At 64.7% G+C, this 55686-nt stretch carries 51 protein-coding genes and 3 tRNA genes (1 of these 54 only partly in view); 38 read left to right on the forward strand and 16 right to left on the reverse strand.

All coding sequences use genetic code 11. The features are described from left to right. Positions 1-14: 14 nt before the first annotated feature. On the reverse strand, positions 15-350 hold a 336-nt coding region (locus tag A1D30_RS26350; RefSeq protein WP_242421775.1), incomplete at its 5' end, for an ISAs1 family transposase. Positions 351-1524: 1174 nt separating this feature from the next. After that, positions 1525-5001, reverse strand: a complete 3477-nt coding sequence (mfd, locus tag A1D30_RS03565; protein ID WP_063459621.1) for a transcription-repair coupling factor — start codon at positions 4999-5001, stop codon at positions 1525-1527. Positions 5002-5220: 219 nt separating this feature from the next. On the opposite strand from mfd, the gene A1D30_RS03570 reads away from it, so the two are divergent. From A1D30_RS03570 to ispF, 3 genes are all read left to right on the forward strand, one after another. Further along, positions 5221-7155, forward strand: a complete 1935-nt coding sequence (locus tag A1D30_RS03570) for a DUF4253 domain-containing protein (protein ID WP_063459434.1) — start codon at positions 5221-5223, stop codon at positions 7153-7155. A gap of 54 nt (positions 7156-7209) precedes the next feature. Further along, the gene (locus A1D30_RS03575) at positions 7210-8115 is read left to right on the forward strand and encodes a 2-C-methyl-D-erythritol 4-phosphate cytidylyltransferase (RefSeq protein WP_063459435.1); all 906 of its coding nucleotides are present in this window, start codon (positions 7210-7212) and stop codon (positions 8113-8115) included. A gap of 174 nt (positions 8116-8289) precedes the next feature. Then, entirely contained in the window at positions 8290-8769 is a 480-nt protein-coding gene (gene ispF, locus A1D30_RS03580; protein ID WP_063459436.1) for a 2-C-methyl-D-erythritol 2,4-cyclodiphosphate synthase, read from the forward strand. A gap of 4 nt (positions 8770-8773) precedes the next feature. Here ispF and A1D30_RS03585 read toward each other — a convergent pair whose 3' ends face one another. After that, entirely contained in the window at positions 8774-9430 is a 657-nt protein-coding gene (locus A1D30_RS03585) for a pyridoxamine 5'-phosphate oxidase family protein (RefSeq protein WP_063459437.1), read from the reverse strand. A gap of 106 nt (positions 9431-9536) precedes the next feature. Here A1D30_RS03585 and A1D30_RS03590 point away from each other — a divergent pair, with 106 nt between their 5' ends. Further along, positions 9537-11006, forward strand: coding sequence for a PLP-dependent aminotransferase family protein (locus tag A1D30_RS03590; RefSeq protein WP_063459438.1), 1470 nt, complete (start codon positions 9537-9539; stop codon positions 11004-11006). On the opposite strand, the gene A1D30_RS03595 is transcribed toward A1D30_RS03590, so the two are convergent. Further along, positions 11003-12040 (reverse strand): LacI family DNA-binding transcriptional regulator, encoded by a 1038-nt coding sequence (locus A1D30_RS03595; protein ID WP_063459439.1) that lies wholly within the window; start codon positions 12038-12040, stop codon positions 11003-11005. The two genes, A1D30_RS03590 and A1D30_RS03595, sit on opposite strands and share 4 nt — an antisense overlap. 224 nt (positions 12041-12264) lie before the next feature. Between A1D30_RS03595 and kdgD the strand changes: the two genes are divergently transcribed. The 3 genes from kdgD (at position 12265) to gudD (ending at position 15646) form a co-directional block, all read left to right on the forward strand. Next, positions 12265-13176, forward strand: coding sequence for a 5-dehydro-4-deoxyglucarate dehydratase (gene kdgD / locus A1D30_RS03600; protein WP_063459440.1), 912 nt, complete (start codon positions 12265-12267; stop codon positions 13174-13176). Positions 13177-13265: 89 nt separating this feature from the next. Beyond that, positions 13266-14246: a tripartite tricarboxylate transporter substrate binding protein gene (locus A1D30_RS03605; RefSeq protein ID WP_109790886.1), complete on the forward strand. Its 981-nt coding sequence runs from the start codon at positions 13266-13268 to the stop codon at positions 14244-14246. 50 nt (positions 14247-14296) lie between these two features. Then, the gene (gudD, locus tag A1D30_RS03610; RefSeq protein WP_063459441.1) at positions 14297-15646 is read left to right on the forward strand and encodes a glucarate dehydratase; all 1350 of its coding nucleotides are present in this window, start codon (positions 14297-14299) and stop codon (positions 15644-15646) included. Positions 15647-15755: 109 nt separating this feature from the next. On the opposite strand, the gene A1D30_RS03615 is transcribed toward gudD, so the two are convergent. Beyond that, a complete protein-coding gene (locus A1D30_RS03615; protein WP_063459442.1) occupies positions 15756-16292 on the reverse strand; it encodes a PadR family transcriptional regulator in 537 nt (178 codons plus the stop codon). Positions 16293-16443: 151 nt separating this feature from the next. Here A1D30_RS03615 and A1D30_RS03620 point away from each other — a divergent pair, with 151 nt between their 5' ends. Both A1D30_RS03620 and A1D30_RS03625 read left to right on the forward strand, forming a co-directional pair. Next, positions 16444-18510, forward strand: a complete 2067-nt coding sequence (locus A1D30_RS03620) for an NADPH-dependent 2,4-dienoyl-CoA reductase (protein WP_063459443.1) — start codon at positions 16444-16446, stop codon at positions 18508-18510. 29 nt (positions 18511-18539) lie between these two features. After that, positions 18540-18980, forward strand: coding sequence for a nuclear transport factor 2 family protein (locus A1D30_RS03625; protein ID WP_063459444.1), 441 nt, complete (start codon positions 18540-18542; stop codon positions 18978-18980). A 90-nt stretch (positions 18981-19070) separates the two neighbouring features. Here the strand turns inward: A1D30_RS03625 and A1D30_RS03630 are convergent, their stop codons facing one another. The 3 genes from A1D30_RS03630 to A1D30_RS25430 all read right to left on the reverse strand — a co-directional run bounded on the left by A1D30_RS03630 (position 19071) and on the right by A1D30_RS25430 (position 22220). Next, entirely contained in the window at positions 19071-20594 is a 1524-nt protein-coding gene (locus A1D30_RS03630) for a sensor histidine kinase (protein ID WP_063459445.1), read from the reverse strand. 11 nt (positions 20595-20605) lie between these two features. After that, a complete protein-coding gene (ompR, locus tag A1D30_RS03635; protein WP_010460834.1) occupies positions 20606-21337 on the reverse strand; it encodes a two-component system response regulator OmpR in 732 nt (243 codons plus the stop codon). A gap of 88 nt (positions 21338-21425) precedes the next feature. Continuing rightward, entirely contained in the window at positions 21426-22220 is a 795-nt protein-coding gene (locus A1D30_RS25430; protein WP_131798412.1) for a hypothetical protein, read from the reverse strand. On the opposite strand from A1D30_RS25430, the gene A1D30_RS03645 reads away from it, so the two are divergent. The 10 genes from A1D30_RS03645 to A1D30_RS03695 all read left to right on the forward strand — a co-directional run bounded on the left by A1D30_RS03645 (position 22220) and on the right by A1D30_RS03695 (position 28556). Further along, positions 22220-22435 carry a hypothetical protein gene (locus A1D30_RS03645; protein ID WP_063459447.1) on the forward strand — a complete coding sequence of 72 codons (216 nt, stop codon included), beginning with the start codon at positions 22220-22222 and terminating at the stop codon, positions 22433-22435. The two genes, A1D30_RS25430 and A1D30_RS03645, sit on opposite strands and share 1 nt — an antisense overlap. Positions 22436-22931: 496 nt before the next feature. After that, positions 22932-24197, forward strand: a complete 1266-nt coding sequence (locus A1D30_RS03655) for a replication initiation factor domain-containing protein (RefSeq protein ID WP_063459449.1) — start codon at positions 22932-22934, stop codon at positions 24195-24197. Between the two features lie 28 nt (positions 24198-24225). After that, on the forward strand, positions 24226-24549 hold the full coding sequence (locus tag A1D30_RS03660; protein WP_063459450.1) for a hypothetical protein: 324 nt from the start codon (positions 24226-24228) through the stop codon (positions 24547-24549). Next, entirely contained in the window at positions 24549-24758 is a 210-nt protein-coding gene (locus tag A1D30_RS03665; protein ID WP_063459451.1) for a hypothetical protein, read from the forward strand. The genes A1D30_RS03660 and A1D30_RS03665 overlap by 1 nt, the downstream gene beginning before the upstream one ends. 59 nt (positions 24759-24817) lie before the next feature. Then, positions 24818-25024: a hypothetical protein gene (locus A1D30_RS03670; protein WP_063459452.1), complete on the forward strand. Its 207-nt coding sequence runs from the start codon at positions 24818-24820 to the stop codon at positions 25022-25024. Beyond that, positions 25017-25223 carry a hypothetical protein gene (locus tag A1D30_RS03675; protein WP_063459453.1) on the forward strand — a complete coding sequence of 69 codons (207 nt, stop codon included), beginning with the start codon at positions 25017-25019 and terminating at the stop codon, positions 25221-25223. Before A1D30_RS03670 ends, A1D30_RS03675 begins: the two co-directional genes overlap by 8 nt. A gap of 3 nt (positions 25224-25226) precedes the next feature. Next, positions 25227-25445, forward strand: a complete 219-nt coding sequence (locus A1D30_RS03680) for a major capsid protein (RefSeq protein WP_063459454.1) — start codon at positions 25227-25229, stop codon at positions 25443-25445. A gap of 1297 nt (positions 25446-26742) precedes the next feature. Continuing rightward, entirely contained in the window at positions 26743-27096 is a 354-nt protein-coding gene (locus A1D30_RS25785) for a virulence factor TspB C-terminal domain-related protein (RefSeq protein WP_063459455.1), read from the forward strand. Positions 27097-27098: 2 nt separating this feature from the next. Next, on the forward strand, positions 27099-27398 hold the full coding sequence (locus A1D30_RS03690; RefSeq protein WP_063459456.1) for a DUF2523 domain-containing protein: 300 nt from the start codon (positions 27099-27101) through the stop codon (positions 27396-27398). Positions 27399-27401: 3 nt separating this feature from the next. After that, on the forward strand, positions 27402-28556 hold the full coding sequence (locus tag A1D30_RS03695) for a zonular occludens toxin domain-containing protein (protein ID WP_063459457.1): 1155 nt from the start codon (positions 27402-27404) through the stop codon (positions 28554-28556). A gap of 16 nt (positions 28557-28572) precedes the next feature. Here the strand turns inward: A1D30_RS03695 and A1D30_RS25435 are convergent, their stop codons facing one another. Continuing rightward, positions 28573-29061: a hypothetical protein gene (locus tag A1D30_RS25435; protein ID WP_131798413.1), complete on the reverse strand. Its 489-nt coding sequence runs from the start codon at positions 29059-29061 to the stop codon at positions 28573-28575. Between the two features lie 94 nt (positions 29062-29155). On the opposite strand from A1D30_RS25435, the gene A1D30_RS24615 reads away from it, so the two are divergent. Together A1D30_RS24615 and A1D30_RS03700 are read left to right on the forward strand one after the other, a co-directional pair. Next, positions 29156-29758 (forward strand): recombinase family protein, encoded by a 603-nt coding sequence (locus tag A1D30_RS24615; protein ID WP_082836307.1) that lies wholly within the window; start codon positions 29156-29158, stop codon positions 29756-29758. 214 nt (positions 29759-29972) lie between these two features. Next, positions 29973-30686 (forward strand): SIMPL domain-containing protein, encoded by a 714-nt coding sequence (locus A1D30_RS03700; protein ID WP_063459458.1) that lies wholly within the window; start codon positions 29973-29975, stop codon positions 30684-30686. A 75-nt stretch (positions 30687-30761) separates the two neighbouring features. Here the strand turns inward: A1D30_RS03700 and A1D30_RS03705 are convergent, their stop codons facing one another. After that, on the reverse strand, positions 30762-31541 hold the full coding sequence (locus A1D30_RS03705; protein WP_063459623.1) for an SDR family oxidoreductase: 780 nt from the start codon (positions 31539-31541) through the stop codon (positions 30762-30764). A gap of 131 nt (positions 31542-31672) precedes the next feature. Between A1D30_RS03705 and A1D30_RS03710 the strand changes: the two genes are divergently transcribed. Continuing rightward, complete coding sequence (locus A1D30_RS03710) at positions 31673-32566, forward strand: AraC family transcriptional regulator (protein WP_063459459.1); 894 nt, start codon at positions 31673-31675, stop codon at positions 32564-32566. A 34-nt stretch (positions 32567-32600) separates the two neighbouring features. On the opposite strand, the gene A1D30_RS03715 is transcribed toward A1D30_RS03710, so the two are convergent. Both A1D30_RS03715 and A1D30_RS03720 read right to left on the reverse strand, forming a co-directional pair. Continuing rightward, positions 32601-33023: a hypothetical protein gene (locus A1D30_RS03715; protein WP_063459460.1), complete on the reverse strand. Its 423-nt coding sequence runs from the start codon at positions 33021-33023 to the stop codon at positions 32601-32603. Positions 33024-33250: 227 nt separating this feature from the next. Beyond that, positions 33251-34033 (reverse strand): 3-hydroxybutyrate dehydrogenase, encoded by a 783-nt coding sequence (locus tag A1D30_RS03720; protein ID WP_063459461.1) that lies wholly within the window; start codon positions 34031-34033, stop codon positions 33251-33253. 117 nt (positions 34034-34150) lie between these two features. Between A1D30_RS03720 and A1D30_RS03725 the strand changes: the two genes are divergently transcribed. The 5 genes from A1D30_RS03725 to rimO all read left to right on the forward strand — a co-directional run bounded on the left by A1D30_RS03725 (position 34151) and on the right by rimO (position 40480). Then, positions 34151-35119, forward strand: a complete 969-nt coding sequence (locus A1D30_RS03725) for an alpha/beta hydrolase (protein WP_063459462.1) — start codon at positions 34151-34153, stop codon at positions 35117-35119. Next, entirely contained in the window at positions 35116-37329 is a 2214-nt protein-coding gene (locus A1D30_RS03730; RefSeq protein ID WP_063459463.1) for a bifunctional (p)ppGpp synthetase/guanosine-3',5'-bis(diphosphate) 3'-pyrophosphohydrolase, read from the forward strand. The genes A1D30_RS03725 and A1D30_RS03730 overlap by 4 nt, the downstream gene beginning before the upstream one ends. Before the next feature lie 129 nt (positions 37330-37458). Beyond that, positions 37459-37535 (forward strand) — tRNA-Val (locus A1D30_RS03735). A gap of 813 nt (positions 37536-38348) precedes the next feature. Further along, entirely contained in the window at positions 38349-38909 is a 561-nt protein-coding gene (phaR, locus tag A1D30_RS03740) for a polyhydroxyalkanoate synthesis repressor PhaR (protein ID WP_063459464.1), read from the forward strand. A 179-nt stretch (positions 38910-39088) separates the two neighbouring features. After that, positions 39089-40480: a 30S ribosomal protein S12 methylthiotransferase RimO gene (rimO, locus tag A1D30_RS03745; RefSeq protein ID WP_063459465.1), complete on the forward strand. Its 1392-nt coding sequence runs from the start codon at positions 39089-39091 to the stop codon at positions 40478-40480. A gap of 141 nt (positions 40481-40621) precedes the next feature. Here the strand turns inward: rimO and efp are convergent, their stop codons facing one another. From efp to A1D30_RS03760, 3 genes are all read right to left on the reverse strand, one after another. Further along, positions 40622-41176, reverse strand: coding sequence for an elongation factor P (gene efp / locus A1D30_RS03750; RefSeq protein WP_063459466.1), 555 nt, complete (start codon positions 41174-41176; stop codon positions 40622-40624). Between the two features lie 163 nt (positions 41177-41339). Next, positions 41340-42485 carry an elongation factor P maturation arginine rhamnosyltransferase EarP gene (gene earP, locus A1D30_RS03755; protein WP_063459467.1) on the reverse strand — a complete coding sequence of 382 codons (1146 nt, stop codon included), beginning with the start codon at positions 42483-42485 and terminating at the stop codon, positions 41340-41342. Beyond that, entirely contained in the window at positions 42482-43384 is a 903-nt protein-coding gene (locus tag A1D30_RS03760) for a LysR family transcriptional regulator (protein ID WP_063459468.1), read from the reverse strand. Before A1D30_RS03760 ends, earP begins: the two co-directional genes overlap by 4 nt. A 130-nt stretch (positions 43385-43514) precedes the next feature. Here A1D30_RS03760 and A1D30_RS03765 point away from each other — a divergent pair, with 130 nt between their 5' ends. From A1D30_RS03765 to A1D30_RS03815, 11 genes are all read left to right on the forward strand, one after another. Further along, positions 43515-44720 (forward strand): CoA transferase, encoded by a 1206-nt coding sequence (locus tag A1D30_RS03765; RefSeq protein WP_063459624.1) that lies wholly within the window; start codon positions 43515-43517, stop codon positions 44718-44720. Then, complete coding sequence (locus A1D30_RS03770) at positions 44717-45697, forward strand: hydroxymethylglutaryl-CoA lyase (RefSeq protein WP_063459469.1); 981 nt, start codon at positions 44717-44719, stop codon at positions 45695-45697. The genes A1D30_RS03765 and A1D30_RS03770 overlap by 4 nt, the downstream gene beginning before the upstream one ends. A 44-nt stretch (positions 45698-45741) precedes the next feature. Next, the gene (locus A1D30_RS03775) at positions 45742-46722 is read left to right on the forward strand and encodes a tripartite tricarboxylate transporter substrate binding protein (RefSeq protein ID WP_063459470.1); all 981 of its coding nucleotides are present in this window, start codon (positions 45742-45744) and stop codon (positions 46720-46722) included. A gap of 78 nt (positions 46723-46800) precedes the next feature. Further along, on the forward strand, positions 46801-47781 hold the full coding sequence (locus A1D30_RS03780) for a tripartite tricarboxylate transporter substrate binding protein (protein WP_063459471.1): 981 nt from the start codon (positions 46801-46803) through the stop codon (positions 47779-47781). A gap of 118 nt (positions 47782-47899) precedes the next feature. Further along, positions 47900-49921 carry an excinuclease ABC subunit UvrC gene (uvrC, locus tag A1D30_RS03785; RefSeq protein ID WP_063459472.1) on the forward strand — a complete coding sequence of 674 codons (2022 nt, stop codon included), beginning with the start codon at positions 47900-47902 and terminating at the stop codon, positions 49919-49921. 45 nt (positions 49922-49966) lie between these two features. Continuing rightward, positions 49967-50533 (forward strand): CDP-diacylglycerol--glycerol-3-phosphate 3-phosphatidyltransferase, encoded by a 567-nt coding sequence (gene pgsA / locus A1D30_RS03790; RefSeq protein ID WP_026436902.1) that lies wholly within the window; start codon positions 49967-49969, stop codon positions 50531-50533. Positions 50534-50603: 70 nt separating this feature from the next. Next, positions 50604-51698 carry a tartrate dehydrogenase gene (locus A1D30_RS03795; protein WP_082836308.1) on the forward strand — a complete coding sequence of 365 codons (1095 nt, stop codon included), beginning with the start codon at positions 50604-50606 and terminating at the stop codon, positions 51696-51698. A gap of 301 nt (positions 51699-51999) precedes the next feature. Further along, positions 52000-52272, forward strand: a complete 273-nt coding sequence (locus A1D30_RS03800) for an HU family DNA-binding protein (RefSeq protein WP_008906675.1) — start codon at positions 52000-52002, stop codon at positions 52270-52272. A gap of 16 nt (positions 52273-52288) precedes the next feature. Beyond that, positions 52289-52364: transfer RNA gene (locus tag A1D30_RS03805), tRNA-Val, on the forward strand. A gap of 60 nt (positions 52365-52424) precedes the next feature. Then, positions 52425-54353: a SurA N-terminal domain-containing protein gene (locus A1D30_RS03810; protein ID WP_063459473.1), complete on the forward strand. Its 1929-nt coding sequence runs from the start codon at positions 52425-52427 to the stop codon at positions 54351-54353. Positions 54354-54401: 48 nt separating this feature from the next. Next, positions 54402-54477 (forward strand) — tRNA-His (locus tag A1D30_RS03815). Between the two features lie 904 nt (positions 54478-55381). Here A1D30_RS03815 and A1D30_RS03820 read toward each other — a convergent pair. Next, positions 55382-55686, reverse strand: the 3' end of a protein-coding gene (locus tag A1D30_RS03820; protein ID WP_063459474.1) for a hypothetical protein. Its footprint extends 496 nt past the window's final position; 305 of the gene's 801 nt are visible here — the last part of the coding sequence; the start codon falls outside the window, past its right edge — the gene reads right to left on this strand; the stop codon is at positions 55382-55384.

Raw genomic sequence — 55686 nt, forward strand, 5'->3', positions numbered from 1 at the left:
CAGGGCAATCGCATCTAAACCCTGATGCCCAGGACATGGGCCAGATAGCCCACATCCCAGCCCGCTCGCTTGCGCTTGGCCTGCACCCCCACCTTCACCGAGGTGTCGCTCTTGAGCACCTGCAGCGCCATGCGCCGCAGCAGCGTCTGGTTGTGCGGCCCCTGGTCTTTGTAGGACTGCGCGGCATCTTCGCGCATCGCCACATCCAGGCTCCAGTGCAACTGGTTCTCCACCGCCCAGTGCGAGCGGATGCTGTGCGCCAGCACCTGCGCGGGCGTGTGCGCTGCCAGGCTGCTCAAGTAGTAGCTGACTTCTTCGCTGGCGCTGCAGCCCGCCTGCTGGCGCTGGCGNACATCCAGGCTCCAGTGCAACTGGTTCTCCACCGCCCAGTGCGAGCGGATGCTGTGCGCCAGCACCTGCGCGGGCGTGTGCGCTGCCAGGCTGCTCAAGTAGTAGCTGACTTCTTCGCTGGCGCTGCAGCCCGCCTGCTGGCGCTGGCGGGTCACCTGCACCACACTCGCCAGGCCCGGCCAGTGCACTGCCGCGCGCTGCAAGGCCTCGGGCACGGGACTGACCCGGTAGCTGCGCAGCTCCTCACGCCCGTGGCCGCTTGAGTGTTCGGCGTAGGTGTTGTCACCCTGTTGCCCTGCTGTGCACGGCACTTCAAAGTGTGTTTGCACCACTTCATGCATGTGCCGCTGGTTGCCCTTGAGCGACAGGACATAGTCCGCGCCATGCTCATGTAACTGCTGGGCGATGGTCTTTTGACAGCCGATGGCATCGATGGTGACGATGCAGCCCTTCAGGTGTATCAGCCTGAGCAACTCCGGGATGGCTGTGATCTCGTTGCTTTTGCCATCGACCTTGCACTGGCCCAGCAAGAGCCCCATGTCAGCGGCCCAGGCGCTGACCATGTGCAGGGGCCTGCGGGCATCCCCCTTGCTGCTGCCACGCACGCTTTTGCCGTCAATCGCCACCGTGCCGTGTACCCGGCCCGCCACCTGGGCCAGCCACTGCTGACAGGCCAGCTCCAGTTGCTTGGCATCGAGCAGGCGAAACACCCGGGCAAAGGTGTCGTGCGAGGCGATGCCAGAGGGCAAGGGGATGAAGCGGACGAACCAGTCGTGGTGCAGTTCGCCGAACTCGGCCACTTCCACCCAGTTGTCTGCGCCTGCGATGGTGGCGCACAGTGCCACGGCGAGGATGGATTGGAGTTCATGGCGGCGCGTGCGCGCAAGGCGTGGGTCGGGGATGAGTTGCAGGTGCTGCAGCAGGGTCATGGGACGTGAGGATTGGAGTTCATGGCGGCGCGTGCGCGCAAGGCGTGGGTCGGGGATGAGTTGCAGGTGCTGCAGCAGGGTCATGGGACGTGAATCGGGTGATCGAACGCCACAGTTTCGCTCTGATTTGAGGAGGGGTTTAGATGCGATTGCCCTGCACATGGCCGTCTTTTGCTATTCTATTGATAGCTATTGCGGCATGATGGACGCGCGGTAGGGGCCAATTTTTCTCAAAATTGGACACTCATGCGGCCACCACCGGCTGCCCCAGCGACCGCAGCACGTCCCTCACCATCTGCGCCCGGTCCTTCGGGTCCTTCAACTCGCGCTCGATGCGCAGCTTCTCGTTGCCCGCCAGCTTGATGTGCTTGTTCTTCTGGATCAGCTCGATGATGCGCATCGGGTCGATGGGCGGCTGCGGCTTGAAGGTGATGTTGATCACGCCCGGCGCCGCATCCACCTTCACCACGCCGTAGGGCTGGCTCAACACGCGCAGGCGGTGCACGTCGATGAGGGTCTGGGCCTGCGGCGGCAGCTTGCCGAAGCGGTCCACGATCTCTTCGAGCAGGCCATCGATCTGGTCGGGCGTCTTGGCGGTGGCCAGCTTCTTGTAGAACGACAGGCGCAAATGCACGTCGCCGCAGTAGTCGTCGGGCAGCAGGGCGGGGGCGTGCAGGTTGATGTCGGTGGTGACCGACAGGGGCGAGAGCAGGTCCGGCTCCTTGCCGGCCTTGAGCGACTTGACGGCCTCGTTCAGCATCTCGTTGTAAAGCTGGAAGCCGACTTCGAGCATGTTGCCGCTCTGGTTCTCGCCCAGCACCTCGCCCGCGCCGCGGATCTCCAGGTCGTGCATGGCCAGGTAGAAGCCGCTGCCCAGTTCTTCCATCTGCTGGATGGCATCGAGCCGCTGCGCGGCCTGCTTGGTCAGGCCCTCGGTGTCGGGCACCATGAGGTAGGCATACGCCTGGTGGTGGCTGCGGCCCACGCGCCCGCGCAGCTGGTGCAGCTGCGCCAGGCCGAACTTGTCGGCGCGGCTCATGATGATGGTGTTGGCCGTGGGCACGTCGATGCCGGTCTCGATGATGGTCGAGCACAGGAGGATGTTGTAGCGCTGGGCCACGAAGTCGCGCATCACGCGCTCCAGTTCGCGCTCGGGCATCTGGCCGTGGGCCACGGCGATGCGGGCCTCGGGCAGTATCTCTTCGAGCTTCTGGCGGCGGTTCTCGATGGTCTCCACCTCGTTGTGCAGGAAGTAGACCTGGCCGCCGCGCTTGAGTTCGCGCAGCACAGCCTCGCGGATCACGCCCGTGCCTTCGTTGCGCACAAAGGTCTTGATCGCCAGGCGCCGCTGCGGCGCGGTGGCGATGACCGACAGGTCGCGCAGCCCTTCGAGCGCCATGCCCAGCGTGCGCGGGATGGGCGTGGCCGTGAGGGTGAGCACGTCCACCTCGGCGCGCAGGGCCTTCATCTGCTCCTTGTGACGCACGCCAAAGCGGTGCTCCTCGTCGATGATGAGCAGGCCCAGGTTGTGGAACTTGGTGGACTCAGACAGCAGCTTGTGCGTGCCCACCACGATGTCCACCGTGCCGTCGCCGATGCCCTTGATGGCCGAGGTGATCTCCTTGCCCGAGCGAAAGCGCGAGACCTCGGCCACCTTCACCGGCCACTTGCTGAAGCGGTCCACCAGCGTCTGATAGTGCTGCTCGGCCAGCAGCGTGGTGGGCGCGAGGAAGGCCACCTGCTTGCCCCCCGTGACGGCCACGAAGGCCGCGCGCAGCGCCACCTCGGTCTTGCCAAAGCCCACGTCGCCGCAAACCAAACGGTCCATGGGGCGGGGGCTGATCATGTCCTGGATGACGGCGTGGATGGCGGCGTTCTGGTCGGCGGTTTCGTCAAAACCGAAGTCGTTGGCAAAGGTCTCGTAGTCTTGCGGGCTGTAGCGGAAGGCGTGGCCCTGGCGCAGCGCACGGCGGGCGTAGATGTTGAGCAGCTCGGCCGCGCTGTCGCGCACCTGCTCGGCGGCCTTGCGCTTGGCCTTTTCCCACTGGCCGCTGCCCAGCTTGTGCAGCGGCGCCTCGTCGGCGCTCACGCCGGTGTAGCGGCTGATCAGCTGCAGCTGGCTCACGGGCACATAGAGCACAGCCTTGTCGGCATATTCGAGGTGCAAAAACTCCTGCATGGCGGGCGTGCCGTCGGGGTTCTTGTTGCCCACATCCATGTTGACCAGGCCCCGGTAGCGGCCGATGCCGTGGGCGCTGTGCACCACGGGGTCGCCCACGTTGAGCTCGGCCAGGTCCTTGATCAACGCCTCGACGTCGCTCACCTGCTCCTGCTTCTTGCGCCGGCGCGTTGTGGGGCCGGCGGCAAACAGCTCGGTCTCGGTGACAAAGTCGATGCCGTCCTCGATCCAGCTGAAGCCCACGGTCAGGCCGGCGGTGGCGATACCGACCTTTTCGTCGTCCGCGCCCTCGAACTCGGCCAGCGAGTCGAAAGCCGGCGGGTTCACCCCGCTGGCGCGCAAGAAGTCGAGCAGGCTCTCACGTCGGCCATCGCTCTCGGCCAGCAGCAGCACGCGGTGCTGCGTGTTGCGGATGTGGGCGTGCAGGCGCGCCAGCGGGTCCTCGGCCCCACGCACCACCGACAGGTCGCCGAGCTTGTGGAAGTGCGGGTTGTCGTCTACATCTTCCACACCCGGGCGGATCGACAGCTGGGCATGCTCTTTGGAGCGCGTGTAGAACTGGTCGGCCGACAGGAACAGCGCCTCGGGCGGCAGCGCCGGGCGCTCCGGGTCGCCCTGCACCAGGCGAAAGCGGTCCTTGGTGTCCTGCCAGAAGCGCTGGAAGGCCGGCTCCAGGTCACCATGCAGCACCACAGTGGCCTCGCCGCCCAGGTAGTCAAACACGGTGGCCGTTTCGTCAAAGAACAGCGGCAGGTAGTACTCGATGCCGGCCGTGGCCACGCCCGCGCCCATGTCCTTGTAGATGCGGCTTTTGGTCGGGTCGCCCTCCAGCATCTCGCGCCAGCGGCTCCTGAATTTGGCGCGCGCGTCGTCGTCCATCGGGAACTCGCGGCCGGGCAGCAGGCGCACCTCGGGCACGGGGTACAGGCTGCGCTGGCTGTCGGGGTCGAAGGTGCGGATGCTGTCGATCTCGTTGTCGAACAGGTCCACCCGGAAGGGCACCAGCGAGCCCATGGGGAACAGGTCGATCAGCCCGCCGCGTACCGCGTATTCGCCAGGGCTGACCACCTGCGACACGTGGCTGTAGCCCGCCAGCGTGAGCTGCGCCTTGAACTTCGCCTCGTCGAGCTTTTGCTTGATCTTGAAATGGAAGGTGTACCCCGCCAGGAAGGACGGCGGCGCCAGCCGGTACAGCGCCGTGGTGGCGGGCACCAGCACCACGTCGGCCCCGGTGTCCTTGTCCTTCTGGCTGATGCGCCACAGCGTGGCCAGCCGTTCGCTGATCAGGTCCTGGTGCGGCGAGAACGTGTCGTAGGGCAGCGTCTCCCAGTCGGGGAACAGCGCGCAGCGCAGCCCGGGCGCGAAGAACGACATTTCTTCGATGAGGCGCTGCGCGTCGGTGGCGTCGGCCGTGACGATGGCGGTGGTGCGCCCTGCGGCCTTATCACGCTCGGCCAGGCGGGCCAGCAGCAGCGAATCGGCGCTGCCCTCGGGGCGGGGCAGGGTGAAGCGTTTTCCGGGGGAGAGTTTGGGCAGTTCCATGCGGATGGAGTCGGTCGTCTGGGCCACCGCATCCCCAGGGGCGCGAGGCGCGCACGGGCTGGATGGGGGCAACGGGGCATTTTAGGTGTTGCAAGCCATCTGTACCGGGCCGTGTGGCAAGTGCCGCACCACGGGTCGCCCGTGGCCTGTCGCCTGTCGGCCGGTGTCCATGGCCGCCTGCTGGCGCCCTACACTCCCGCGCCAGGAGGAGGGCACCCCTTGAACACCACACTGACCACCGAGCACCTGCAGGACCAGCGCCTGGACCGCGCTCTGGACGAACTGCTGGCCAACGTGCGGCGTGCTGCCGTGGCCGGTCATGCGCGCGACGCCCTGGTCGCGCTGGGTTGGCTGCTGCAGCGCGAGGGCGCCTGGCGCCTGCCTGCGCACGGAGCGCTGGTGACCGAGGTGCAGCGGCTGTGGCCCCTGGTGGCCCTGCTGGCCGGGCAGGGCTGCCCGGCGGTGGGCGAGCAGCAGGCGATGGACGCCGTGCAACTGGCCGAATGGGCCGACGAGCAGGCCGGGCAATGGCTGCAGTCCCTGGCCCTGCCGGGCCGCCAGCAGCGGGCGCCTGCGGGCGAGGGCTGGTCGCCCGACTTCCTGGCCACCCTGGTCCAGCGCCAGGGGGCGGCAGGCGAGCCGCAGCCACACCGGGCCTTTGGCAGCTTTTGCGTGGATGCGGAGCTGGTGCTCAAGGCTCGCATTGCCCTGCAGTGGGATGTGTTGCCCGCCATGGGCGACGGGCTGCCCACGGCCGACGACCTGATCGCCCTGGGCCTGCCCGAGGGCGAGGGCGAGGTGGCCGCCATGCTGGCGCAGCTGCAGTCGGCCGGGCACATCGACGTGGCGCCTGCAGCCGAGGCGACGGACACGCTGGCCATTGCGCGCGCCATGGCGGGCTACCTGCGCGCCACGGGCTTTGCCGGTGGCTACCTGGTGCACAACATCTGGCAAGCCGCCTGGCTGCTGCTGGCGCACGAGGGGCGTGACGGCGATGCTACCGAAGTGGCTGCCGCCTGGCTGGCCCACGATGCGGGGGCCGCTGCCACAGGGCTGCTCGACCTGGCCGTGGTGCCCGCCACCGCGCGCCTGCTGCGCGCGGGCCACCTGGCGCAGGCCGTGGGCGTGGACGAAGCGGCCGTTGCTGGCTGGCTCGCCGCCCTGGGCACGCGCTCCGTGCCCGGGCCTGCCAATCCCGCGCCGCTTGCTGAGACTGCAGCCACCCCCACGGAATCGCACGAAGCCTGGTGTGCCCGTCTGCAGGGCACACCGCTGGCGGGGCTGGACTGGCTGGCGCTGCCGGTGCCTGGCCACGCTGGCACAGACAGCGGAGAGATCGCCTGGGCCACGCAGGTGACCGTGGGCGAGCGCCAGGCCCTGTGGCAGGCCGCGCGGGTGCTGCTGGAGCGCGGCAGCGGCCGCTGGCCCGTGGTGACCACGCTGTGGTCCGGGAGCACCGAGGCACCGGATGCCGATGCCCTGGCGAACGACCTGTTCATGCGCTTCCCCTACGAGCAGGGTGCCGCGCGCGACGATGTGTCGCCCCGTTCCTTTGTTGCGACCGCACGCGGTTTCGATCCCGAAGACCTGTTGGACGAACTGGTGGAAGGCTCCTACCCCCTGGACGAAGAAGACCAGCTGGAGGTCTGGCGCAGCGAACTCGCGGCGGCGGGTGTCTCTGCCGATGCCGCAGGCTTCGACGCTGCCTGGGCCGACTGCGCGGGCGACCGCCTGCGCTTCGAGCACTGGCTGGCAATGCTCGAAGCCTCTCACGGCGCTGCCAACCCCGAACGCGGCCGCCAGGAGCGCTTCGACCCCGACAACGCCTGGCTGGTGCTGCTGCCCACGCCGCACAGCGAAGAGGCGCTGGCTTATCTGCACTGGTACGGCATGGAGCGTGGCCCCGCCGACGGCTTCATCGCGCTGCTGCGCCGCTGGCGAGAGCAGCACGGCGCCGAGCTGTGGGCCCACTACGGCACCATGCTCGAATTCGCGGTGGGCCAGCCGCCTGAGGACTTCGACACCGCCCTGGCCCTGGCGCGCGAGCACGACCTGGCCGCGCCCTGCACTCTGGCCCTGCCCGGCATCGCCTTGCGCCACCATGCGCTGGGGTTGGTGGGGCATGGCACCTGGTTCCTGCACGAGCGGCCTTGAAGGCTGGCGGTGGAAGGGGAGCAAAGGGCTAAGGCCTCCTAAAATGCGCCTCTCATGACCATCGACCCGCTGCTGCAACCCTCGCTCGCTGCCCCCCATGCGCACACATCGGCGCCCGGGCGTTTGTGGGCGCTGGTGCCCTGTGCGGGCGTGGGCTCGCGGGCCGTGGCTGCACCGCCTGCGGCACCCGCAGGCAGCACGGTGTCGGCCTTTGGCGCGCTGGCCGCAGCCGCTGGCGAGCCCGCGCCGCCACCCCTGCCCAAGCAGTACCACCTGGTGGCGGGCCACCCTATGGTCATGCACACGCTGGCTGCGTTTGCGGGTGTGGCCCGGCTGGCGGGCACGCTGGTGGCGGTGGCGCCAGGGGACCAATTCCTCGACGCCCATGCCCACCCCTCCTTTTTTGTGGCCCACTGCGGCGGCCCCACGCGCGCAGCCACGGTGCAGGGCGGCATCAAAACCCTGCTGGAGCGCGGCGCGGACCGCGACGACTGGGTGCTGGTGCACGATGCCGCGCGCTGCCTTGTCACGGCCGAGCAGATCGACCGGCTCATTGATGCCTGTGTATCGGATTCCGTGGGCGGCCTGCTGGCCCACCAGCTGGCCGACACGCTCAAGACTTCCATCGACGGGCCGGGCGGCGTGCGCGTGGCCTCTACCGTGGACCGCAGCAACAAGTGGCTGGCGCAGACGCCGCAGATGTTCCGCATCGGCCCGCTGCAGGACGCGCTGGCCAAGGTGGGCACCAACGTGACCGACGAGGCCAGCGCCATGGAAGCCATGGGCCTGCATCCGCGCCTGGTGCCGGGTGGCGCGCAAAACTTCAAGGTGACTTACCCCGACGACTTTGCGCTGGCCGAGGCCGTGCTGGCCCAGCGCGGCTACGGCACCACGCTGGCCCGTTTTGGCGGCGAGCGCGGCCACGGCGCCAGCGAGACGGGGCGCAAGACGATTTTTTAAACCGCCCCGCACGGGCTTTGTGCGGGAAACAGATAGACAAATGGATCAGGAGCGGCTCACAAAGCTCAGCGCAGCGGTTCTGGCTAGGCGCTTCGCAGCAGACAGTACGCTAGTACGGCAAGGCGGAGCAACGATGCCAGAAGAGCTTTGTGAGCCGCTCGGAAAAGGGTAAAGATGAATTTCAGGATTGGTGAAGGCTGGGACACGCACGCCCTTGTACCTGGGCGCGCTCTGGTGATCGGCGGCGTTCACATTCCCCACACCATGGGCCTGCTCGGCCATTCGGACGCCGATGTGCTGCTGCACGCGATCACCGACGCCATCCTGGGCGCGGCCGGGCTGGGCGACATTGGCCGGCACTTCCCCGACACCGATGCGCAGTTTCGTGGCGCCGATTCGGCCGTGCTGCTGGCCGAGGCCGCGCGCCGCGTGCGCGCTGCGGGCTGGCGCCTGGGCAATGTGGACAGCACCGTGGTGGCGCAGGCGCCGCGCCTGGCCGCGCACATCCCGGGCATGCGCGAGTGCATCGCCAAGGCTTTGCAGGTGGCGCCCGACCAGGTGAATGTGAAGGCCAAGACGGCCGAGCGCCTGGGGCCCGTGGGGCAGGGCCTGGCCATGGAGGCGCGTGCAGTGGCGCTGATCTACAAGGCCTGAGCCTTCAGGCGGTTTGCGCAGCCCAGGCTGCCACATAGCCCGGCGTGGCGGCTGTGTTCAGCGTGTCGGCCACGGGCGCAGCGCGCACCTGCACCAGCGGCAGTACGCCTGTCCACACAGGGTGTTGCATATCTTCGGCGTCGTCCACCGGCGGGCCGCTGCGCACCTTGCAGGCGGCTTCATCAAGGGCAATGCGCAGCACCGTGGTGGCGGCAAACTCCTTGTCATTGCCTGCGCGGATCTCGGCCTGACGGCCCACGGCCAGGTGGTCCATGAGGGCAGCCAGCGCGGCGTGTTTGTCGGCCACGGGCCCGAAGCGGCCATACACCATGGCCGAGCGGTAGTTCATCGAGTGGTTGAAGGCCGAGCGCGCCAGTACCAGTCCATCGAGGTGGGTGATGGTGACGCAGGCCTGCGCACCCTGGCCCAGCCACTTGACCATGCGCCCGCCATTCGAGCCATGGATGTACAGGTGCTCGCCCTCGCGCCAGCAGGCCGTGGGGATGTTGTGTGTGCCCTTGTCGTCGGCAAACGCCACATGGCACAGGTAGGCGGCGTCGATGATGGCGTGCAGCGTGGCGCGGTCGTAGCGGGCGTTTTCGGCCACGCGGCGGACGCGGGTGCGGTCGGTGGCGGGCAGGGGGGCGGCTGTTTCGTTCACGGTGCGTGGTTCCGATGGGAAAGTGGATGAAGGGGCGCAATGTAGACCGTGCGTGGTGCCAGAATAAGACCCATAAACAAACTATTTTTTAGGGCCACAGACCGCCATGGACTTTCAGCTGCTGTTCGGCGCCTTCAAGGCGCAGCCTGCACATGCGCGCTGGCCGCAGCAGCGCCAGCTGCACGAGTGCCTGCGCCATGGCATCCGCAGTGGCACCCTGGCCAGCGGCACCCGCCTGCCCGCCAGCCGCACGCTGGCGGCCGAGCTGGGCGTGGCGCGCAACAGTGTGCTGTATGCCTACGAGCAGCTCGCCACCGAGGGCTTCATCGTGGCCACCCGGCGCGGCAGTGTGGTGGCACCGCTGGCCGGGCGGCTGGTGGCGGGCGCCACCCCCGTGCCGCCTGTGCCTGAAGGACGCGCGGGCCTGTCCCGGCGCGCGCAGAACATGCCACTGCTGCCCGGATCGGAGACGGCGGCTGCGTTCGCCCCTGGCGTGCCTGCGCTGGGCGACTTCCCCGCGCTGCGCTGGCGGCGCATGCTGGACAAAGCCTGGGCATCGCTCACACCCGCGCAGCTCAACTATGCCGACCCGGCGGGCGAGCCAGCCTTGCGCGAGGCCATCGCCGGCCATCTGCGCGTGGCACGCGGCGCGCTGGTGGACGCCGCGCAGGTCTTCATCACCGACGGCACACAAAGCAGCCTGGACCTGTGCGCCCGCGCCTTTGCCGATGCGGGCGACAAGCTGTGGATGGAGAACCCGGGCTACCAGGGCGCGGTGGCGGCCTTCCGCGCCGCGCAGCTCAAGGCCGTGGGCATTGTGGTGGATGCCGACGGCATGGCCCCCACGGCGAGCGACTGGCTGCGCCAGCGGCCCCGGCTGATCTACACCACGCCATCGCACCAGTACCCGGTGGGCAGCGTGATGAGCCTGGCGCGGCGCCTGGCGCTGATCGATGGCGCGCGCCAGGCGGGCGCACTGGTGATCGAGGACGACTACGACAGCGAGTTTCGCCACGACGGGCCGCCCCTGGCCTGCATGCAGGGGCTGGCGCCTGACGCGCCCGTGGTCTACCTGGGCACCTTCAGCAAGACCATGTTCCCCGGCCTGCGCATCGGCTTTATGGTGGTGCCCACGGCCCTGGCGCCCGCGCTGGCCCTGCTGCTGGACCGCGCCGCCCCGCGCGGGCGCACGGCTGACCAGCGGGCGCTGGCCGAGTTCATCGTGAGCGGTCAGTTCGCCTTGCACCTGCGGCGCATGCGCCGCCTGTACCGCCAGCGCCGCGATGCGCTGGTGGCCGCGCTGGCGTTGCACCTGGGCGATGTGGCTAACGTACACGGCGGCACGGCGGGCATGCACCTGGCGCTGCGCTTGCACGACGCTGCGGCCGATGATGTGGCGCTGAGCAGGCGCCTCATGGCACAGCACGGCATCATGGCTCCGGCCTTGAGCCTGCACGCCGTGGGCCTGCGCGCGCAGCCCTGGCGCGGCTTTCTGCTGGGCTATGCGCAGGTGCCCGTGGAGTCGATAGAGCCGCTGGTGAAGAGGCTTGCTGCCGTGGTGCGTGGCGGTGCCTAGGCGCTGTCCCGCTCGATGATGGAAAAGCCGATGTCCACCACGGGTTCCGCCACGGGCTGGCCCTCGGCGCGGTCGGCAATCAGCTGCGCCGCCGTCTGGCCCATGCGGGTGCCGTCGATGCGCACGGTGGAGAGGCTGGGGCTCACGGTCTGCGCGAAGTCGATGTCGCCAAAGCCCATCACTGCGAGCTGATCGGGCACGGCGATACCGCGCACGCGCGCTTCGGTCAGCACGCCCAGGGCCAGCATGTCGGAGCTGCAGAACACTGCATCGATGTCGGGCGTATCGGCCAGCAGGGCCACCAATCCCTCGCGACCATCGGCGTGGGTGGTGGGGGATTTGCCCAGCCGCACGGCGGGCGGGCGCAGCCCCAGGCGCAGGGCGGCGGCTTCAAAGCCGCGTGCGCGGCGGGCGGCGCGCTCGTCTCCGCCACTGAGCAGCGCCAGGTGCCGCCGACCCTTGGCAAACAGGTGTTTGCACACGGCGGCGCCCAGCGCTTCATGCCGCAGGCCCACCAGCATGTCGATGGGGGTGTCGGTGAAGTCCCAGGTCTCGACGATGGGAATGCCCGAAGCGGTGAGCAGGCGCCGCCCTTCGGGTGAATGCATGACGCCCGTGAGCACGATGCCGTCGGGCCGCCGCCCCACGATGGCGCGCAGCAACTCGTCTTCGCGCGAATGGGCGTAGCCCACCTGGCCCAGCATCACCTGAAAGCCGCGCTGCTCCAATGCCTCGGTCAGCGCTTGCACCATTTCGCCAAACAAGGGGCCTGTGAGCGTGGGCACCAAAGCCGTGACCACATGGCTGCGTGCCGACCGCAACCCGCCCGCCACCAGGTTGGGCACATAGCCCAGTGCAGACACGGCCTCCTGCACGCGTTCCCGCGTGCGCTCGGACACTTGCTGCGGGGTGTTGATGGCGCGCGAGACGGTGATCATCGACACGCCTGCGCGCTCTGCCACCTCGCGCAACGTGACGGCGGGGCGGTCGCGGCCAAGGAGGGGGGCAGGGAGGGCCGGGTTGGGTGCGTGCATGGTGGCGGAGTCTAAAGCGGGAAGTCGCCTGATTGATGCCGCAGCTGGCTTCGTGGTGCATCAGCGTTCATAGAAACTTAAACCAAGGGTTTGTCCTATGTTGTCTGATGATGTTAACGTTAACATTTGCGTATTCAAGCGGAATTTTTCAAATTCACCAAGAGAAAAACCAGCTTGTACGACCTTTGGATTTGCCTTCCACCATTCACCGCGCGCGATTCACCATGACCCCTCAAGACCTCAAAACCATCATGGGCTCCGGCCTGCTGTCCTTCCCCATCACGGACTTCGACGCGCAAGGCAACTTCCGCCCCAAGACCTACATCGAGCGCCTGGAGTGGCTCGCCCCCTATGGCGCCAGCGCCCTGTTTGCGGCTGGTGGCACGGGTGAGTATTTCTCGCTCTCGGGCCCCGAGTACAGCGAGGTCATCAAGACCGCCGTGGACACCTGCCGGGGCAAGGTGCCCATCATTGCCGGTGCCGGTGGCCCCACCCGCACGGCGATTGCCCATGCGCAAGAGGCTGAGCGCCTGGGTGCCCACGGCATCCTGCTGCTGCCCCACTACCTGACCGAAGCCGGCCAGGAGGGCCTGATCGCGCATGTGGCCCAGGTCTGCAACAGCGTGAAGTTCGGCGTGATCGTCTACAACCGCGACCGCACCAAGCTCACGGCCGAGTCGCTGGCCATCCTGGCCGAGCGCTGCCCCAACCTGATTGGCTTCAAGGACGGCGTGGGCAACATCGAGACCATGTCTTCCATCTACATGAAGATGGGTGACCGCTTCTCGTACCTGGGCGGCCTGCCCACGGCCGAGGTGTATGCGGCGGCCTACAAGGCGCTGGGCACACCGGTGTATTCGTCGGCGGTGTTCAACTTCATCCCGAAGACGGCGATGGAGTTCTACAAGGCCGTGGCGGCAGACGATATCGCCACGCAGCACAAGCTGCTCAAGGAGTTCTTCATGCCCTACCTGGCCATCCGCAACCGGGTGGAAGGCTATGGCGTGTCCATCATCAAGGCGGGTGCGCGCATCGTGGGCCATGACGGCGGGCCGGTGCGGGCACCACTGACGGACCTCAAGCCCCATGAGGTGGAAGAGCTGGCTGCGCTGATCAAGAAGCTGGGCCCGCAGTAAGCCCGCCCGGCCTTCACGCTGAAACCGAATGATCAAGGCCCCACCGGAGGGCCATCGACCACAAACCATCCCCTTCGGAGACTTCCACCATGTTCATCAAGAAAATGCTGTTCATCGCCAGCGCCTGCGGCCTGGCGTTTGCCGCAACGGCCCAGACAGCCACGCCTGCCGCCTGGCCCGAAAAGCCTGTCACCATCGTCGTACCGTTCCCGGCCGGAGGTTCCACCGACATGGTGGCCCGCGCCATGGCCCTGCACATGGGCGAGAAGCTGGGCCAGAACTTCGTGGTGGACAACCGCCCTGGTGCCACGGGCACGTTGGGCGCAGGTGCCGTGAAGCGCGCTGCGCCCGATGGCTACACGCTGCTGGTGTCGTCGCTGGGCGCTTTTGTCGTGGCACCGCACCTGCTCAAAAGTGTGCCCTACGATGCGCTCAAGGATTTTGACTACATCACCGTGCCCGTGCAGGCGCCCAACGTGCTTGTCGCATCCCCCGCGCGCAAGGCGCGTACCGTGAAGGAGGTGATCGCCCAGCTCAAGGCCAACCCCGGCAAGGTGAGCTTCGCCAGCTCGGGCAACGGCTCGTCGGACCACCTCTCGGCCGAGGTGTTCTGGCAGCAAAGCGGCACCGAGGGTCTGCACATTCCCTACAAGGGCGGTGCCCCGGCCATCAACGACCTGTTGGGCGGGCAGGTGGATTTCTCGTTCCAGAACGTGAATGCCGTGCTGCAGCACATCCGTGCGGGCAAGCTGCATGCGATCGCCGTCACCGGCGACAAGCGCAGCCCCGTGCTGCCCGACGTGCCCACGCTCGCAGAAGCTGGCGTGGCCGGTGCCGAGGTCTATTCGTGGCAAGGCATGGCAGCGCCCAAGGGCTTGCCGCCTGCGCTCAAGAAGAAGCTGTCGGACGCGGCCATTGCCGCCATGAACGATCCGGCTGTGAAGAAGCGAATGCTTGACCAGGGGTTGGAGATCGTGGCTAGCACGCCGGAAGCCTTCACGGCCTACCAGGCACGCGAATTCGCGCGCTGGAAAACCGTGATCGAAACCCGCAAGATCACTGCCGACTGACCCTCTCTTGAGGCGGCTTCGCGCGCGCCTCTTCCTTGCTTTTGCCCACCATGACCACCTCTACCCCTTCTACCAGCAGCACCCCCGTCATCACCGAACTGCGCGTGGTGCCCGTGGCGGGCCACGACAGCATGCTCATGAACCTGAGCGGCGCGCACGGCCCTTTCTTCACGCGCAACCTGATCATCCTGCGCGACAGCGCGGGCCACACCGGGGTGGGCGAGGTGCCTGGCGGCGAGAAGATCCGCCAGACCATCGAGGACGCGCGAGCGCTGATCGTGGGCTGCCCCATCGGTCACCACAACGCCGTGCTCAACGCCATGCGCGCCCAGTTCGCCGACCGCGATGCGGGCGGGCGCGGCCTGCAGACCTTCGACCTGCGCATCACCATCCACGCCGTGACGGCGGTGGAGTCGGCCTTCCTGGACCTGCTGGGCCAGCACCTGGGCGTGCCCGTGGCCGCGCTGCTGGGCGAGGGTGTGCAGCGCGAATCCGTGCAGATGCTGGGTTACCTGTTCTACGTGGGGGACCGCGCAAAGACCGATTTGGCCTACCGCACAGAGCCTGGCGCCGACAACGACTGGTTTCGCCTGCGCAACGAGAAGGCCATGACGGCCGAGGGCATCGTGCGCCTGGCAGAGGCCGCTTACGAGCGCTATGGTTTTGCCGACTTCAAGCTCAAAGGCGGCGTGCTCCGTGGCGAGGAAGAAGTCGAGGCCATCCGTGCGCTGCACCAGCGCTTCCCTGAAGCGCGCGTGACGCTCGACCCCAACGGCGGCTGGCTGCTGAAGGACGCGATCCGCATCACGCGCGACCTGCATGGCGTGATGGCCTACGCCGAAGACCCCTGCGGCGCCGAAGGCGTGTTCTCCGGCCGCGAGGTGATGGCCGAGTTCCGCCGCGCCACGGGCCTGCCCACCGCCACCAACATGGTCGCCACCGATTGGCGCGAAATGGCCCACAGCCTGGCCCTGCAGTCGGTGGACATTCCGCTGGCCGACCCGCATTTCTGGACCATGGCCGGGTCGGTGCGCGTGGCACAGATGTGCCAAGCCTTCGGGCTGACCTGGGGCTCGCATTCCAACAACCACTTCGACGTGTCGTTGGCCATGTTCACCCACGTGGGTGCGGCCGCCCCCGGCCGCGTGACGGCCATCGACACGCACTGGATCTGGCAGGACGGCGAGCGCCTGACGAAGGAGCCGTTCCAGATCAAAAACGGCTTCATCGACCTGCCCAAGAAGCCCGGCCTGGGCGTGGAGCTGGACATGGACGAGGTGGAGCGCGCGCACCGCCTGTACCTGCAGCACGGCCTGGGCGCGCGCGACGACGCCATCGCCATGCAGTACCTGATCCCGGGCTGGAAGTTCAATAACAAGTCGCCGTGTATGGTGCGCTGAGCACGCACCGTCTCCTGTCCCCTCGTTTCTCAGAGGGCCCGCAGCAGGGCATCCGCACATGGGCGGGTGCCCTGTTCTTTTTTGGGCGTTCCCGGCGCTGCTGTCCCGCTCAGGCGGAAGGGTCGCCCAGTATCTCCAGCGCCTCTTTCGCGATCGCCAGCGACACCTGCTCCTGCAGGATGCCGGCCTTGAGCACCAGGTGCTGCAGACGGCGTTCGCGGCTCGGCTCCTTGCCGAGGAAGTCGCGCTGCTCGATGCGCTGGTAAACATCCAGCTTTGCCTGGTGCATGGCTTGGCGCCTGGCAACTTCCTGCGCCAGCCCGGCGGGGCCGATGGCTGCTTCGGCGCGCAGGCGCACCATGAGCTCGTCACGCAGGGGTGTGGGGTCTTGCTGCTCGGCGATCCAGCGGCGCAGCTCCTTGCGGCCTGCGGGCAGCAGTCGGAACTGGCGTTTGCGGCCGCGGCCCGTCTCGGCCGGCAGGGCCTCGATCCAATGCGCTTCCTCCAGCCGCGCCAGCTCACGGTAGATCTGCTGGTGCGTGGCGTGCCAGAAATAGCCGATGGACTTGTCGAAGCGCTCGGCAAGCTCCGAGCCCGAGCAGGGGTGCTCGACCAGGGCGGTGAGAAGGGCGTGGGGCAGGGACATCGGAAAGAGAAAAGGCGCGAAGGGCGATTGCGGAATGTGCCATCTTGCCTGAATCGGGAGGCCTCTCCATTTTTTATGCAACCAGTTGCATAAAAGAGGCGGTGGGGCTATATTTGTGCAACTGGTTGCATAAACACAAAGGAGACCCCCGATGAGTGCTGTTCTCAAACCCGCTGCGGCTCCGCTGGCCGGCAGCGGCAGCCCTTACCCGCACCTTCATGCCCCGTTGGACCTGGGCTTCACCACGCTGAAGAACCGCGTGCTCATGGGCTCCATGCACGTGGGGCTGGAGGAGGTGGCCAACGGCTTCGAACGCATGGCGGCCTTCTATGCCGAGCGGGCGCGCGGCGAGGTGGGACTCATCGTCACGGGCGGCATCGCACCCAACGAGCGCGGCCGGCCCATGCAGGGCGGGGCCATGCTGGTCAACGAGCACGAGGCCGAGCGGCACCGCAAGGTGACACAGGCTGTGCATGCAGAGGGCGGCAAGATCGCGATGCAGATCCTGCACTTCGGCCGCTATGCTTACCACCGCGACCTGGTGGCGCCCAGTGCCCTGCGCGCGCCCATCAACCCGCACGTGCCGCATGCGCTCACGGCCGACGAGGTGGAGCAGACCATCGAGGACTTCGCGCGTTGCGCCGCGCTGGCTCAGCACGCGGGCTACGACGGCGTGGAGGTCATGGGCTCCGAGGGCTACCTGATCAACGAGTTCATCGCCGCGCGTAGCAACCAGCGCAACGACGAATGGGGCGGCAGCTATGCCAACCGGATGCGGTTCCCCGTGGAGATCGTGCGGCGCACGCGCGAGCGCGTGGGGCCAGACTTCATCATCATCTACCGCCTGTCCATGCTCGACCTCGTGGAGGGCGGCTCCACCCTGGCCGAGGTGATCGAGCTCGCCCAGGCCATCGAGACTGCGGGCGCCACCATCCTGAACACCGGCATCGGCTGGCACGAGGCGCGCATCCCCACCATTGCCACCAAGGTGCCGCGCGCCGCCTATGCCTGGGTGACGAAGCAGGTGATGGGGCAGGTGGGGATACCGCTGATCACCTCCAACCGCATCAACACCCCCGAGGTGGCAGAGCGCCTGCTGGCCGAGGGTTGCGCCGACATGGTCTCCATGGCGCGGCCGCTGCTGGCTGATGCCGACTTCGTGCGCAAGGCGCGCCAGGGACGGGCCGACGAGATCAACACCTGCATCGCCTGCAACCAGGCCTGCCTGGACCACACTTTCGGCGGCAAGATCACGAGCTGCCTGGTCAACCCGCGCGCCTGCCATGAGACGGAATTGGTCATCGCCCCCGTGGCGGTCAAGAAGCGCATCGCCGTGGTCGGCGCTGGTCCTGCCGGGCTGAGCTTTGCCGTTACCGCCGCGCAACGCGGCCATGCGGTGGTGCTGTTTGATGCGGGCAGCGAGATCGGCGGCCAGCTCAACATCGCCAAGCAGGTGCCGGGCAAGGAAGAGTTCTACGAGACGCTGCGCTACTACCGTCGCCAGCTGGAGCTGCATGGTGTGGAGCTGCGCCTTTCCAGCCGCGTGGAGGCGAGCGATTTGGCGGGCCAGGGTTATGGCGAGGTGGTGGTGGCCACGGGCATACAGCCGCGCACCCCCGACATCAAGGGCATGGCCCACCCCAAGGTGCTGAGCTACCTGGACGTGCTGCGCGACAAGAAGCCCGTGGGCCAGCGCGTGGCGATCATCGGCGCGGGCGGCATCGGTTTCGACGTGGGCGAGTACCTCACGCACGAAGGCGAGAGCGGGGCGCTGGCGCCCGCCAAGTTCAACGATGAATGGGGCATCGACACCGGCTACGCCCAGGCCGGCGGCCTGCGTGCCGCGCAGGTGGAGGCGCCTGCACGCCAGGTGCACCTGCTGCAGCGCAAGGCGAGCAAGGTGGGCGATCAGCTGGGCAAGACCACGGGCTGGATCCACCGCACATCGCTCAAGGCGCGCAACGTGGGCATGAGCTCGGGCGTAGCCTACGAGCGCGTGGACGACGTGGGCCTGCACATCACCATCGACGGGCAGCCGCGCGTGCTCGATGTCGATCACATCGTCGTCTGCGCCGGTCAGGAGCCGCTGCGCGAACTGTACGACGCGTTGGTGGCTGCGGGCCAGAGCGCTCACCTCATCGGCGGTGCCGACGTGGCTGCCGAGCTCGACGCCAAGCGCGCCATCCTGCAGGGCACGACGCTCGCCGCCGCCATCTGATTCACCAACGAAAACCCAGGAGACATCCCATGACCGAAGCCTTGAAGAACATTCACCCCGCCGTTGCCCGCTCGCTCGACACCTGGCACCACATGGTGGCCAGCCGCGACCTGTCGAACCTGCTGTCCATCGTGCACCCCGACGCAGTGTTCCGCTCGCCCATGGCGAACACGGCCTACACCTCGGCCCCGGCGCTGATGCTGGCCCTGTCCACCGTGATCCAGGTGTTCGAAGACTTCACCTACCACCGCCAACTGGCCACCGATGACGGCCTGAACATCGTGCTGGAGTTCAGCGCCCGCGTGGGCGACAAGCAGCTCAAGGGCATTGACCTGGTGCGCTTCAACGAGCAGGGCCAGATCACAGAGTTCGAAGTCATGGTGCGTCCCCTGAGCGGCCTGCAGGCCCTGGGCACGGAAATGGGCGCGCGCCTGGGGGATAAGTTGCCCGCCTTCAAGGCCAAGGCCTGAAAAGCAAAGGAGGACCGCACCTGGCCAGTGTGGTCCTCCTGCTTGGCTTCCTGGTGAGTGCCGCCTCGGTGAGTGCGGCGCGGCCGCAAGCTACAGCTTGTCCTCTGCGCGTCGGCGTGGAAGTTGCCGTTTGACGGAGGGGCGTTGCAAGCGCTGTTTGGGGTCCACGCCATCGGGCAGATCTGTGGCGCGCTGCAATTGCAGGTGGGCCACCAGCCCGCCGGTGCTGGAGTTGGCCAAGGCAAAAATCCCGCCCATGCGCTGCACAGTCTTGTCCACAATGGACAGACCAAGGCCTGCCCCCGCAGCCGCTGTACGCGCCGAGTCGCCCCGGAAGAACGGCTTGGTCAGGTTGGACAGCTGTTCTGGGGGGACACCCGCGCCATGGTCGCGCAGCTTGACCAGCACCCAGCGCTCGCGGCTCTTGGCGACGATGTCCACGCTGGTGATGCCTGTTTCCTCGGTTTTGCCATAGCGCCGGGCGTTTTCCAGCAGGTTGGAGATCACGCGGGCCAGCTCCACTTCGTCGGCCAGCACGTTCAGATCCTCGGGCACGTTCATGGTGATCTGCAGTTCCCGGTGGTCCTGTACGGCATATACACAGGACGAAACCACCGCATGCAGATTGATGGGCGTGAGCGTGACATGGTCGGGCCGCGCGTAGTCGAGAAACTTGTCGATGGTGGCGTCAAGTTGCACGATGTCGGCCACCATGTGCTCGCGGGCCACTTCGTCGTTCACGCTCATCTCGGTTTCCAGCCGCAGCCGCGCCAAAGGCGTGCGCAGATCGTGCGAAATGCCCGCCAGCATCACGGCGCGGTCCTGTTCCAGTTTGGCGAGTTTCTGGGCCATGCGGTTGAAGCCGATGTTCACCTCGCGGATTTCGCTGGTCACCACTTCTTCATCCAGATGGCTGGCAGCAAAATCGCCATCCTTGACCCGGTTGGCCGCATACGACAACTGCTTGAGCGGGCGGTTGATCAGGCGTGCAATGGCAGCGGCGCCCGCCAGCGAGAGTGCGGCAGCCGTGATGAGCCATATCAGCCAGGTGCGACCACCGGCCGGGCTGAAGCGTGATCGATCCATCAACAGCCAGTTGGGGTCGCCGTTGATGTTGAAACCCACCCACAGGCCGTTTTCTCCATTCACGCTCTGGGCCACGATGGTGTCGGGCCCCAGGCGCATGGTCAGCTCGTCGGTCAGCCGGTTGCCCAAGGCGGTGGGGTCCAGCAGCGCATATTTGTCCTTCGGCTCGCGCGGCAGGATGCGCACACCCTCCTGGTCGGCCATGGTCTTGATGAGGGACACGCGTGCGATGGCGTCGGAGTGCACCAGTGCCGCACGGCTCAGGTTGACGAGCGATGCAATTTGCTGAGCCGTCTGCAGTGTGCGCGGCTCGAATTCAAGCGCTCGCAAGGTTTGCAGCCACGCCAGGATGCTGCCCACCAGCAACAGTGCCAGCAGGAAAAAAGTGCGCCAGAACAGGTTGAGGCCCACACGCGCGCGCTGCTCCCGCGCCCGGCGGATAGCCTCCAGGGGCGCGGGGCTGGTGGCCTCCGAGGCCGTCACCGATTTGTGGGACGACTGCCTGGGCTTCCCATCGGTCTTGTACATGGGCAGATCAATCAGCTCGTGCCGTCCGGCACGAACACGTAGCCCACGCCCCACACGGTCTGGATGTAGCGCGGCGCAGCGGCATCCACCTCGACCAGCTTGCGCAGGCGCGAGACCTGCACGTCCAGGCTCCGGTCGAAGGGCTCGAACTCGCGGCCACGGGCCAGCAGGGCCAGTTTTTCGCGCGACAAGGGCTGACGGGGGTGGCGCACCAGGGCCTTGAGCATGGCGAACTCGCCGGTGGTCAGGGGCAGTTCCTCGCCATTGCGTTGCAGGGCGCGCGTGCCCAGGTCGAAGGTGAAGGGGCCAAAGGTCACGACCTCGTTGTCGCCCGAAGGCGCGCCGGGAGCTTCCTGCGCAGGGCGGCGGCGCAGCACGGCGTGGATGCGCGCCAGCAGCTCGCGGGGGTTGAAAGGCTTGCCCAGGTAGTCGTCGGCGCCCACTTCCAGGCCCACGATGCGGTCCACGTCTTCGCCTTTGGCGGTGAGCATGATGATGGGCGTGCGGTCATTGGCAGCACGCAGGCGGCGGCAGATGGAGAGGCCGTCTTCGCCAGGCATCATCAGGTCCAGCACGATGATGTCCACCGTTTCGCGCAGCAGCAGGCGATTCAGCGCCTTGCCGTCTTCGGCGACCATGACTTCAAAGCCCTCTTGTGTGAGGTAGCGGCGCAGCAGATCGCGGATTCGCGCGTCATCGTCCACCACGAGAACTTTGTCGGTGCGATTGGTTGTTGTGGCCATGTTGATCCCAAGTCCAATTTGTAACAGAGCCGATTCTGACCACTTGGAACGCCGAAGTTCGGTTTTTGGGGGCTGGTTTGACCAACTGTTACAACAATTGCCCGCTTGCTGATTTGAGTTTTTCGAGCCAGAAAGGTCGTTCTTCCTCGGGTGTTTTTTCGTAGGTCACGTTGACCGCCGCAATGATTTGCATTGCATCGATATGCGCCATGTCTGCCATTTTTGCGATGGCGATGTCGGGCAGGCGGCGGCGACCTTTCATGTAGTTCGAAAACGTTTTCCCGTCGAGTCCAAGCGATTCGGCCGCGTCTTTGTCGAATCGAAGGCCGCATCGGTTCTTATAGATTCCAACTATTGATTCAACGGCATTCATAGGAATTACTCCATTCAAAAAGTCTTCAATATGAAGGATAATCTTCAAAACGAAGAAAATAATCTGCGTTTCGCATGAAAAACCTTCGTTGTGAACTGTACACCCATGGAGCCAGCCATGCCAGCCCTGCAACTGCTTTTGCCTGAGATTTCGGCCTGCGATGAAGCGGCCAATGAATGTCACCCCGCCGTCTTCGTGGGCGCGCCCACGGCCCAGCTGGCTCTGGTTGGCGGTGCGGGTGGCACCAGTCCCGACACCGGGAACGAAAAGCGCAAGGGCCGTCGCCCAGTCCACGCCAATGCAGCGGCCCGCAAAGCTGCCTACCGCGCTGAACGCGCCCGCATCGACTACACCGATGCCCCTCACATCGTTGACAAGCTCCGCGAAACCGCCGCCCAGCTCGATTGCAGCGTGAATGAGTTGCTCCAGTCCATGGTGCGATTCGCTGAAACCAATCGCAACTGGAAACAGGTCGGCCTTTACGGCGCCCGTAACAACGGGGTGCTGCAATGAGTCCCGAAGACAAGCGCGATCTGCAATACCGCGCACGCCGCGCCATTTCGGCCCCGGTCCCGCAATCCGTGCGCAACGGCAACTCCCGCAAAGCTGCCGACTACAAAGACTGCTGCGCGGTCGTCGGCGCATACCTGCGCACCGGCCATCAAGTCGAGCGCGCCCGCCTGCACGTGCTGCGCCTCGAAGGCATGCAGGGGTTGTTGCCATGAGGCACGTTCTCGATTGCTTCTCGCGCTGCCCCTGGTGCGGCGCTCTGGGCTTGGACTTTGATGAGAGCCCTTGCCCCTCTGACTACTGCGGCCATGACCCCGCCCTGTGCGCCCCCCTGTCTTTGGAGACAGCCGGGGACCCGCGCAGCGCGACTAGCGCGGCCCCGCAGGGGTGCGTGGGGCAGGGTATGGGCAGCATGCCCATGTCGCCCTGCGTGCAACCCGTGCCCGCTGAAAACGCCACCGCCGCTAGCACCACCGCGCAAGGGATCGTTACCCGCATGGGCCAAGACCGGAACGGGCTTGGTGGCGCAGCCATAGAGCCCGGTCCCGCAGGGATGCGCCCTGCCTGCTCTGGCTTCGACGCTGACTGCGCAGACGCCTGTGCCACGTGCGGCCGTGCACGCAGGCGGAGCGCGGGCGCGGGCGCCGGGGCGGGGCAGGCGCCGACCATCCCCGATGGTAATCACGGGGATAACCAAAAAGAGGCCACCGAATGACCCGCCCAGCAAACTCCAAGCTGAACAAGCATTCGAAAACTTGTTCCCTCGTTCTCGAAGGCAATCAAGTAAAGGTCCGTCTGATCGCGGAACGCCTTGAAACCCGTGTTCCAGTTCATGTTGATTGGCTGCGCTTCACCTGCCAGGTGCGCAACGCCCCAATGCCCTCGCAGGACGTTCTCTTCCCGCCTCCAGTTCGAAGCACGTTAGAGCGTCCTCTCTCGGCATTCGAAGAAGACCACGGCACCTATGAAGCCCAGCGTTTTGCACGCTTCATGCACAAGCTGCAGCAAGTGCCAGACGCTGACTTCGCCATCAGCACCCAGGCAGCAGAACTCGCATTGCGCGTAGTCGAGGCACTCGGCGAAGGCTTCAACGTAGGCCATGAAATCGGCAAGGGTCACGACTTCTACAAAAGCCGCTGGAGCATTGAGCGCAACGGCGAAGAAGTCGGATGGGTCGGCTTCGGTGCAAGCGGCGACAGTCCACGCCAGCAAGCGCAAAAGCGCACCCTGCACGTGAACTTGTACGGCACCGCCTGCACCTTCGCAAAGCCCTCATGGCGCTACGCCATGGCCGACCTGATCGACGAAGTGAAAGGCGTCCTCACGCGCTGCGACCTCGCCTTGGACTTCTTTGAGGGCATCACGGGCGGCATGGACCGCATCAAGGGCGACTACGAAACTGGCCTCATGGACTCGGGCGGCAAACGCCTCAAGTGCAACATGGTCGGCGACTGGATGAACGGCAAAGCCCGCAGTTTCTACATCGGATCCAAAGAAGTTGGCAAGCAAACCAACATCTACGAAAAGGGCCATCAACTCTTCGGCGACAAAGATGCATCTGGCTGGATGCGTGCAGAGCTGCGCCTCGGCAACAAAGCCCGCGTGCTAGATGCAGACATGCTACGTCGTCCTGCTGACTTCTTCGCCGAGGCCAGCCCATGGCATGCCTCACTCCTGCGCGAAGCTGACGCAGACATTGAGCTCAACGCCGCAAGCCTCGCATGCAATGGCCGTCTTGCTGCTGAAACCATCGAAGCCGAAGTAACGCGCAACAAACGTTGGGTGCGTGACGTCGCGGGCCCAAGCCTCGCACTCATGTTCACCCTCATGGACGGCGAAGAGTTCGCCGCCATCGTCGAAGGCGCAAGCCTCCCCGGTCGCCTGCGCCGCTTCTCCCGCAACGAAATAGCCCGCGTTTATCAGCGCGCAACCAAACGAGTTTTTAAGGGTGCAGACGCTGGCCACGTCAATGCATAACCCTCAATCAAGGCCATAGGAAAACATCATGAAGTTTCAATCTGAAGTCATCGTCCACGGCGTCAAGGAAAGCGAAGGCGTAGTGGAAGGCCGTGCATTCAGCAGCACCACATTCCACTGCGAAGTGGACTTGGCAGAAAACAGTGCAGGCCGTTCTATCGGTCGCGCCACGCGCCCCTTCAAGCTCGGTGATGCGAAGGAATTCGACAAGTGGGCACACCTCGGCGCATCGCTGCCCATCAAGGCCGTTGCCACCTTCGAAATGGCCGCAGCAGCGCAGGACGGAACCAAGATGGTCTTGGTTGATATCCGCCCCGTTGAGCAAGCCAAGCCCGCCGCAAAGGTGCAGTGATGTTCTACGTGATCCAGTCGGCAACCACGGGCGCATTCCTCGCCCCCTCGTATGAGGATGGCCAGCCCGAATGGGTCATGTTGCTGCGCGAAGCCGTGGCCGTCGAAGACCTCGAAACCTGCGCGCAACTCATCGAAGACCACGCCGAGCCCTTCCACCGGCCGCAGGTCGTGGACCTTCGCGAACTGCACCGCTCTGTTGCCCTCTGAGGGCTTCAAGCGGCCACCCCATCAATCGCGATAGATCGCAATACGTTCCCGGAGTGCAAATGGAAATTGACTTCGCATTTTTCGCCCAGCGCGTGGCCCTTCTCTCGATGGCCTCCGGCTTTCTCGGCGCCGCGCTGTTCTTCGTCACGTTGAACGCGATCAGCCTGATCGGCTCCGGCTTCACGGGCTACCTTGCCAAGCGCTCGCGCATGAAGCAAGCCCGCGAGCGGGCATCCGCTTTTGCAGTGGTTACCCATCGTGGCTGACCCTGTCGTTATCGACTGCCCCGGCACCTGCACGGTGACGGTGCAACACGAAATCACCCTTCCTGTTCTCAATCTGAGTCCAGCCGAAGGGGCAGCAATCAGCGGCGCCATCCTGCTGGTGTGGGCTGTGGCGTGGGCCTTCCGGGTCCTCATCCAGACCATTAAATCTTCCGATGGAAACCCAACCAATGAGGACTGAAAAATGAACCGCTTCAACACCCAAACCCGCAAGTTCGCAGCCCTGGCTGCAGCCGGTGCGCTCGCCCTGGCAACCAACGCCGCACACGCCGCCATCGACGTGACCAGCGTGGTCGCTGAGATCGACGACACCATCGCCCCCATTGGCCTGATCGGCGCTGCCGTGCTGCTGGTCGTGGTGGCCGTCGCCGCCTTCAAGTGGGTGCGCCGCGCTATCTCCTAAGCGCCCGCTGCATGTGCTCCCTGACCGGCCGGCAGGGGCCTTGCAAAAGCGTGCACCTCGCGCGCTTCTTCAAGGTGCAAAACATGGGCCTATTTGTCATCATCGCAATCTTGGGGGCTGCATGGCTCATCTTCTCCGCCTAGCCCTCATCCTCGTATGCCTGCTGGGCTTCAATGCGGCCCATGCGGCGTTTCCTCCAACGCCGTCCGGTTACACGGGTTCCTCACCATACTCAAGCCCCGGCACTGCATCCGCATCCAGTCCGGGCGGCGTTTGTGTAGCTCTCAATGCGGCGCGCATCTACCCGGACTGGTCGATCAACCATGTACCTTACAGTGGCTGGCCCTATGGTGGATGTGAGGCGAAGGATGGTTCTAGCGCTGTTGTGTCTACCGTTGAGATAACGGCTACGGGCCTTTCTTGTCCTGCGGGTGCAGAGCTTAGCGGCGGCTCCTGCGGCTGTTTCGCGGGGCTAACTGAGTGGATGGGGCAATGCAAAACCCCATGCGCTGCGGGTGAGGTTAGGGATGGGACTGGCGTTTGTCGGATTCCTTGCCCTGAAGGGCAGCATGAGGAAGGCGGCGCCTGTGTTCCCGACAACTGCAAGCCGAATGAGACACGGGTGAACGGCGTTTGCGTCCCTGAGCCTCCCTGTCCCGCTGGGCAAACTCGTGTCAACGGTAAATGCAAGGATTCCGGTTGCCCTAAGGCTGGCACTCTTGCGGGTGAATACATGGTTTCGTCCACCACGCCCACGGCGATGTGTGAGGGCGGTTGCACGGTTTCCATTGCTAGCTTTCTCACTGCATACCAGGGCGGCAAAGCCGTTAGCGTGGTGGGCATTGGTTACTACACGGGCGGCGTTTGTACGGCTCCGCCTACGTCTCCTGACCCGGATGGCGGTGGCGGTGGTGGCACTGGTGGGGGCACTGGTGGCACTGGTGGGGGCACTGGCGGCACGGGTGGCACTGGCGGTTCCGGTGGTGGGACGGGTGGCGGTACTGGTGGCAGCGGCAATAACGACACCCCTCCTGAAAAATGCCCCAACGGTGATTGCACTGGTACGGGTGGTGACGGCCCCCCTGGTGAAGACCCGCCTAGCGATGGTGAGTGCCCGCCTGGTACGTACAAAAGCGGCGGAAAGTGCTACCCGAATAGCCCTCCTGACCAGCCGCCGAACAACGATGGAGCCTGCCCTCCGGGTTACGCTAAGGTCGGCGACAAGTGCGTCCCCTACAAACCTGACGAGGACGAAGAGGACAAACCCAGCACCTTCGGCGGTGCGTGTGGCGGCTTCGTGTGTGAAGGCGACGCCATCCAGTGCGCCATAGCCAGGGAGCAGCATCAGCGCGCATGCAAGCTCTTTGATGACGAGTCCGCAGAGTCCAAGCTCTACAACGACAACAAAGGCAAGGAGGGCAAGCAGACCAACGACCTCCCAGGAAACGACACCGTCAGCCTCCTTGGCCGTATCAACATGAATGATCTATTCGGCGGCGGCGGTCAATGCACCAATGATGTGACGGTGGTCGTCATGGGCCAGTCCATCACGCTGCCCTTTACGAAGATTTGCCCGGCGATTGCGGTCATCGGAAACATCATGGTCGCGGTGTCCCTGCTGCTGGCCGCGCGCATTCTCACGAGGGGTTAAAGATGCCTGTATTCATCGCTGCCATCGGCGGCATGCTCATCAATCTGGTGGGGACTCTGGTGGGCCGCGTGCTCATCGCCCTTGGCATGTCTGTCATCACCTATACCGGCATGTCGGCCACCCTGGACATGCTCACCTCTCAAGCTGTCAGCAGCTTCACTGCGTTGCCCCCCGAAGTCTTCTCCATGCTCGCCGCCATGCGCGTTGGCGTGGCTATCAGCATCGTGACCAGCGCAATCGCTGCGCGCATGCTGCTCGATGGCCTGCAGAGCGACACCTTCAAGCGCTGGGCGCTCAAGTAGGCCATGCTGCACATCATCACGGGCGCAAACGGCGCCGGAAAGACCCTGAACACCCTCAAGTGGGTGCGAGAACGCCAGCTCAAAGAAAACCGCCCTGTCTGCCATAACGGGCGCTTTGAACCCACACCGGGCGGCGAGTTGGACGGCTGGAAAAAGATTGACTTCAAAGACTGGCAGGCAGAGCCAGACGGCACGATCTTCCTGATCGACGAAGCCCATAACGACCTGCCCAACCGCCCAGCAGGCGCGGCCGTGCCCGATGCCGTCAAGATGCTGGCAGAGCACCGCAGACGCGGCTTTGACTTCTACTTGGTCACACAGCACCCCCAAAACCTTGATAGCTTCGTGCGCCGCCTCGTCGGCCCGCCTGGATGGCATCGCCACCTAAAACGCTCCTTCGGCGTCGATATGGTCAGCGTGTTGGAGTGGGCCGCAGTCAACCCCAACTGCGAGAAAGACGGCAGCGGCAAAACCGGCACCGTCACCATGCAGGCGTACCCCAAGGAGGTGTACGGCTGGTACAAATCCGCAAGCCTGCACACCGGCAAAAAACGCATTCCCGCAAAGGTCTGGGTGTTCGTCGCGTGCCTGCTGCTCATCCCCCTGCTCATCTGGTTTGCAAGCTCCAAGCTCCTCGCCAAAACCGAAGCCAAAGCCGCAGCGAAACCCGCCACGCAGGCCGGTGCAGCACCCCAGATGCCGGGGCTTCAAAAGCTGACCGCTGATCAGTACATAGAGCAGCGATCAGCGCGCCTGAAAGACTTTCCCCACACCGCCCCGGCCTATGATGAAGTGACCCGCCCCACGGTCGCCCCATACCCCGCCGCATGCGTCCAGATGGGCAAAACCTGCAAGTGCTACACGCAGCAGGCGACACTGCTTCAGGTGAGCGGCCCCGTTTGCCTTCAGATCGTCGCGCAGGGCTTCTTTGTGGACTGGCAGCAGGCCACCCCCCAGCAGATGCCAGGGCAGCTCCCGCAGGCCCAGCAGCACCCTGGCGCCGCGCTTGTGCAAGCGTCCCAGCAGCCCCAACCGCCCCAGGTGCGAACGGTCCCGCCGCCCATGCCAGCGGCCAAGCCTGAGCCCATCAAAACCACGTCCGAATGGGCGCAGGGCCTCGCCGCGCGCAATGCGCAGGTGCGGTCAAGCTTGCAGTGAGTTGTGTAGCGTCTTCCTACTGGATGGCTTTCAGTTTCTCGCTGTGCGCATGCGTGTAGCCGTATCCGTCTGCTGAGTCTGGCGATCGCAGCTTTAGTGTGAGAACTATCCAGTGCTCGTTTAGTTTCTTGATTCCGTCGATGGGAATTAGGAGTGTTTCCGCCCTCAGCTGCTTTGTTTGGCCGGGCAGCAATTTGAAGTTTGATTCGATCTCCGCTGACTCTCGCACGGTGTTCCATTGGCCTTGTTCATTGCGTGTTGCAAGGGCTATCGAATAGGAAACTACTTGGCTTGCGTCCTTGTAGTTTTTTGGCGCCCACACTGCGTGGCGTGAAAGGTGGACTTCAAGGAATGGGCCTTTTTTTGATACCTCGGCTTGTGCGGTCGGGTTCGCTCTGAACGTGTTTTGTGGCGCAGTGAGTGTTATCGATTGCTGTGCGGTTGCATTGATTGGGAGTGCGAAAACGGCGCAAGTAAGGGCATTGAAAAGGCGTGCATGGCTCATGTGATTTGGGCGGCTTTTCTGCGGATTGGGTGGGTGCTATTGCCGGTAAGTTTTGGCGTTTCGTTCCCGGTCTTTAACAATTCTAGGAGGTGGGATGCTTGTTGGTTACGCAAGGGTGTCAACTAGAGAGCAGGAAACTAGGTTGCAGTTGGATGCGTTGGCGCGTGCTGGTGTTGAGAGAGTGTTTGAAGAGAAGGCAAGTGCGGTTGGTGATCGCCCCGTTTTGCGCGCTTGTTTTGATTCTTTGACCAGTGGTGATGTCTTGGTGTTTTGGAAGATGGATCGAATAGCTAGGTCTCTTCGTGACCTTCTCGATTTCGCTGACGAGCTTGCGGGTAGGGGTGTCGCTTTGCGTTCGCTTTCGGAGCCTATAGATACGTCAACTCCTGTTGGAGAGTATCTTTTTCATAACCTTGGAGCATTCGCGCAGCTTGAGCGGTCGTTGATTAGAGAGCGTGTGTTTGCGGGGCAGGTCGCGGCTATGCGTGCGGGCGTGCGGTTTGGCCGTCCACGCCTTGTTGATGGTGACCGATCTGTAGTGATTCAGCGTATGTTTGCGGCTGGTTTGTCTAAGTCTGAGATTGGGCGGCGTGTTGGTGTTAGTCCTGCAACTGTTCGCCGATCTTTAGAGGACGCGCAGGGCTTGCCTCGGCGTGTTTACAAGTCTCGTCCCGTCTTTGATGCTTCGCGGATTTAGGCTGTTGGGTGCAGGGCGAAGCCCTGCCGTGGCAAAAAAAAATGCCCGGACTTGCCGGGCTTTTGTTTGGGTTTTTGTTGCCACTAGTAACAAGTTTTGCCCGACTTCTCACACTCGCTACCGTCGTTTCACGGGGCGGTGCTTTGCAGCGGGTAAGGTGGCGGCCTGCGCAATCGGATCATCTGTTGCGCGCTCTTTCGAAAAGGCCATCACCATGAAAATCACGACCCGTTTGGTCACCGCTGCAGCTTTGCTGGCCTGTTTTGGCGCGGCCATGGCGCAGACAGCCACCCCCCAGGAGCCACGCAACGTGGTGCAGTTGTCGGCCTCTGGAACGGTCGAAGCGCAGCAGGACCTGCTGGTGCTCACTCTCTCAGCCGCCAAAGACGGCCCGGACGCCGCAACCGTGCAGGCCCAGCTCAAGCAGGCGCTCGATGCGGCCCTGACTGAAGCCAAGCGCACTGCGCAGCCGGGGCTGCTTGATGTGCGTACCGGTCCTTTTGGTCTGTACCCCCGCTATGCCAAGGACGGCAAGATCAATGGCTGGCAGGGCCGGGCAGAGCTGGTGCTGGAGGGGCGTGACTTTGCGCGCATCACTGCGGCGGCGGGCAAGATCCCGTCCATGCCCATCAGTCAGGTCGCTTTTGCACTTTCGCGTGAGGCCCGTGCCAAGGTTGAAACCGAGGCGCAGACCCAGGCCATCGACCAGTTCAAGGCGCGTGCGGCCGAGTTGGCCAAGGGCTTTGGCTTTGCCAACTACAGCCTGCGCGAAGTGGCGGTGAACAGCAACGAGATGTCGCCTGGTCCCCGTCCGCGCATGATGGCGATGGAAGCCAAGACATCGTCCTTCTCTGATGCGGCGGTGCCTGTGGAGGCGGGCAAGGCCCAGGTGGTGGTGACTGTTTCCGGCTCCGTGCAAATGCGCTGAGGCGGGCGGCCTTCAACCGCCTGTGACGCCGGTGGAACAGGCCATGCGCCGCGTGGCCTGGGATTCTCGGTTTCGTCAAAGGGCCTGTCCGCCTGACACCTCAATCCGTTGTGCCGTCACCCAGCGGTTGGCGGGCGCCAGCAGGCCCGCCACCATGGGGCCGATGTCATCGGGCAGGCCCACGCGTCCCAGAGCTGTCATCTGGGCCAGATGCTGGTTGAGCTCGGGGTTGTCGCGCACCACGCCTCCGCCGAAATCGGTTTCGATGGCTCCTGGCGCCACTGTGTTGACGGTGATGCCACGTGCGCCGAGTTCTTTGGCCAGGTAGCGCGTCAGCACCTCTACAGCCCCCTTGGCCGCCGCGTAGGCTGCGTAGCCCGGGAGCGAGAGGCGGGTGAGACCGGTCGAAAAATTCACGATGCTTCCCCCATCCGCAATCAGCGGCAGCAGCGCCTGCGTGAGAAAGAACACCCCCTTGAAGTGCACGTTGACGAGGTGATCGAACTGTGTCTCGCTTGTAGTGGCAAACGCCGCATAGTCCCCATGGCCAGCGTTGTTCACCAGGTGATCAAGATCAGTGCGTTGCCAGGTTGTCTGCAGTGCGGTGCGCAGGTGCTCGGTAAAGGTGCCGAAGGCGGCGATATTGCCGGTATCGAGCTGCAGCGCCACAGCCCGGCGGTCCAGGGCCTGGATTTCGGCCACGGCAGCCTGCGCTTCCTCGGCCTGGCTGCGGTAGGTGATGACCACATCGCCGCCGCCCCTGGCGATGCTTAACGCGGTATTACGGCCCAGGCCCCGGCTGCCGCCGGTGACCAAGGTGATGGTGGGTGGGCTCAAGGTGGTGCTTGGTGTCATGGTGAACTCCTGTGTGTGGTGCGATTCAGTGTCCGGTTCCATGGCCCGTGTCGGTTGCCGAAATCACCTTGGTTCTTGCCTGATTCTCCAAATCCCGTGCCAGTAGGTCTGCAAACCGGTACGCTTGCGGCATGACGACGCCTTTGTTCGATGCGGTGAGCCGCTATGCCGAAGCCCATGCCCGTCAGGGCAGCGTGGTGCAGACCCCCATCCCCGGATTGAGCACGGTGCGCGCTACCGAGCCCAGCGGGTTGCTGCATGCGATTGCGCAGCCCCTTGTCTGCCTGGTTCTACAGGGCAGCAAGCAGGTGGCGATGGGGGCGCGGACGTTTGAATTCTCAGCGGGCGAGTCTCTGCTGATTACGGCCGATGTGCCCACAGTGAGCCAGATTACCCGTGCCAGTGCCGCTGCGCCGTACCTCTCGATTGCGCTGGAGCTGAGCCTGCCGGTCATTGCCGACTTGTCGGCTCAGATGGGTGTTGTGCCCCGGGGCGACCATGCCCCTGTACACGTGGATCCCACCGATGCTGAGGTGGCCGATGTGGCCCTGCGCCTCATGCGGCTTCTGGATCGGCCCGAGGCTGTCCCGCTGCTGCATGCATCCCTGGTGCGTGAGTTGCACTACTGGTTGCTGGCGGGGCGGCACGGCGCCGCCATCCGCCGCCTGGGCTGGCCCGGCAGCCACGCCCAGCGGATAGCGCGCGCCGTTGCTGTGCTGCGTGCCGATTTTGCGCAGCCCCTGCCGGTGGAGAGCCTGGCGGCACTGGCAGGCATGAGCCCCTCATCCTTTCATCAGCATTTCAGGGCGGTTACTTCCTTGTCGCCGCTGCAATTTCAGAAGCAGCTGCGTTTGATCGAGGCCCGGCGGTTGATGTTGTCGGAGGGGGCCAGTGCCAGCAGCGCGGCATTTGCTGTGGGCTATGAAAGCGTGCCTCAGTTCACCCGCGAATACGGTCGGCTGTTTGGTTTGCCGCCGGTCCGCGACACGCAAGTAGCAAGAGACAGGACACGGGCGGTGGGGTGAGCAGCCCTCATGGGTGCTTTCCGGGCCGGTGCACCTATTTGCTGTAGTCGATCAACCCCCATACGATCACAGTGAGCTGGAGCAGGTTGATCAAGATAGCGATGGTGTGGGTTCTGCGGAACCCCGGGATGGCATCCATGTAGTTGGACTGGATCTGCTCCCCGAGCGCATCCATCTTCGGGATGATCCTGCTGCGCAGCACAACGGCGATTCCGGCCAGCGCGGCCGCACCGCAGGCAATGCCAGGGTGGCCTGCCAGCGCAAAACTGATCGCCGTGGCGGAGGCCGTCACAAAGGCGCAGAGATAGTAGACATGGAAGAACCCGCGCACAAAGCGTGCGTCCAGCGGCGTATCGTGCTTGAGCATCAGCAGCGGGATGGAGCCCATGATGAAGTACGCCGTGGTCACGAGCAGCGCCACGGTGAAGAACATGGCAGCAATCATTGCGGCAGACATCGCGATTTCCTCCCCTGGTGGGATGTCGTCCAGGGGCTCGCGAGCAAGAGGCAATGTGCCCCAACGGTTTTTCTGGAGGACAACACCATTCTAGGGAAGCCACCTTGGCCATGGTCTAGTGGAATGCGAGACCCGCAGGTGGCGGCGGGTGGGGCCCGCAGGGCAGGGGCCCTGATGCCCTGGGGCCCTGGACGCAGTTGCCGTGGGCCGGGCGCCGCGAGGGTGGCTTACTGTGCCGCCCAGCCGCCGTCCATGTTCCAGGCCACGCCGCGCACGTTGTTGGCCGCTGGGGAGCAAAAGAACACGGCCAGCTCACCCAGTTCTTCGGGCGTGGTGAACTGCATCGAGGGCTCTTTCTCGCCCAGCAGCAGCTTCTTGGCATCCTCGTTCGACAGGCCGTGCTCGGCGGCCTTGGCGTCCACCTGTTTTTGCACCAGGGGCGTGAGTACCCAGCCGGGGCAGATCGCGTTGCAGGTCACGCCCGTGGTGGCGTTCTCCAGCGCCGTGACCTTGGTCAGGCCTACGACGCCATGTTTCGCGGCCACATAGGCCGCCTTCTGTGCGGAGCCCACCAAGCCATGCACCGATGCCACATTGATGATGCGGCCCCAGTTGGCACTTTTCATGGCAGGCAGCGCCAGACGTGACGTGTGGAAGGCGCTGGTGAGGTTGATGGCAATCACGGAGTCCCAGCGCTCCACGGGGAAGTCTTCCACGTTGGCCACATGCTGGATGCCCGCGTTGTTCACCAGGATGTCCACGCGCCCGAACTGTGCGGCGCTGGACTTCATCATGTCCTCGATATCAGCCGCCCGGCTCATGTCAGCGCCGTGGTAGGCCACTTGTACCTCCGCCGCAGCGCCTGCGGCCAGGACTTCGGCGCGGGGGCCGTCTACATCGCCAAAACCATTGAGCACGATGTTCGCACCCTGGCGGGCCAGGGCTTTAGCGATTCCGAGGCCAATGCCACTGGTGGAGCCGGTGACGAGGGCGGTTTTGCCTTTCAGCATGAGAGTCTCTCCGAATGAATTACGATGCCACGCAAGGGAAAGTCGGCAACCATGGCGTGCGCCATAGGTTCCGAATTCCGCAAGCATTATCGAGCGCCGATCCCGGATTTCGCACCCATGAATGAACCTACGCTGAACTACGTACTGTGCCCGGGCTCCGCAGCCCCGCCAGTGGCCCCGGACCGCGCGCCCGCTCCGGCGCAGCAGCACCGCATGGCTTACTGGGAGTGGAATGCCACGGGCAATCCGGCACATCCGCATGTGGTGGTCTGCGTGCATGGCCTTTCGCGCCAGGGGCGTGACTTTGATACTTTGGCGCGAGCGCTGAGCGCGCATGCGCGGGTGGTCTGCCCCGACGTGGTGGGGCGTGGCCAGAGCGACTGGCTGGCCGACCCCATGGGCTACCAGATTCCGCAGTACGCGGGCGACATGCTGGCCTTGCTGGCGCAGTTGCATCAGCAGGGAGCCATCGCCACGCTGGACTGGGTGGGTACCAGCATGGGTGGGTTGATTGGCATGGGCATTGCAGGTCAGCCGGGGTTGCCTTTGCCGGTGCCGGTACGCAGGCTGGTGCTCAATGATGTGGGCCCGGTCATCCAGTGGGAGGCCTTGCAGCGCATCGGCCAGTACCTGGGGCAACTGGCGCGGTTTGCTTCGCTGCAGCAGGCTGCCGATGCCATGTGGGCCATCTCCACCAGCTTTGGCCCGCACACGCCAGCCCAGTGGCTGGAGTTGTCGCGTGCGATGGTGCGCACCTTGCCAGCGTCGGATGGGGGCGGCATCACGCTGCATTACGACCCCGCCATTGCTGTGCCTTTCAAGACCCTGACCCCGGAGTCCGCCGTGGCGGGCGAGGCTGCCCTGTGGCAGCTGTACGACCATATCCAGGCGCGCACGCTGCTGCTGCGTGGCGCGCAGTCGGATCTGCTCTCGCGCGCGACGGCGCAGGCAATGACGGAACGCGGCCCCCGGGCGCGCGTGGTCGAGTTTGAGGGGGTGGGGCATGCGCCCACCCTGGTGGCGGCCGATCAGGTCGCAGCCGTCACGGAGTTCCTGCTGGCGGCAGAAGGTGTTGTGGCCGGATGAAAACCAACCCTCCCGCACTCGCGTCCCTTCCCCTTCAGACCGACACTGTTCCGCAGCTTATTGCCGCCACCGCGCACACGCTGCCCGAGCAGGTGAATGCGCTGGTGCGCGCGCGCGCTTTTGCCGAGCCACTGATGGCGGGCGAGACCCTGGACTCCGGCGAGAACACGCTGGCCCACGCGGATGCCGTGGCTTCCATCCTCAAGGGCATCGGCGGCTCCGAGGCCATGCAGGCCGCGAGCTATCTCGTCTATGCCTGCGTGCACCTGAACAAGCCGGAAGAGGTGATCGCCAAGGCCTTTGGCGACAACTTTGCTGCGCTGGCAGTAGAAACGACCAAGCTCATGCGCGTGCAGCAGCAGGCCCGCACCGCCGAGCACCTGGAAGACCCTGCAGTGCAGACGGAGAACGTGCGCAAGATGCTGCTTGCCTTCTCGCGCGACCTGCGCGTGGTGATGCTGCGCCTGGCCTCGCGCCTGCAGACGCTGCGTTTTCACGCGGCCAGCAAACGTCCCGTATCGCCCAGCCTGGCGCGCGAGTCGCTGCAGGTGTTTGCGCCGCTGGCCAACCGCCTGGGCATCTGGCAGGTGAAGTGGGAGCTGGAGGACCTGTCCTTTCGCTTCCTGGAGCCCGACACCTACAAGGAAGTGGCCCGCCTGCTCGACGAAAAGCGGGGCGAGCGCGAGGTGTACATGGAGCAGCTGCGCGCGCGGCTCGAATCCGACCTGCGCGCGCGCAGTATCAGCGCCAGCGTGCAGGGTCGCCCCAAGCACATCTACAGCATCGTCAAGAAGATGCGCGGCAAGTCGCTCAACTTCGACCAGGTGTTCGATATCCGTGCGCTGCGCGTGGTTGTGCCCACGGTCAAGGACTGCTATGCCGCGCTGAGCTGGGTGCATGAGCAGTTCAAGCCCATCGTGGAGGAGTTTGACGACTACATTGCCAAGCCCAAACCCAACGGCTACCAGTCGCTGCACACCATCGTGCGCGACGACAACGGCAAGCCCATCGAGATCCAGATCCGCACCCAGGCCATGCACGAACACGCTGAGCACGGCGTGGCGGCGCACTGGGCCTACAAGGAGGCCGGATCCAAGGGCTATGCCGGTGTGTCCGCCACCGGCGAGTACGACGCCAAGATTGCGGTGCTGCGCCAGCTGCTGGCGTGGGAGCGGGATCTGGCAGGCGCATTGCCCAATCGGGGTCTGTTCGAGGACCGCATCTATGTGCTGACGCCCGATGCTGCCGTGGTCGAGCTGCCGCAGGGAGCCACCCCTGTGGACTTTGCCTATGCCGTGCACACCAGCCTGGGCCACCGGTGCCGGGGCGCCAAGGTCGATGGCGCCATGGTGCCGCTGAACACGCCGCTGCAGAACGGGCAGACGGTGGAGATTTCCACCGTCAAGGAAGGGCGCCCGTCGCGCGATTGGCTCAATGCCGAACTGGGCTACCTCACCAGCCACCGGGCCAAGGCCAAGGTGCGCGCCTGGTTCAATGCCCAGGCGACCCACGAAACCGTGGCCCGTGGCCGCGAATCGGTCGAGAAACTCTTGCAGCGCGAAGGCAAGACAGCCATCAAGCTTGACGACCTGGCGGTGCAGCTGGGCTTCAAATCGGCCGATGCCTTGTTCGAAGTGGTGGGCAAGGACGAGTTTTCGCTGCGCAACATCGAAACGGTGCTGCGCCCGCCCGAGCCCGTGCTGCAACCCGATGACTTCCTGCTGCTCAAGAAGACGCGCACCAACGACGCTGCCCCCAAGGGCGGCGTGCTGGTGGTGGGCATCGATTCGCTCATGACGCAGCTGGCCAAATGCTGCAAACCCGCACCGCCCGACGCCATCCGTGGTTTTGTCACGCGCGGCAAAGGGGTGAGCGTGCACCGCGCCGATTGCAGCAACTTTCGTGAGATGGCCGCCCGCAGTGCCGAGCGTGTGATTGATGTGGAGTGGGGTGTGCCCAAGCAGGCAGCCGGTGCCGCCGTGTACCCGGTGGACGTGGCTGTGGAGGCCGCCGACCGGCAGGGCCTGCTGCGCGACATCTCGGAGGTCTTTGCCCGAGAGAAAACCAATGTGGTCGGCGTGCAGACCCAGTCGGTCAAAGGCACTGCCTGGATGACGTTCACGGTGGAGGTGGCCGACTCGGGGCGCCTGAACAAGGTGCTGGGGATTGTGGCCAGTGTGCAGGGCGTGCGATCTGCACGCCGGCGATGAGATGGAGATGGGCCGCCTGGGGGCAGAAAGACTTCAGGCGGAGAGCATGCCGCCGATTCATTTGAATTGTTTAGCGGGCTTTTCAGAGCAGTCGATTTTTATGGCTATAATCGTGGTCTAAACAACGACAGGCGCGTAGCTCAGCTGGTTAGAGCACCACCTTGACATGGTGGGGGTCGTTGGTTCGAGTCCAATCGCGCCTACCAAGTTTTTCTGAAAGAAACCAGCTTTCAGTGTTCTGCAAAAACTTGGGAAAAAACAAAGCCGCCATTCTGGGCGGCTTTTTTGTTTTTCAGCCCTCTCCTGGTGTTGCAATCGATTCGCCTTGTCCGTGGCGATTGGCCGCAGGCAACAAGGCTCCAGGTCCTCCTCTTTTCCCGGTTTTTCTTCCATGGCTGCTTAGGGCGTGTCATCAATCAATACCCCCACGCGAAAGCCAGCCAGGCCGTGCAGTGCTAGGCGCCCTGAGTGCCGTGTAGCTTGGCTACACAAACGAAGGGCAACGACGCAATGCGCGGCCTGGCTGGCTTTCCCTTCGGGCTGGCCCGCAATGCGGCGTCTGCTTTGTCGCGTGGCTTGCCCATAGATGACTATGGGCTGCGCCCCGCTTCGCGCATCCATCCGCATTGCGGGGTCAGCGCGTGGGGGTATTGATTGATGACACGCCCTAGGCGGCGGCCGCAGACGTTACGTCTCGACAGACCTGTTGCGTCTCTTGCTCGGTGTGCTTCTTAAGCGGCTCATAAGATCTCTCTGTCATGCTCGCAGCGTTGACGACCTCCCTCCCTCTTGCTTCAAGGTAAGAGTTCAGCCCGCCCTGTGCGGGCTGCTTTTTTTTCTGCCCTGGTGGCGTCGGCCGCATAGGGTTCAAGCAGGGGACTTGCTGACGGTCCATGGTGCGGCCATACCGCGTGAAAGAGGGGTGTCGCGGTCGTGACAAGTGATGCCGACGCTTCATCAGGGTATTCCTTTGCCGCTGCGGTGGTGCACTCTCCCTAGAATGTGCTGCACTGCAATACATGGGTTTCGAGCCCGAGGAGTTCGTCGTGTCCGAACAGAAAAGTGCCGCGTCCAAGTCGGCCCAGCGCGTCATCAAGAAGTACCCCAACCGCCGTCTGTACGACACAGACACCTCCACCTACATCACCCTGGCCGAAGTGCGCCAACTGGTCATGGACCACCAGCAGGTGGTGGTCCGAGATGCCAAGACGGGTGAAGACCTGACGCGCAGCATCCTGCTGCAGATCATTCTGGAAGAAGAGGCCGGTGGCGCGCCCATGTTCACCGAGGCCGTGCTTGCCAACATCATCCGGTTCTACGGCCACGCCATGCAGGGCTTCATGGGGGCGTACCTGGAAAAGAACGTGCAGGCCTTCACCGATGTGCAGACCAAGCTGGCCGAACAATCGCAAAGCGTGACGCCCGAGATGTGGGCGCAGTTCATGAACCTGCAGTCGCCCATGCTCAAGGGCATGATGGGCAACTACGTGGAGCAGTCGCAGTCCATGCTCACCCAGATGCAGGAGCAGATGCAGAAGCAGACCGAGCAGATGCTGGGTGCGTTCGGGTTAAAGCGGTAAGCCCGCCACGAGCCGTCGCTCGGGGCGCCCTGGGGTTGCCCTGGCGGCCTGGCAAAGCTGGATCTGCGGTGGCGTCGGCCTTGTGCCAGGCTGGTTTTCACCGCTGCAAAATGCCGCGCCCGCCGCACTGGAGGGGCTCCCTCACCGGCCAGGCGCCGGAACTGGGACAATACGGGGCTATGAGCGAAGCACTCTCCCCCACGAAAACACCCAAAGTCGGATTTGTCAGCCTGGGCTGCCCCAAAGCGCTGACCGATTCCGAACTCATCCTCACGCAACTGAGCGCCGAGGGCTACGAAACCTCCAAGACCTTCCATGGCGCGGATCTGGTCATTGTCAACACCTGCGGCTTCATTGACGATGCCGTCAAGGAAAGCCTGGACACCATTGGCGAGGCGCTGGCCGAAAACGGCAAGGTGATCGTCACTGGCTGCCTGGGCGCGCGTGCGGGCGAAGGGGGCGGCAACATGGTGCGAGAGATGCACCCCAGCGTGCTGGCCGTGACCGGGCCACACGCCACGCAGGAGGTGATGGACGCCGTCCACCTGAACCTGCCCAAGCCGCACGACCCCTTCATCGACCTGGTGCCCGGCGGTTTCGGCATTGCGGGCATCAAGCTCACGCCCAAGCATTACGCCTACCTCAAGATCAGCGAGGGCTGTAACCACCGCTGCACTTTCTGCATCATCCCCTCGATGCGAGGCGACCTCGTTTCGCGCCCCATTGGCGACGTGCTGAGCGAGGCCAAGGCCTTGTTCGAAGGCGGTGTGAAGGAGCTGCTGGTCATCAGCCAGGACACCTCGGCCTATGGCGTGGACGTGAAGTACCGCACCGGTTTCTGGGACGGCAAGCCCGTCAAGACGCGCATGCTGGAGTTGGTGCAGACCCTGGGCGAGATCGCCGAGCCGTTCGGCGCCTGGGTGCGCCTGCACTACGTGTACCCGTACCCTAGTGTGGATGAGGTCATCCCGCTCATGGCCACCGGCAAGGTGCTGCCGTACCTGGATGTGCCTTTCCAGCACAGCCACCCCGATGTGCTTAAGCGCATGAAGCGCCCCGCTAGCGGCGAGCGCAACCTGGAGCGCATCCAGCGCTGGCGCGAGGCCTGCCCCGAGCTGGTCATCCGCAGCACTTTCATTGCGGGCTTTCCGGGCGAGACGGAGGAGGAGTTCCAGCACTTGCTCGACTTCGTGCGCGAGGCCCAGATCGACCGCGCTGGCTGCTTTGCCTACAGCGACGTGAATGGCGCCGTTGCCAACGAGCTGCCGGGCATGCTGCCCATGGAAGTGCGCGAAGAGCGCCGCGCCCGCTTCATGGCCGTGGCCGAAGAGGTCTCGATCGCCAAGCTGCAGCGCCGTGTGGGCGCCACCATGCAGGTGCTGGTGGACCATGCCCCCGCGCTGGGCAAAAAGGGTGGCCGGGGCCGCAGCTACGCCGATGCGCCCGAGATCGACGGCGTGGTGCACCTGCTGCCGCCTGAGAAGATCAGCAAGCAGCTCAAGGTGGGCGAGTTCACCAAGGCGCGCATCGTGGGCACGCAGGGGCACGACCTGGTGGCCGTGCCGGTGTGACGATGTTTGATTCGGGTTTTGCTATTGTTTGAATAGCTGCCAGCGCTTTCCTATCAGGCGCTGGGCACCAAAAACACCAATAAAAAAGGCTTCCCGAGGGAAGCCTTTTTTGTGGGCCGAGGCAGAAGCCTCTGGCACGCCTTAAACGCGCTTGCGGTATTCGCCGGTGCGCGTGTCGATTTCGATCTTGTCGCCTTGCGACACGAACAGGGGCACAGGCACTTCGAAGCCGGTGGCGATCTTGGCGGGTTTGAGCACCTTGCCGGACGTGTCGCCCTTGACGGCGGGTTCCGTCCAGGTGATTTCGCGCTCGACGCTGGTGGGCAGTTCGACCGAGATGGCCTTGCCGTCATAGAACACCACTTCGAGGGACATGCCGTCTTCCAGGTAGTTCAGTGCGTCGCCCATGTTCTCGGCTTCGACTTCGTACTGGTTGTATTCGGTGTCCATGCAAACGTACATGGGATCGGCGAAGTAGGAGTACGTGCAATCCTTCTTGTCCAGGATCACGTTGTCGATCTTGTCGTCGGCCTTGAACACGTTTTCGGTGCCGAAGTTGCCGATCAGGCTCTTGAGCTTCATGCGCACGGTGGCTGCACCGCGGCCGCCACGGGCGTATTCGGTCTTCAGGACAACCATGGGGTCCTTGCCGTGCATGATCACGTTGCCGGCGCGGATTTCTTGAGCGATTTTCATAGCGAGTTGCTTGGGTTGGGGCCGCTCAACGCGCGGGCCGGTGGCTTTCTGTTGTCTCGCTGTAGAGGCAGAAGGCGCGCCGTGCCGATGCATGTTCCGCGGCGGGAATGCGCGAGGGCTGGGCACCGGTGTGCCGCACCTGATTTGCGCAAAGCCTCGGATTTTACCGTTTTTCGGCGACAAAGCCCAAAAGTTGCGCCACAAGGTTGTCCTGCGTCAGCAGGCGCGTGCGCGCGGCCGCAATGCAGGCGGTCCATTCGGCCAGGGTGTCGTCGCCGGGCCACTGCAGGGGCGCGGTGTCGAGCCCGTTCCAGGTGGCATGGAACTGCCGCAGCGATGCCGGGGCCTGCAGCCAGTCCAGAAACGCCCAGAGCTTGTCGTGGTGGGCGTTGTCATGCTGGGGGTAGATCTGCCAGACCAGTGCCTGCCCGGCCCACAGCGCCCGCACCAGCGAATCCTCGCCGCGCACAAAGTTCAGGTCGCAGGCCCACAGCATGTCGTCAAACGCTGTTTGGGTGCGTGCAGGCAGGTATGAAATGTATAGCTGCCCAAGCTTTCCAGGCGCGCCCAAGCAGGCATTTTGACCATGATTTTGGGCCGCACCAAGCGCGGCCTGCACCGCCGCCGTGGGGCGGCCTGGCGTGACCAGCAACTGCGTGGGCCGGGCCTGGCTGTGTTGCAGCAGCTCGGGCAGGGCTGCGGGCTCGTAGCAGAACAGCGACACCCAGCGCTGCCCTGGGTCGTCGTTGTCCAGGCCAAACGCGTCGGCGTGCGCTTGGCGCCAGGCGGTGCGGTCAAACGCCTGCCGCCGGGCCATCAGGTCGTCTTCGCGCAGCAGCCCGCCCGTGGCGGGCGTGAAGCCGGGGTAGAAGAACCAGCGTGTCCAGCCTGCAGCAGGGCCTGACAGGAGGGGCGACGGCAGCCGGTGGGTGCGCTCCACATAACTCTCGGCCGACAGGTATTCGAGGTTGATCCAGACAGGTTTTAGGCCGTCTGCGCGCGACTGGTATACGCTGTAAGCTATGAATTCAGGAGCAATTTCGCAGCCGAACGCCTCCACCATCACATCGGGCGCTGGCTCGTGGGGGCCGGGCGGGGGCGATGCCCAGGCGCGCAGTTCCACCCCCGGGCAGCCTGCGGGCGCCATCCACGCGAGGGCCGAGGCGTCGTCCACCCACAGGCGCACGCGGTGGCCCAGGCTGGCGAGTTGCGCCACCAGGCGCCAGCACACTCCAATGTCGCCAAAGTTGTCGATCACGCGGCAGAACACATCCCATTGCAGGGCGGGGAGGGGGCGGTGCAGGGTCATGGGGCGGGTGTAGTTGGTGGCGCACGCAGATGGTCCACCAGCAGCCGCGCCACGCTGGACAGGGACTCTTCGGACCGCACGCACAACACGAGCTGCCGGTGCGCCCAGGGCTCGTTCAGCGTGACCACACGGATGGGCTGCGAGCCCTTGTACAGCGCGGCGCTGCCGCGTGGCATCACGCCCACACCCAGGCCGGCGGCCACCATCAGGCACAGCGCGTCGTAGCTGGTGACCTGCATGCGCAGTCGCAGCGGCAGGCCCGCCTCGGCGGCGGCGCGGGTCAGCTGGTTGTTGATGGCGCTGCCCGGGTGCGCACCGACAAAGTCGTAGGGCAGGGCGTCGGCCAGGCGGGCGGACTTGCGCCGCGCCAGCGCATGGCCCGTGGGCACCACCAGCACCAGCTCATCGGTGCGGTAGGGCAGTTGCACCACGCGGTCGCCGTACTGGCCCTGGTTGAGGATGCCCACGTCCGCCGCGTTTTCGGCCACGGACTGTGCAATGGCCGTGCTGATCTGCTCCTGCAGCCGCACGTCCACCTGCGGGTGCAGCGCCATGAAGCTCTGCAACTGCGCCGGCAAAAACTGCGTGATGGCCGAGATATTGGCCACCACCCGTACATGGCCGCGCACGCCTGCGCCGTAGTCGCGCATCTGGCTGGCAATGCCGTCCAGGTCGTTGAGCACGCCACGCGCCAGGTTCAGCAGTGCGTAGGCGGCGGCCGTGGGCTCGGTGCCCTTGTTGCTGCGGGTGAACAGGGCCACGTGCAAGGCGTCTTCCAGGTCGGCCAGGCGGCGGCTGACGGCCGAAGCCGCCAGATGCTCGCGCGCTGCTGCGGCGGCGATGGTGCTTTCTTCCATCACGGCCACAAACAGGCGCAGGGAGACGGGATCGAGTTTCATGGGGCACCGATGGTAGCAAGCTGCCATGCTGGATTGCGATGGTGGCTTGTTGCTTGAGCGTTTTGCAGGCGGGCGGCGTGTACGCATCATTGCCCCCCAGCATTACCGCCTGCACGAGACAAACCGTTCTATGGATTCCACTGCTTCCCCCGCCGCACTGCAAGGCGTGCGCGTCATCGAGATGGGCCAGCTCATCGCCGGGCCGTTTTGTGGCAAGACGCTGGGCGAGTTTGGCGCCGATGTGATCAAGATAGAAGCCCCCGAGACCGGCGACCCCTTGCGCAACTGGCGCCTGATCAAGGGAGGCACCTCCGTCTGGTGGCAGGTGCAGTCGCGCAACAAGCGCTCTGTGGCGCTGGACCTGCGCCAGAAGGAGGGCCAAGCAATAGCCCGCCAGCTGATTGCCGAGGCCGACGTGCTGGTCGAGAACTTTCGTCCCGGCACGCTGGAGGGCTGGGGCATGTCGCCCGACGAGTTGCATGCGCTCAACCCCGGTCTGGTGATCCTGCGCATTTCGGGCTACGGCCAGACCGGGCCGTACCGCGATCTGCCGGGTTTTGGTGTGATCGGCGAGGCCATGGGCGGGCTGCGCCACCTGACGGCCGAACCGGGCCGCGTGCCGGTGCGTGTGGGCGTGTCCATCGGCGACACGCTGGCCGCGCTGCACGGCACCATCGGCGTGCTCACGGCGCTGTACCACCGCAAGGTCAACGGTGGCAAAGGCCAGGTGATTGACGTGGCGCTGCACGAGGCCGTGTTCAACGTGATGGAAAGCCTGATCCCCGAGTACAGCGCCTTTGGCGCGGTGCGCGAGGCGGCGGGCAGCGCACTGCCGGGCATTGCGCCCAGCAACGCCTACCCCTGCCAGGACGGCTGGGTGCTGGTGGCGGGCAATGGCGACAGCATCTTCAAGCGGCTGATGACGGCCATCGGCCGCCAGGACCTGGCCGATGCCCCCGACCTGGGCAGCAACACCGGCCGCGTGGCGCGGGTGGGCGAAATCGACACCGCGATTGGCGCCTGGACGGCCGCCCGCTCGGTACAGCAGGTGATGGAGACTCTGGGCGCCGCCCGCGTGCCTGCAGGCAAGGTCTACACCGCCAAAGACATTGCCGAAGACCCGCACTACCGCGCCCGCGACATGCTGCTGACGCAAGAGACACGCGATGGCTACAGCGTAGAAGTGCCCGGCATCGTGCCCAAGCTCTCGGGCACGCCGGGCAGCATTCGCCGCAGTGCGCCGCATCTGGGGGATGACACCGACGCCGTGCTGGCCGAGGCAGGCCTCACGGCCGAGCAGATTGCGCTGCTGCGCAGCAAGGGGGTGATTCAATGAGTGCATCCAGCACCGTATGGCAGGGGGCAAACCGCCGCATCCACATGCAAGAGGTGGGGCTGCGTGACGGCCTGCAGATGGAAAAAGCCTTTGTGCCCACGGCCGACAAGATCGCGCTGTGCAATGCGCTGTCGGCAGCGGGCCTGTCCAAGATCGAGGTGACTTCGTTCACATCGCCCACCGCCATTCCGGCGCTGAAAGACGCCGAAGTCGTGATGCGCGAGATCACGCGCCGCCCGGGCACGGTCTACACCGCGCTGGTGCCCAACCTGCGCGGGGCAGAGCGCGCCATCGAGTCGCGCACGGACGAACTGAATCTGGTCATGTCCGTCAGCGCTACCCACAACCTGGCCAACCTGCGCATGACGCAGGAACAGTCGTTTGCGGCGCTGGCGCAGGTGGTGGCCCTGGCGCAGGGCGCCAACGTGGCGGTGAATGTGTCGCTGTCGTGTGTGTTTGGTTGCCCCATGGAAGGCGATGTGGCCCAGGCCGATGTGTTTGGCTGGGTGCAGCGTTTTGTGGATGTGGGCGTGCGCGGCATCACGCTGTGCGACACCACGGGCATGGCCTACCCCACACAGGTGCACCAGCTCACGGCAGCGGCCCGCGCGCGCTGGCCGGGCGTGGAGTTCACCTTGCATTTCCACAACACGCGCGGCATGGGGCTGGCCAATGTGCTGGCGGCCATTGATGCGGGTGCTGACCGGTTCGACGCATCGCTGGGCGGCCTGGGCGGTTGCCCCTACGCGCCAGGCGCCAGCGGCAATGTGTGCAGCGAAGAGATCGTGCATGCGCTGGCGCTGATGGGCTATGACACCGGGGTGGACCTGGTGCAACTGGTGGCCGCTGCGCAGCAGCTGCCTGCGTTCATCGGCCACGACATTCCGAGCCAGATCGCCAAGGCGGGCCCGCGCCTGGCGCTGCACCCGGTGCCAGCGGATTTCGAGGCGATCCGCGAAAGATCGCTGTCCCGCTGAAGGCGGGCGAGCCTGCATTCCCCATAAAACCAGGAGACAAAACCATGGCATTCCAAACCCCACTGTCCCGCCGCATCTTCACCGCTGCCGTGTTGTGCTCTGCCGCCTTCGCTGCGGGCGCGCAGGACAAGTACCCGTCCAAACCCATCACCGTGGTCGTGCCCCAGGCCGCCGGCGGCGCCAACGACGCCATTGCGCGCGTGGTGGCGCAAAAGCTGGGTGAGCAACTGGGCCAGAGCGTGATCGTGGAGAACCGCCCCGGCGCAGGCGGCACCCTGGCCACGGGCACCACGGCCCGTGCGCGCAATGATGGCTACACGCTGCTGCTCACGGCCGACAGCGCCCATGTGATTGGCCCCGCGCTGTACAAGAACCCGGGCTTTGACCCGGTGAAGGACTTTGCCCCCGTGGCGCCCGTGGCCACGGCCGGTTATGTGCTGGTGGCGCACCCGTCCTTTCCCGCCAACACCGTGGCCGAAATGGTCGCCCTGGCCAAGGCCAGCCCTGGCAAGTATTCGATTGCCTCAGCAGGCAATGGCACGCTGAACCACCTGATCGGCGAAATGCTGCAAAAGGCCGCAGGCATCCAGTTGCAGCACATCCCCTACAAGGGCTCCGCCGCTGCCGCCACTGACGTGGTGGGCGGGCAGGTGCCGCTGTCGGTGCAAAGCCTGCCGTCGGCCATCGCGTTCATCAAGGCGGGCAAGCTCAAGGTGCTGGGTGTGGTCAACGAAAAGCGTGTGGCCGCGCTGCCCGATGCTCCCACCATTGGCGAAACCATCAAGGGCTTTGGTCAGGCGCCCTGGTATGCACTGTTTGCACCGGCGGGCACACCCGCGCCCATCGTCGCGCAACTGCAGGCCGAGGTGGCCCGCGCGCTGGAGCACAAGGATGTGGTCGAGAAACTGGCCACCGTGGGCTGCGAGCCCTTCAAGGGCACGGCGGCGCAGCTGGCGGCGCTGGTGCAGTCCGACCTGCCCAAGTGGAGCCGCGTGGTCAAGGAGACGGGCGCCACAGTCGATTGACCGCGCTTCTTTCTTGGCTCCCAACGGTTCCTCGCTTTTCAGATTTTTGACAACAACGACAACGGAGACATCGTTTTCATGAAAACCACCCGCAAGCAGTTCACCACCCTCGCCCTCGCCGCACTGGCCACGGGCTTCATCGGCCATGCAGCGGCGCAAGGCGCCTACCCGTCGAAGAACGTCACCCTGGTGGTGCCCACCGCCGCCGGTGGCACTACCGACCTGTCGGCCCGCATGCTCGCGCAGGCCCTGGCGCCGGTGCTGGGCCAGTCGGTCATCGCAGACAACAAGGGCGGGGGCAACGGCAACATTGCCGCCAGCGCCGTCAAGCGGGCCGAGGCCGATGGCTACACGCTGCTCATGCAGTACTCGGGTTACCACGTCATCTCGCCCCACATCACCAAACAAAAGCAGTGGGAGCAGAGCGACTTCCAGCCCGTGGCCAACGTCATCTCGGCCCCGCAGATCATTGTGGTGCGGGCCGACCTGCCGGTGAAGACGCTGCCCGAGCTGATTGCCTACGCCAAGGCCAACCCCGGCAAGCTCAACTACGCCTCGTCAGGCAACGGCTCGCTGCAGCACGTCACGGGTGCCATGCTGGAACAGCAGGGCGGTATCAAGATGGTCCACGTGCCCTACAAGGGCACGGGCCCCGCGCTGCAGGACCTGCTGGGCGGCCAGGTGGACCTGACCTTTGGGACGGCGCCACCTTTCATGCCCCACATCGCCAGCGGCAAGCTGCGCGTGCTGGCCGTGACGGGCAAGCAGCGCCTGCCCAGCCTGTCCGACGTGCCGACCACGGCCGAGGCGGGCTACCCCAAGGTCGATGCGACCTCGTGGTTTGCGGTGTTTGCACCCGCCGCCGTGCCCAAGGCCGTGGTGGACAAGCTGACGGCCGACATCCGCACCGTGGTGCAGAACCCGGCCTTCCAGCAAAAGGCGCAGGAGCAGGGCGCCACGGCCGACTACCAGACCCCGGCGCAGCTGGGTGACAAGGTGAAGGCCGATCTGGCCAACTGGGCCACGGTGGTGAAAACATCCAAGATCGAGGCGGAGTGACCTGGAGGGGGTAGAAAATCTGATCAAAAAAGCTTGCTGCCGCCCGTTAGGTAAGCGTTAGTAGCTATTGATTTCATAGTGCACGGACCTTGGCGCGCGCAAGGCCACAATACGCGCCATGTCTGATGTGCATTCCGAAGAACTCCTGGCGCAGGTGGCTGCGCTGCCCGCGCTGCCGGGCGTGTACCGCTATTTCGACGCGCAGGATGCGCTGCTGTATGTGGGCAAGGCGCTCAACCTCAAGCGCCGGGTGTCCAGCTACTTTCAGAAGAACCATGGCGGCACGCGCATCGGCCACATGGTCAGCAAGATAGCTCGCATGGAGACCACGGTGGTGCGCTCCGAGGCCGAGGCGCTGCTGCTGGAAAACAACCTGATCAAGACGTTGAACCCCAAGTTCAACATCCTGTTCCGCGACGACAAGAGTTATCCCTATCTCAAGATCACCGGCACGCCGGGCACCCATACGCGGGGCGATGCGCCGGGGCAGGTGTTTCCGCGCATGGCGTACTACCGGGGCGCGGTCGATAAAAAACACCGGTACTTCGGCCCGTACCCCAGCGCCTGGGCGGTGAAGGAAACCATCCAGCTGCTGCAAAAGGTGTTCCGGCTGCGCACCTGCGAAGACACGGTGTTTGCCAATCGCACGCGGCCCTGCCTGCTGTACCAGATCAAGCGCTGCACCGGGCCCTGCGTGGACCTGATCTCGCCCGAGGCCTATGCCGCCGACGTGTCGCATGCCGAGGCGCTGCTGCGCGGCGAAACGCAGGAGCTGCTGCAGGCGCTGGAGGTGCGCATGATGGCGCACTCCGACAAGCTCGAATTCGAGCAGGCGGCCGAGGTGCGCAACCAGATCCAGGCGCTATCGCGCGTGCTGCACCAGCAGTCCATCGAGACGGTGGACGACAAGGACGTGGACATCCTCGCCGTGCGCGTACAAGGTGGCCGCGCCTGCGTCAACCTGGCCATGGTGCGCGGTGGCCGCCATCTGGGGGATAGGCCGTACTTCCCCGTGCATGTGGAAGACGCTGCGGCGGTGTATGCGGAAGAGGGCGGCGAGGGGGTAGACGCAGCGGAGGGCGTTGACGGGGAAAACACCGCGCCTGCGCAGCCCACCCGCCCCGTGGAGGCGCTGGTGCTTGAAGCCTTCATCGCCCAGCACTACATCGGCGTGCCCGTGCCCCCGATGCTGGTGACCAGCGTGCCGGTGGACAAAGCATTGCTGGACGCGCTGACCGAACAAAGTGGTCTGCGCGTGAACGCCATCCACCAGCCCCGCGAGCAGCGCCGCGCCTGGCTGGACATGGCGCAGAAGAACGCCGACCTGCAACTGGCGCGGCTGCTGGCGGAAGAGGGCTCGCAGCAGGCCCGCACCCGCGCGCTGGCCGAGGCACTGGATCTGCCGCCCGAAGACCTGGAGCAGCTCACCATCGAGTGCTTCGATATCTCGCACACGGCGGGCGAATCCACCCAGGCGTCGTGTGTGGTGTTCCACCACCACAAGATGCAGAGCAGCGAATACCGCCGCTACAAGATCGAAGGCATCACGGGTGGCGACGACTACGCCGCCATGCGCCAGGTGCTCACGCGCCGCTACAGCAAGGTGGTGGAGGCGCAGCGCGAGGAGGGCGGCATCGACTATGCGAAGTCTCCCGAGGCGCAAGCCGCAGCCCGCCCCAAGGGCCAGGCGCGTTTGCCCGATCTGGTACTCATCGACGGCGGCAAGGGCCAGGTGGGCGTGGCACGCGAGGTGTTCACCGCGCTGGGGCTGGACCTGACCCGCATCGTGGGTGTGGAAAAAGGCGAGGGCCGCAAGGTGGGCCTGGAAGAGCTGGTGTTTGCTGATGGGCGCGAAAAGGTCTACCTGGGCAAGGACTCGGCCGCGCTGATGCTGGTGGCGCAGATCCGCGATGAGGCGCACCGCTTTGCCATCACGGGCATGCGCGCGGCGCGGGCCAAGGTGCGTGTGGGCGGCGGGCAGCTCGAAGAGATTGCGGGCGTGGGGCCCAAGAAGCGGGCGCGGTTGCTGCAGCGGTTTGGCGGGGTGCGTGGTGTGGCCTCGGCCAGTGTGGAAGACCTGGCCACGGTGGACGGCATCTCGCGCGAACTGGCCGAAGAAATTTATAAGGCGCTGAGATAAGCCTTGTTGCCAGCGCCACGGCCTTGCCGTGACACAATCGCCGCCATGTTCTGGACTATCCCCACCTTGATGACCTGGACGCGCATCGTCGCGATACCTTTGATCGTGGGGGTGTTCTATGCACCGCTGGACCCGGCCACACGCAATCTCATTGCCACCGTGATGTTCGTGGTGTTTGCCGCCACCGACTGGCTGGACGGCTACCTGGCCCGCAAGCTCAACCAGACCTCGTCCTTCGGCGCCTTCCTCGACCCGGTGGCCGACAAGTTTCTGGTGTGTGCGTCGCTGCTGGTGCTGGTGCATCTGCAGCGTGCCGACGTGTTCGTGGCCCTCATCATCATCGGCCGCGAGATCGCGATCTCGGCCCTGCGCGAATGGATGGCGCAGATCGGTGCGAGCAAGAGCGTGGCGGTGCACATGATCGGCAAAGTCAAGACCACGGTGCAGATGCTGGCTATCCCCTTCCTGCTGTACGACGGACGCCTGTTCGGCGTGATCGACACGGGCGTGTGGGGCACCTGGCTCATCTGGGCATCGGCCGTGCTCACGGTCTGGTCCATGGTGTATTACCTGCAGAAGGCGCTCCCCGAAATCCGGGCCCGCGTTAAGTAAATTCCAAGCTTTTTAGACTGCTTGCGCGCTCTGGGTAAGCGCTGGTAGCTATATTTTCAGGAGCATTCGCGTGGCGAAACATCGCATTGCCGTGGTGGCCGGTGACGGCATTGGCAAAGAGGTCATGCCCGAGGGCCTGCGCGTGCTGGACGTGGCCGCGCGCAAGTTCGGCATCGACCTGCACTTTGACCATTTCGACTTTTCGAGCTGGGACTACTACGAGAAGCACGGCAAGATGCTGCCTGACAACTGGAAGGAGCAGATCGGCAGCCATGAGGCCATCTACTTCGGCGCCGTGGGCTGGCCCGAGAAGATCGCCGACCATGTTTCGCTCTGGGGTTCGCTGCTGCTGTTCCGCCGCGAGTTCGACCAGTACATCAACCTGCGCCCCGCGCGCCTCATGCCGGGGGTGATTGCCCCCGTGGTGCGCCGCGACGGCAGTCCGCGCCTGCCCGGCGAGATCGACATGCTGATCGTGCGCGAAAACACCGAAGGCGAATACTCCAGCATCGGTGGCCGCATGTACGAAGGCACGCCGCGCGAGATCGTGATGCAGGAGACGGTGATGTCACGCCACGGTGTGGACCGCGTGCTGAAATTCGCCTTCGATCTGGCCCAGTCGCGCCCCAAGAAACACCTGACCAGCGCCACCAAATCCAACGGCATCGCCATCACCATGCCGTATTGGGACGAGCGTGTGGCCGAGATGGCCAAGTCGTATCCGGATGTGAAGGTGGACAAGTTCCACATCGACATCCTCACGGCCCACTTCGTGCAGCGCCCCGACTTTTTCGATGTGGTGGTGGCCAGCAACCTGTTTGGCGACATCCTCTCGGACCTGGGGCCGGCCTGCACGGGCACCATCGGCATTGCGCCCAGCGCCAACCTCAATCCCACGCGCACCATGCCGTCGTTGTTCGAGCCCGTGCACGGCTCGGCGCCCGACATTGCGGGGCAGGGCATTGCCAACCCGATCGGCCAGATCTGGTGCGGCGCGATGATGCTGGACTTCCTGGGTTACCGCGCCGCGCACGATGCGGTGCTGGCCGCGATCGAGGCCGTGCTGGACCCGCAAAGTGGCGGGCCGCGCACCCCTGATCTGGGCGGCAAGTCCGGCACGCAGGACGTTGGCAAGGCCATTGCCGAGGCCCTGTCGGCCGTTTGAGTGGCGCCGGAATTGGAGTGTCAATACGGGATGCTGCCCATACGGCGTGTTTGAGACAAAACGGCCCTGCAAGCCCTGTCGCAGCGTGAAATACGACTAGAATTCATTGCAACGCTGCCTCAAATCAGCGTGCTGTATTGACACTCTGAAACTCGATGGCTTTAATCTGATGCAGCAGCCACTGCTGTGTATGCCAGTCATTCCCCCGCCTGTTTCCTGTCAGCCCTCGGCTGTGCCGTCAGACGTGTGAAGACCAGATATCCGCGAGACATTCCATCAACTCTTTTCCGAGAGGCTTCTTGTGAACAAAACCGAACTGATTGAGCACATCGCTACCAACGCCGACATCTCCAAGGCCGCTGCTGCGCGTGCCCTGGAATCCACGATCGAGGCTGTCAAGAAGACTCTCAAGAAGGGCGGCACGGTGTCGCTCGTCGGTTTTGGCACTTTTGCTGTGGGCAAGCGCGCTGCCCGCACCGGCCGCAATCCCCGTACTGGCGCTACGATTAAAATCAAAGCTGCTAAAGTTCCAAAGTTCCGTCCTGGCAAGGCATTGAAAGATGCCTTGAACTGAGGATCAAGTTTAGGTGGGGTCCTTAGCTCAGTTGGTAGAGCGGCTCCTTTACACGGAGTAGGTCGGCGGTTCGAGACCGTCAGGACCCACCATCACCGAACAAAGGCGAACGCAAGTTCGCCTTTTGTTTTTTGCCTCTTGAAAGATCGACCATGTTTGAATCCATCCGCAAGCACTCCAAGATCGTGATGATCTTCTTGTTCTTGCTGATCATTCCTTCGTTTGTGCTGGTAGGCATTGACAGCAACTACTTCTCTGAAAAGAGCCCGGTGGTGGCGCGTGTCGATGGAGACAACATCAAGCAGACAGACTGGGACAATGCCCACCGCATGGAGACAGACCGCATTCGCGCGCAGTCTCCCACGGTCGATCCCAAGTTGCTGGATTCGCCCAGCGCACGCTACGCCACGCTGGAGCGCCTGGTGCGCGACCGCGTGCTGGCTGCTGCCGCGCAGAAAATGCACCTCGTCACCAGCGACGCGCGCCTGGCGCGCAGCCTGCAAGAAATCCCGGCGATTGCCGGGCTCAAGCGCGCGGATGGAACCCTGGACGCCGAAGCCTACCGCGCCCTGGTGGCCGGCCAGGGCCTCACGCCTGCAGGTTTCGAGGCCAATGTGCGCCGCGACATCTCCGTCAACCAGGTCATGGGCGGCGTGATGGGCTCGGCCTTTGGTACGGATGCGCAGGTCAAGCTGGCCCTGAACGCCTTGTACGAGCGGCGCGACATCCAGGTGGCACGTTTCAATGCATCCGATTTCGCGAACAAGGTCACGCCCACGGATGCGGACCTCGAAACCTATTACAAAGCCCATCCTGCTCAGTTCCAGCAACTGGAACAGGCGGCCGTGGAGTATGTGGTGCTGGACCTCGACAGTGTGCGCGCCACCATCTCCCTGAGCGAAGACGACCTGCGCACCTACTACAAGGAAAATGTGGCGCGCATGACGGCCAAGGAAGAGCGCCGCGCAAGCCACATCCTCGTCAATGCCGCCAAGGATGCACCGGCTGCAGACCGCGAGAAGGCCAAGGCCCGCGCCGCTGAGCTGCTCGCCCAGGTGCGCAAGGCGCCAGCGAGCTTTGCGGAGGTGGCGAAGAAATCCTCTGACGACAAGGGCTCGGCCGTGGTCGGCGGGGACCTCAACTTCTTCGCTCGGGGCGCCATGGTCAAGCCTTTCGAAGATGCGGCCTTTGCACTGAAGAAGGGCGAGATCAGCGATGTGGTGGAGAGCGATTTCGGCTTCCACATCATCCAGTTGACCGACATCAAGACGCCCCGCCAGCCCTCGTTCGAGGAGCTGCGTCCTTCGATGGAAGCCGAACTCAAGCAGCAGCAGGCCCAGCGCAAGTTCGCCGAAGTAGCCGAGTCCTTCACCAACGGTGTGTACGAGCAGGCAGACAGCCTGCAGCCGGTGGCCGACAAGCTCAAGCTCAAGGTACAGACGGCCACGGGGGTCACCCGTACTCCTGCGCCGGGCGCCAAGGGCCCCCTGGCCAATGCCAAGTTCCTGGAAGCGCTGTTTGCATCGGACTCCGTGCAGAACAAGCGCAACACCGAGGCCGTCGAAGTGGGCCCCAGCCAGATGGCCGCAGGCCGCGTGACGACCTACACCCCGGCACGCACTTTGCCGTTGGACGAAGTGCGTGCCCGCGTGCGCACCCTCTATGTGGCCGAAAAGTCGGCCGAACTGGCGCGCAAGGAAGGCGAGGCCAAGCTGGCCGTCTGGAAGGCAGCGCCTGCTTCGGCCACGGGCCTTTCTGCCGCCACGGAAGTGTCGCGTGAGCAACCCCAGAACCTGCCCCGCCCGGTGATTGACGCCGCCTTGCGCGCACCTGCCGATGCCTTGCCCGGCTGGACAGGTGTGGACCTGGGGGCCGCGGGCTACATGGTGGTCAAGGTCAACCGCGTGGTGCCCCGCCAGGCGCCCGATGCGCAGCGTGCCCAGCAAGAGCGCCAGCAGTACGAACAGTGGCTGACGACCGCAGAAGGCTTGGCTTACTACGAATTGCTCAAGCAACGCTTCAAGGTGCAGATCAAGGCCCCGCGTCCTGACGCTGCAGCCCAGGTCACTGCAGAAAATTAAGCAATTTGGTCTTGGGGGCAAAAACCCAGGCTATAATACAAAGCTACGGTGGCTGTAGCTCAGTTGGTAGAGTCCAGGATTGTGATTCCTGTTGTCGTGGGTTCGAGCCCCATCAGCCACCCCAAAATGCAAAGCGCTGCAACGGAAACGTTGCAGCGCTTTTTGCTTTGTGGCTGCGCATGAAGCGGCGTTAGGCAGAGACCCGGAGCCGGCCGAGTCGGCGGGGCGGGGCGAGTCCAAGCCGCAGAGGGCCTGTTTGGGGGCTCGGTCGTTTCCGGCGCTTCCGTGAAGCGGTGTGGGGGGATTGGGAAAGACGTGGCCAGAAGATGGCCCGGAGGAGTTCGCAAACTGCCTTGTAACCCGCATGAATGCTAGGTTTCGATAGGGAGTTTTGAGAAAATACCATCAAAAGTACCATCTTTTTCATTGGTGTCCCTACCGTAGTGTCCATCAGACAGTGGGGCTCCGGGTGGCCTCCGCATCCTGGGGGGCCAGGACCAGGACCAGGACCAGGGGCCGGGTTTCTGTCGGTGTGGGGCTCGCAGGCGGGGCGGCAGATCACCACGCCAACCACGTACACGTACCCTGCTCCACTGACAAAGTCAGTGGTGGGTTTTGTGGCCCCTTCTTTCCCTCTGAAACAAGGGGCCACGGATCGCGCACGGAAGGGGGCACAAACGATCAAATTGCCCGGATCGTGCGTGCCCCCTTCCGCGCCCCATTTGTGGCCCCTTCCGGGCGGTTGACCTATAACCCAAAGTGCCCATCAGGCGCCGTCACTGACCTTGGCGTACCCTAGCCAGAATGCGTCTTGAGTCGAGGCCCTTGCTGGAGTTTTTGGCGGCCAAAACCAGCGCCCTATAAGCCCACGGTGCCCTTGGTGCCCATCCTGCCTTCAACAAGACGGGGCGTTCCCGGGTCGGGCCGGTATTGCAAGGCAAATTCATGCTCTAGGGCTGGGTTTCTCTCCGCCAGCCCCAACAGCGCAGGAAACCCCACTCAAAGCGCAATAACTGTGCAAAGTTAGCTCAAGCCCCGGCACGCTCATGCGCAAGGGCGATGCCCTTCACGGCGGCCAACTGCCGGGCCACTTGCCAGCGCTCCACCACTTCACCGCTGAGTCTGCTCCAAGTGCTGGCCGTCCTGGCAGGGCCTTCGCCCAGCAGGCGATGCACTCGCCAGAGTTGAGCGCGTCGGACCGCCGTGGCGCGCGGGTCCGTGCGGCCACTCTTGTCCGGCGCGACCCGCACGGCGGTTTCGATGCAGTCCACCAACTGCCCGAAGCCGTCTCCGTGCAACCGCTCAAACACCCGCGCCCTGGGCGCTGTCTGTA

Origin of the sequence: Acidovorax sp. GW101-3H11, assembly GCF_001633105.1 — a bacterium.
In the GTDB taxonomy this organism is placed as follows: Bacteria; Pseudomonadota; Gammaproteobacteria; order Burkholderiales; family Burkholderiaceae_C; genus Acidovorax.

Bases quoted from the DNA above. Each gene is read 5' to 3' on its own strand.
- A1D30_RS03700 (WP_063459458.1), top strand. From the start codon at position 29,973: ATGAAAATCACGACCCGTTTGGTCACCGCTGCAGCTTTGCTGGCCTGT.
- A1D30_RS03715 (WP_063459460.1), bottom strand. From the start codon at position 33,023: ATGTCTGCCGCAATGATTGCTGCCATGTTCTTCACCGTGGCGCTGCTC.
- A1D30_RS03620 (WP_063459443.1), top strand. From the start codon at position 16,444: ATGAGTGCTGTTCTCAAACCCGCTGCGGCTCCGCTGGCCGGCAGCGGC.
- pgsA (WP_026436902.1), top strand. From the start codon at position 49,967: ATGTTCTGGACTATCCCCACCTTGATGACCTGGACGCGCATCGTCGCG.
- A1D30_RS24615 (WP_082836307.1), top strand. From the start codon at position 29,156: ATGCTTGTTGGTTACGCAAGGGTGTCAACTAGAGAGCAGGAAACTAGG.
- A1D30_RS03725 (WP_063459462.1), top strand. From the start codon at position 34,151: ATGAATGAACCTACGCTGAACTACGTACTGTGCCCGGGCTCCGCAGCC.
- A1D30_RS03630 (WP_063459445.1), bottom strand. From the start codon at position 20,594: ATGTACAAGACCGATGGGAAGCCCAGGCAGTCGTCCCACAAATCGGTG.
- A1D30_RS03760 (WP_063459468.1), bottom strand. From the start codon at position 43,384: ATGAAACTCGATCCCGTCTCCCTGCGCCTGTTTGTGGCCGTGATGGAA.
- A1D30_RS03695 (WP_063459457.1), top strand. From the start codon at position 27,402: ATGCTGCACATCATCACGGGCGCAAACGGCGCCGGAAAGACCCTGAAC.
- A1D30_RS03645 (WP_063459447.1), top strand. From the start codon at position 22,220: ATGAGTCCCGAAGACAAGCGCGATCTGCAATACCGCGCACGCCGCGCC.
- A1D30_RS03770 (WP_063459469.1), top strand. From the start codon at position 44,717: ATGAGTGCATCCAGCACCGTATGGCAGGGGGCAAACCGCCGCATCCAC.
- phaR (WP_063459464.1), top strand. From the start codon at position 38,349: ATGGGTTTCGAGCCCGAGGAGTTCGTCGTGTCCGAACAGAAAAGTGCC.
- A1D30_RS03705 (WP_063459623.1), bottom strand. From the start codon at position 31,541: ATGACACCAAGCACCACCTTGAGCCCACCCACCATCACCTTGGTCACC.
- A1D30_RS03660 (WP_063459450.1), top strand. From the start codon at position 24,226: ATGAAGTTTCAATCTGAAGTCATCGTCCACGGCGTCAAGGAAAGCGAA.
- ispF (WP_063459436.1), top strand. From the start codon at position 8,290: ATGAATTTCAGGATTGGTGAAGGCTGGGACACGCACGCCCTTGTACCT.
- gudD (WP_063459441.1), top strand. From the start codon at position 14,297: ATGACCACCTCTACCCCTTCTACCAGCAGCACCCCCGTCATCACCGAA.
- rimO (WP_063459465.1), top strand. From the start codon at position 39,089: ATGAGCGAAGCACTCTCCCCCACGAAAACACCCAAAGTCGGATTTGTC.
- uvrC (WP_063459472.1), top strand. From the start codon at position 47,900: ATGTCTGATGTGCATTCCGAAGAACTCCTGGCGCAGGTGGCTGCGCTG.
- A1D30_RS03670 (WP_063459452.1), top strand. From the start codon at position 24,818: ATGGAAATTGACTTCGCATTTTTCGCCCAGCGCGTGGCCCTTCTCTCG.
- A1D30_RS03665 (WP_063459451.1), top strand. From the start codon at position 24,549: ATGTTCTACGTGATCCAGTCGGCAACCACGGGCGCATTCCTCGCCCCC.
- A1D30_RS03775 (WP_063459470.1), top strand. From the start codon at position 45,742: ATGGCATTCCAAACCCCACTGTCCCGCCGCATCTTCACCGCTGCCGTG.
- A1D30_RS03690 (WP_063459456.1), top strand. From the start codon at position 27,099: ATGCCTGTATTCATCGCTGCCATCGGCGGCATGCTCATCAATCTGGTG.
- ompR (WP_010460834.1), bottom strand. From the start codon at position 21,337: ATGGCCACAACAACCAATCGCACCGACAAAGTTCTCGTGGTGGACGAT.
- efp (WP_063459466.1), bottom strand. From the start codon at position 41,176: ATGAAAATCGCTCAAGAAATCCGCGCCGGCAACGTGATCATGCACGGC.
- A1D30_RS03810 (WP_063459473.1), top strand. From the start codon at position 52,425: ATGTTTGAATCCATCCGCAAGCACTCCAAGATCGTGATGATCTTCTTG.
- A1D30_RS03615 (WP_063459442.1), bottom strand. From the start codon at position 16,292: ATGTCCCTGCCCCACGCCCTTCTCACCGCCCTGGTCGAGCACCCCTGC.
- A1D30_RS03625 (WP_063459444.1), top strand. From the start codon at position 18,540: ATGACCGAAGCCTTGAAGAACATTCACCCCGCCGTTGCCCGCTCGCTC.
- A1D30_RS03730 (WP_063459463.1), top strand. From the start codon at position 35,116: ATGAAAACCAACCCTCCCGCACTCGCGTCCCTTCCCCTTCAGACCGAC.
- mfd (WP_063459621.1), bottom strand. From the start codon at position 5,001: ATGGAACTGCCCAAACTCTCCCCCGGAAAACGCTTCACCCTGCCCCGC.
- A1D30_RS03765 (WP_063459624.1), top strand. From the start codon at position 43,515: ATGGATTCCACTGCTTCCCCCGCCGCACTGCAAGGCGTGCGCGTCATC.
- A1D30_RS03655 (WP_063459449.1), top strand. From the start codon at position 22,932: ATGACCCGCCCAGCAAACTCCAAGCTGAACAAGCATTCGAAAACTTGT.
- A1D30_RS03680 (WP_063459454.1), top strand. From the start codon at position 25,227: ATGAACCGCTTCAACACCCAAACCCGCAAGTTCGCAGCCCTGGCTGCA.
- A1D30_RS03720 (WP_063459461.1), bottom strand. From the start codon at position 34,033: ATGCTGAAAGGCAAAACCGCCCTCGTCACCGGCTCCACCAGTGGCATT.
- A1D30_RS03590 (WP_063459438.1), top strand. From the start codon at position 9,537: ATGGACTTTCAGCTGCTGTTCGGCGCCTTCAAGGCGCAGCCTGCACAT.
- A1D30_RS03780 (WP_063459471.1), top strand. From the start codon at position 46,801: ATGAAAACCACCCGCAAGCAGTTCACCACCCTCGCCCTCGCCGCACTG.
- earP (WP_063459467.1), bottom strand. From the start codon at position 42,485: ATGACCCTGCACCGCCCCCTCCCCGCCCTGCAATGGGATGTGTTCTGC.
- A1D30_RS03605 (WP_109790886.1), top strand. From the start codon at position 13,266: ATGTTCATCAAGAAAATGCTGTTCATCGCCAGCGCCTGCGGCCTGGCG.
- A1D30_RS03575 (WP_063459435.1), top strand. From the start codon at position 7,210: ATGACCATCGACCCGCTGCTGCAACCCTCGCTCGCTGCCCCCCATGCG.
- kdgD (WP_063459440.1), top strand. From the start codon at position 12,265: ATGACCCCTCAAGACCTCAAAACCATCATGGGCTCCGGCCTGCTGTCC.
- A1D30_RS25435 (WP_131798413.1), bottom strand. From the start codon at position 29,061: ATGAGCCATGCACGCCTTTTCAATGCCCTTACTTGCGCCGTTTTCGCA.
- A1D30_RS03710 (WP_063459459.1), top strand. From the start codon at position 31,673: ATGACGACGCCTTTGTTCGATGCGGTGAGCCGCTATGCCGAAGCCCAT.
- A1D30_RS03595 (WP_063459439.1), bottom strand. From the start codon at position 12,040: ATGCACGCACCCAACCCGGCCCTCCCTGCCCCCCTCCTTGGCCGCGAC.